At 65.3% G+C, this 56142-nt stretch carries 60 protein-coding genes and 1 tRNA gene (1 of these 61 only partly in view); 27 read left to right on the top strand and 34 right to left on the bottom strand.

The features are described from left to right. Positions 1–132: 132 nt before the first annotated feature. From BG28_RS10875 to BG28_RS10895, 5 genes are all read right to left on the bottom strand, one after another. A complete protein-coding gene (locus BG28_RS10875) occupies positions 133–843 on the bottom strand; it encodes a DUF3800 domain-containing protein (protein ID WP_036476649.1) in 711 nt (236 codons plus the stop codon). Between the two features lie 25 nt (positions 844–868). Continuing rightward, the gene (locus BG28_RS10880) at positions 869–1573 is read right to left on the bottom strand and encodes a hypothetical protein (protein ID WP_036476651.1); all 705 of its coding nucleotides are present in this window, start codon (positions 1571–1573) and stop codon (positions 869–871) included. After that, positions 1570–2064: a RusA family crossover junction endodeoxyribonuclease gene (locus BG28_RS10885; RefSeq protein WP_051501337.1), complete on the bottom strand. Its 495-nt coding sequence runs from the start codon at positions 2062–2064 to the stop codon at positions 1570–1572. Before BG28_RS10885 ends, BG28_RS10880 begins: the two co-directional genes overlap by 4 nt. Further along, positions 2045–2551 carry a hypothetical protein gene (locus tag BG28_RS10890; protein WP_161634832.1) on the bottom strand — a complete coding sequence of 169 codons (507 nt, stop codon included), beginning with the start codon at positions 2549–2551 and terminating at the stop codon, positions 2045–2047. The genes BG28_RS10885 and BG28_RS10890 overlap by 20 nt, the downstream gene beginning before the upstream one ends. A 253-nt stretch (positions 2552–2804) precedes the next feature. Beyond that, positions 2805–2999 carry a hypothetical protein gene (locus BG28_RS10895; RefSeq protein WP_036476655.1) on the bottom strand — a complete coding sequence of 65 codons (195 nt, stop codon included), beginning with the start codon at positions 2997–2999 and terminating at the stop codon, positions 2805–2807. A gap of 117 nt (positions 3000–3116) precedes the next feature. On the opposite strand from BG28_RS10895, the gene BG28_RS15470 reads away from it, so the two are divergent. Further along, positions 3117–3758, top strand: a complete 642-nt coding sequence (locus tag BG28_RS15470; protein ID WP_152539277.1) for a hypothetical protein — start codon at positions 3117–3119, stop codon at positions 3756–3758. 77 nt (positions 3759–3835) lie between these two features. Here the strand turns inward: BG28_RS15470 and BG28_RS10900 are convergent, their stop codons facing one another. The 9 genes from BG28_RS10900 to BG28_RS16845 all read right to left on the bottom strand — a co-directional run bounded on the left by BG28_RS10900 (position 3836) and on the right by BG28_RS16845 (position 10611). Next, positions 3836–4138, bottom strand: a complete 303-nt coding sequence (locus tag BG28_RS10900; protein ID WP_036476658.1) for a hypothetical protein — start codon at positions 4136–4138, stop codon at positions 3836–3838. Next, complete coding sequence (locus tag BG28_RS10905; protein ID WP_051501338.1) at positions 4030–6765, bottom strand: phage/plasmid primase, P4 family; 2736 nt, start codon at positions 6763–6765, stop codon at positions 4030–4032. The genes BG28_RS10900 and BG28_RS10905 overlap by 109 nt, the downstream gene beginning before the upstream one ends. Before the next feature lie 461 nt (positions 6766–7226). Continuing rightward, positions 7227–7928 (bottom strand): hypothetical protein, encoded by a 702-nt coding sequence (locus tag BG28_RS15880; protein WP_036476663.1) that lies wholly within the window; start codon positions 7926–7928, stop codon positions 7227–7229. A 70-nt stretch (positions 7929–7998) separates the two neighbouring features. After that, the gene (locus BG28_RS10920; RefSeq protein WP_051501339.1) at positions 7999–8826 is read right to left on the bottom strand and encodes a hypothetical protein; all 828 of its coding nucleotides are present in this window, start codon (positions 8824–8826) and stop codon (positions 7999–8001) included. After that, the gene (locus BG28_RS10925; protein ID WP_036476665.1) at positions 8823–9287 is read right to left on the bottom strand and encodes a hypothetical protein; all 465 of its coding nucleotides are present in this window, start codon (positions 9285–9287) and stop codon (positions 8823–8825) included. Before BG28_RS10925 ends, BG28_RS10920 begins: the two co-directional genes overlap by 4 nt. Beyond that, positions 9284–9478 carry a hypothetical protein gene (locus BG28_RS10930; protein WP_036476668.1) on the bottom strand — a complete coding sequence of 65 codons (195 nt, stop codon included), beginning with the start codon at positions 9476–9478 and terminating at the stop codon, positions 9284–9286. The genes BG28_RS10925 and BG28_RS10930 overlap by 4 nt, the downstream gene beginning before the upstream one ends. Beyond that, positions 9475–9795, bottom strand: coding sequence for a hypothetical protein (locus tag BG28_RS10935; RefSeq protein WP_036476676.1), 321 nt, complete (start codon positions 9793–9795; stop codon positions 9475–9477). Before BG28_RS10935 ends, BG28_RS10930 begins: the two co-directional genes overlap by 4 nt. Before the next feature lie 325 nt (positions 9796–10120). Further along, entirely contained in the window at positions 10121–10357 is a 237-nt protein-coding gene (locus BG28_RS16840) for a helix-turn-helix domain-containing protein (protein ID WP_036476681.1), read from the bottom strand. After that, entirely contained in the window at positions 10354–10611 is a 258-nt protein-coding gene (locus tag BG28_RS16845; protein WP_152539278.1) for a helix-turn-helix transcriptional regulator, read from the bottom strand. The genes BG28_RS16840 and BG28_RS16845 overlap by 4 nt, the downstream gene beginning before the upstream one ends. A 142-nt stretch (positions 10612–10753) precedes the next feature. Between BG28_RS16845 and BG28_RS10945 the strand changes: the two genes are divergently transcribed. Next, positions 10754–11041, top strand: a complete 288-nt coding sequence (locus BG28_RS10945; RefSeq protein ID WP_036476684.1) for a helix-turn-helix transcriptional regulator — start codon at positions 10754–10756, stop codon at positions 11039–11041. A 17-nt stretch (positions 11042–11058) separates the two neighbouring features. Further along, positions 11059–12405 (top strand): tyrosine-type recombinase/integrase, encoded by a 1347-nt coding sequence (locus tag BG28_RS10950; protein ID WP_051501340.1) that lies wholly within the window; start codon positions 11059–11061, stop codon positions 12403–12405. 776 nt (positions 12406–13181) lie between these two features. On the opposite strand, the gene BG28_RS10955 is transcribed toward BG28_RS10950, so the two are convergent. From BG28_RS10955 to BG28_RS15030, 11 genes are all read right to left on the bottom strand, one after another. Beyond that, positions 13182–13508 (bottom strand): hypothetical protein, encoded by a 327-nt coding sequence (locus tag BG28_RS10955; protein ID WP_036476687.1) that lies wholly within the window; start codon positions 13506–13508, stop codon positions 13182–13184. Next, a complete protein-coding gene (locus BG28_RS10960) occupies positions 13508–13825 on the bottom strand; it encodes a hypothetical protein (protein ID WP_036476869.1) in 318 nt (105 codons plus the stop codon). The genes BG28_RS10955 and BG28_RS10960 overlap by 1 nt, the downstream gene beginning before the upstream one ends. A 7-nt stretch (positions 13826–13832) precedes the next feature. Then, positions 13833–14672, bottom strand: coding sequence for a phage major capsid protein (locus tag BG28_RS10965; protein WP_036476689.1), 840 nt, complete (start codon positions 14670–14672; stop codon positions 13833–13835). Between the two features lie 101 nt (positions 14673–14773). Continuing rightward, a complete protein-coding gene (locus BG28_RS10970; RefSeq protein ID WP_036476692.1) occupies positions 14774–15094 on the bottom strand; it encodes a hypothetical protein in 321 nt (106 codons plus the stop codon). 13 nt (positions 15095–15107) lie between these two features. Then, positions 15108–15539, bottom strand: coding sequence for a hypothetical protein (locus BG28_RS10975; RefSeq protein ID WP_200869329.1), 432 nt, complete (start codon positions 15537–15539; stop codon positions 15108–15110). Between the two features lie 535 nt (positions 15540–16074). Further along, positions 16075–17376 carry a phage portal protein gene (locus BG28_RS10985; protein ID WP_036476698.1) on the bottom strand — a complete coding sequence of 434 codons (1302 nt, stop codon included), beginning with the start codon at positions 17374–17376 and terminating at the stop codon, positions 16075–16077. Beyond that, positions 17373–19136 carry a terminase large subunit domain-containing protein gene (locus BG28_RS10990; RefSeq protein ID WP_369797229.1) on the bottom strand — a complete coding sequence of 588 codons (1764 nt, stop codon included), beginning with the start codon at positions 19134–19136 and terminating at the stop codon, positions 17373–17375. Before BG28_RS10990 ends, BG28_RS10985 begins: the two co-directional genes overlap by 4 nt. A gap of 121 nt (positions 19137–19257) precedes the next feature. Continuing rightward, on the bottom strand, positions 19258–19446 hold the full coding sequence (locus BG28_RS15710) for a hypothetical protein (protein WP_161634833.1): 189 nt from the start codon (positions 19444–19446) through the stop codon (positions 19258–19260). 157 nt (positions 19447–19603) lie between these two features. Further along, positions 19604–20305, bottom strand: coding sequence for a hypothetical protein (locus BG28_RS15485; protein ID WP_161634834.1), 702 nt, complete (start codon positions 20303–20305; stop codon positions 19604–19606). A gap of 106 nt (positions 20306–20411) precedes the next feature. Next, complete coding sequence (locus tag BG28_RS10995) at positions 20412–20861, bottom strand: hypothetical protein (protein WP_161634835.1); 450 nt, start codon at positions 20859–20861, stop codon at positions 20412–20414. Next, positions 20858–21049 carry an AlpA family transcriptional regulator gene (locus BG28_RS15030; protein WP_084479662.1) on the bottom strand — a complete coding sequence of 64 codons (192 nt, stop codon included), beginning with the start codon at positions 21047–21049 and terminating at the stop codon, positions 20858–20860. Before BG28_RS15030 ends, BG28_RS10995 begins: the two co-directional genes overlap by 4 nt. A gap of 94 nt (positions 21050–21143) precedes the next feature. Between BG28_RS15030 and BG28_RS11000 the strand changes: the two genes are divergently transcribed. After that, complete coding sequence (locus BG28_RS11000; RefSeq protein ID WP_036476706.1) at positions 21144–21797, top strand: helix-turn-helix transcriptional regulator; 654 nt, start codon at positions 21144–21146, stop codon at positions 21795–21797. Between the two features lie 91 nt (positions 21798–21888). Further along, positions 21889–22998 (top strand): site-specific integrase, encoded by a 1110-nt coding sequence (locus BG28_RS11005; RefSeq protein WP_152539280.1) that lies wholly within the window; start codon positions 21889–21891, stop codon positions 22996–22998. Between the two features lie 13 nt (positions 22999–23011). Here the strand turns inward: BG28_RS11005 and BG28_RS11010 are convergent. The 5 genes from BG28_RS11010 to tmk form a co-directional block, all read right to left on the bottom strand. After that, positions 23012–23087: transfer RNA gene (locus BG28_RS11010), tRNA-Thr, on the bottom strand. Between the two features lie 66 nt (positions 23088–23153). After that, positions 23154–24188 carry a universal stress protein gene (locus BG28_RS11015; protein WP_051501342.1) on the bottom strand — a complete coding sequence of 345 codons (1035 nt, stop codon included), beginning with the start codon at positions 24186–24188 and terminating at the stop codon, positions 23154–23156. Between the two features lie 119 nt (positions 24189–24307). Continuing rightward, positions 24308–25891 carry an alpha/beta hydrolase gene (locus BG28_RS11020; protein WP_036476709.1) on the bottom strand — a complete coding sequence of 528 codons (1584 nt, stop codon included), beginning with the start codon at positions 25889–25891 and terminating at the stop codon, positions 24308–24310. Beyond that, entirely contained in the window at positions 25884–27041 is a 1158-nt protein-coding gene (locus BG28_RS11025) for a DNA polymerase III subunit delta' (protein WP_036476712.1), read from the bottom strand. Before BG28_RS11025 ends, BG28_RS11020 begins: the two co-directional genes overlap by 8 nt. Next, on the bottom strand, positions 27038–27691 hold the full coding sequence (gene tmk, locus BG28_RS11030) for a dTMP kinase (RefSeq protein WP_036476714.1): 654 nt from the start codon (positions 27689–27691) through the stop codon (positions 27038–27040). The genes BG28_RS11025 and tmk overlap by 4 nt, the downstream gene beginning before the upstream one ends. A 128-nt stretch (positions 27692–27819) precedes the next feature. Here tmk and BG28_RS11035 point away from each other — a divergent pair, with 128 nt between their 5' ends. The 3 genes from BG28_RS11035 (at position 27820) to BG28_RS11045 (ending at position 30362) form a co-directional block, all read left to right on the top strand. After that, positions 27820–29181: a PLP-dependent aspartate aminotransferase family protein gene (locus BG28_RS11035; protein ID WP_036476717.1), complete on the top strand. Its 1362-nt coding sequence runs from the start codon at positions 27820–27822 to the stop codon at positions 29179–29181. Positions 29182–29190: 9 nt separating this feature from the next. Next, entirely contained in the window at positions 29191–29502 is a 312-nt protein-coding gene (locus tag BG28_RS11040; RefSeq protein WP_051501343.1) for a DUF2516 family protein, read from the top strand. 113 nt (positions 29503–29615) lie between these two features. Further along, on the top strand, positions 29616–30362 hold the full coding sequence (locus BG28_RS11045; RefSeq protein WP_036476719.1) for a phosphoglyceromutase: 747 nt from the start codon (positions 29616–29618) through the stop codon (positions 30360–30362). Between the two features lie 73 nt (positions 30363–30435). Here the strand turns inward: BG28_RS11045 and phoU are convergent, their stop codons facing one another. Then, a complete protein-coding gene (phoU, locus tag BG28_RS11050; RefSeq protein ID WP_036476883.1) occupies positions 30436–31089 on the bottom strand; it encodes a phosphate signaling complex protein PhoU in 654 nt (217 codons plus the stop codon). Between the two features lie 170 nt (positions 31090–31259). On the opposite strand from phoU, the gene BG28_RS11055 reads away from it, so the two are divergent. The 11 genes from BG28_RS11055 to BG28_RS11105 all read left to right on the top strand — a co-directional run bounded on the left by BG28_RS11055 (position 31260) and on the right by BG28_RS11105 (position 45689). Continuing rightward, on the top strand, positions 31260–32525 hold the full coding sequence (locus tag BG28_RS11055) for a cell wall metabolism sensor histidine kinase WalK (RefSeq protein ID WP_084479663.1): 1266 nt from the start codon (positions 31260–31262) through the stop codon (positions 32523–32525). Further along, positions 32522–33202 (top strand): response regulator transcription factor, encoded by a 681-nt coding sequence (locus BG28_RS11060; protein ID WP_036476722.1) that lies wholly within the window; start codon positions 32522–32524, stop codon positions 33200–33202. The genes BG28_RS11055 and BG28_RS11060 overlap by 4 nt, the downstream gene beginning before the upstream one ends. 56 nt (positions 33203–33258) lie before the next feature. Then, on the top strand, positions 33259–34950 hold the full coding sequence (gene purH / locus BG28_RS11065) for a bifunctional phosphoribosylaminoimidazolecarboxamide formyltransferase/IMP cyclohydrolase (protein ID WP_084479664.1): 1692 nt from the start codon (positions 33259–33261) through the stop codon (positions 34948–34950). A gap of 328 nt (positions 34951–35278) precedes the next feature. Next, on the top strand, positions 35279–36613 hold the full coding sequence (gene mgtE / locus BG28_RS11070; RefSeq protein ID WP_036476892.1) for a magnesium transporter: 1335 nt from the start codon (positions 35279–35281) through the stop codon (positions 36611–36613). Positions 36614–36688: 75 nt separating this feature from the next. Beyond that, on the top strand, positions 36689–38914 hold the full coding sequence (locus BG28_RS11075; RefSeq protein ID WP_036476724.1) for an NADP-dependent isocitrate dehydrogenase: 2226 nt from the start codon (positions 36689–36691) through the stop codon (positions 38912–38914). A gap of 1 nt (position 38915) precedes the next feature. Beyond that, on the top strand, positions 38916–39830 hold the full coding sequence (locus tag BG28_RS11080; protein WP_036476725.1) for an NAD(P)-dependent oxidoreductase: 915 nt from the start codon (positions 38916–38918) through the stop codon (positions 39828–39830). A gap of 70 nt (positions 39831–39900) precedes the next feature. Then, complete coding sequence (locus BG28_RS11085) at positions 39901–40434, top strand: gamma carbonic anhydrase family protein (RefSeq protein ID WP_036476726.1); 534 nt, start codon at positions 39901–39903, stop codon at positions 40432–40434. 112 nt (positions 40435–40546) lie between these two features. Further along, positions 40547–41512, top strand: coding sequence for a TIGR03885 family FMN-dependent LLM class oxidoreductase (locus tag BG28_RS11090; RefSeq protein ID WP_036476727.1), 966 nt, complete (start codon positions 40547–40549; stop codon positions 41510–41512). Next, complete coding sequence (locus tag BG28_RS11095; protein ID WP_036476728.1) at positions 41512–43203, top strand: alpha-amylase family protein; 1692 nt, start codon at positions 41512–41514, stop codon at positions 43201–43203. Before BG28_RS11090 ends, BG28_RS11095 begins: the two co-directional genes overlap by 1 nt. A 109-nt stretch (positions 43204–43312) precedes the next feature. After that, complete coding sequence (locus BG28_RS11100; RefSeq protein WP_036476729.1) at positions 43313–45184, top strand: hypothetical protein; 1872 nt, start codon at positions 43313–43315, stop codon at positions 45182–45184. A 271-nt stretch (positions 45185–45455) separates the two neighbouring features. Further along, positions 45456–45689, top strand: coding sequence for a hypothetical protein (locus tag BG28_RS11105; RefSeq protein ID WP_036476731.1), 234 nt, complete (start codon positions 45456–45458; stop codon positions 45687–45689). Positions 45690–45805: 116 nt separating this feature from the next. Here BG28_RS11105 and BG28_RS11110 read toward each other — a convergent pair whose 3' ends face one another. Then, complete coding sequence (locus tag BG28_RS11110) at positions 45806–46270, bottom strand: Fur family transcriptional regulator (RefSeq protein WP_036476733.1); 465 nt, start codon at positions 46268–46270, stop codon at positions 45806–45808. Between the two features lie 185 nt (positions 46271–46455). Here BG28_RS11110 and glyA point away from each other — a divergent pair, with 185 nt between their 5' ends. The 3 genes from glyA (at position 46456) to BG28_RS11125 (ending at position 49758) form a co-directional block, all read left to right on the top strand. Then, on the top strand, positions 46456–47733 hold the full coding sequence (glyA, locus tag BG28_RS11115; RefSeq protein ID WP_036476735.1) for a serine hydroxymethyltransferase: 1278 nt from the start codon (positions 46456–46458) through the stop codon (positions 47731–47733). 8 nt (positions 47734–47741) lie between these two features. After that, positions 47742–48671, top strand: coding sequence for a bifunctional methylenetetrahydrofolate dehydrogenase/methenyltetrahydrofolate cyclohydrolase (locus tag BG28_RS11120; protein WP_051501344.1), 930 nt, complete (start codon positions 47742–47744; stop codon positions 48669–48671). A gap of 64 nt (positions 48672–48735) precedes the next feature. After that, entirely contained in the window at positions 48736–49758 is a 1023-nt protein-coding gene (locus BG28_RS11125; RefSeq protein WP_036476738.1) for an LLM class flavin-dependent oxidoreductase, read from the top strand. A 109-nt stretch (positions 49759–49867) separates the two neighbouring features. Here the strand turns inward: BG28_RS11125 and BG28_RS11130 are convergent, their stop codons facing one another. Beyond that, positions 49868–50908, bottom strand: coding sequence for a PDR/VanB family oxidoreductase (locus BG28_RS11130; protein ID WP_084479666.1), 1041 nt, complete (start codon positions 50906–50908; stop codon positions 49868–49870). Between the two features lie 6 nt (positions 50909–50914). After that, positions 50915–52033: an aromatic ring-hydroxylating dioxygenase subunit alpha gene (locus BG28_RS11135; protein ID WP_036476741.1), complete on the bottom strand. Its 1119-nt coding sequence runs from the start codon at positions 52031–52033 to the stop codon at positions 50915–50917. Between the two features lie 157 nt (positions 52034–52190). Between BG28_RS11135 and BG28_RS11140 the strand changes: the two genes are divergently transcribed. The 5 genes from BG28_RS11140 to BG28_RS11160 form a co-directional block, all read left to right on the top strand. Next, complete coding sequence (locus tag BG28_RS11140; protein ID WP_051501345.1) at positions 52191–52832, top strand: PadR family transcriptional regulator; 642 nt, start codon at positions 52191–52193, stop codon at positions 52830–52832. Positions 52833–53223: 391 nt separating this feature from the next. Further along, positions 53224–53481: a hypothetical protein gene (locus BG28_RS11145; RefSeq protein ID WP_036476744.1), complete on the top strand. Its 258-nt coding sequence runs from the start codon at positions 53224–53226 to the stop codon at positions 53479–53481. Between the two features lie 5 nt (positions 53482–53486). After that, positions 53487–53750, top strand: a complete 264-nt coding sequence (locus tag BG28_RS11150; protein WP_036476904.1) for a hypothetical protein — start codon at positions 53487–53489, stop codon at positions 53748–53750. A 475-nt stretch (positions 53751–54225) separates the two neighbouring features. Further along, positions 54226–55377, top strand: coding sequence for a hypothetical protein (locus tag BG28_RS15490; RefSeq protein WP_152539281.1), 1152 nt, complete (start codon positions 54226–54228; stop codon positions 55375–55377). Positions 55378–55975: 598 nt separating this feature from the next. Further along, positions 55976–56142 carry the start of a hypothetical protein gene (locus BG28_RS11160; RefSeq protein WP_036476747.1) on the top strand. Its footprint extends 1048 nt past the window's final position, so only the first 167 of its 1215 coding nucleotides appear in the window; it begins with the start codon at positions 55976–55978; its stop codon lies off the right edge, out of view.

Raw genomic sequence — 56142 nt, forward strand, 5'->3', positions numbered from 1 at the left:
GTCACGCCCTCTTACACCTAGGCGCCTCTAGGCAGGTCCCGCGCGGGTGCTAATGTGGGGTTAGCAGGATAGCCATTCGCTTGGTTATCCCGCATTGCCGAAGCCCCACCCTCGTGTGGGGCTTTCGTGCGTCTAGGGCCAGATGCGGTTCCGCCCCCTCGACCCACTCGCTGCGGGACGTATGGCGTGCCAGAGCTTCATTTTCGTAGCCGTCGCTCGCTCGTCTACTTCCACAATCGTCTTGCACCGGTTGTAGATATAGGTGATCAGATCTGCCGCTTGAAGCCCCAGCTCAAACTGCGAATCCTCGAATAGCATGTTCGGCTCAATGCTTTGGAGCTTGCTGCTCTTGTAGCCGTGTGTGCCGACGATCTGATAACGCGTGAAGTTGCTTCTGCTCACCTCGGCGGTGTGGTGGTCGTCTGCGTGGATCTGGACCCTCTGCCCTGGTCCGGCGCACTCGTCTATCCGCTCGAACAGATACCTAAACGCGACCTCTCGCGCTGGTTCTAGATTCGGATACCCCCGAGCCTTCTGGGCCGCTATGTCGATACCCTCGATAAACACTCTGACCCCAGACTCATTTACAGCGACGAGGGCGTCTAAGTAGATAGCAACTCGAGCCCTCATTCCGAGGCTTTTCCAGGGGCTTTTTGCTGCGCGCATCATGGCGCTTCCATGCAGCTCCTCGGTGTACTTGATTGGGAATGTCTCGGCGTGCTTCCTCATGACAGCCTTGAGCGCCTCACCCATGTCGAATATCTGTTCCTTGCTGCCGACGATCGCGCCGAGAAAGTAGTAGTCCTCATTGCGTTCTGATTCGTCGACATAGGCATGCAGCATCCCCCTATATTCCCACGACGACGAACTACATGGGAGTAGTTCTGGTTGCCCAGTCGATCACTCTCGCGAGCCAGTCCCATTCGTGGAGCGGCCAGCAGGGCATGCCTTGGTGCCAGGTCCCGCAGTCGTCGGGGGTGGGCTCGCAGATCCCGGTCTCGCAGCGGATTACCACCTCCGGGCTCCAGTCGGGGCCGATGGTACGGACCATGAGCTGCTCGCCGGCGCACCAGGGGCAGCTGGTCTTGAGCCGCTGGCCCTCGGTGACCTCGGTCATGTGGCGGGCGGTGGCGGTCTTCATCTGGTCTAGCTTCGCTGCGGTGGTGGCGAGGACCTCGGCGTGCTGGTCGGGGTCGAGCCGGGGTGCTGCGGACCGGATGTAGCGGATCACGTCGGTGGTGGTGGTGTCGGCCTGCCGGGTGAGCTGGACGTGCATGGTGTCGTCGCCGAGAGTGGCGGCGATGCTGCTGCCGGTGCTACGGGCGGTGCGCTGCTGGTCGGTGAGGTCGTCGAGGATATCGATGTGGACCGGTGCGGGGGTGGCGGGGAAGGATGCCAGGTTCGGGTCGGCCCGCTCGGCGAGGACCTCGGCGTCCATCTGCGCCCGCTGCTCGGCGGTGAGGTCTGTCTGCTTCCAGGGGCGGGGGGTGCCCTTGTGGCGCAGCTCGGTGAGCGGGTCATGTGCTTCGAGCAGCCAGGTGGCGGTGCTGGTGATCTGGGCGGTGGTGCTCATGCTGTGTGCTCCTGCAGGTCTCGGATGATGATGTGCGCGCCCGGGGTGCGGGTGTCTGCAAACTGCTTCCAGGTGGAGCCTCCGACGATGTTGGAGTCGTCGATGATGACCCCTGAGCTGGTGAGCGCGTCATTGGTTGCCCGCTCGAGCTTGTCCTTATCGGGTTTCGTGGTGTGGAAGGCCGGGGCGGCTTCGCGCAGCAGGTCTGCGTTGCGGCCGGTCCTGAAGTGACCCTTCGGGCGGGCGAGGTAGCAGATGATGTCGACCGCGATCGGGCCGCGGGGTGCGTGCCAGCCGGCCCCCTCTGCTGCGGCGATCGCTGCGTCTCGAACGTCTTGCCGCCAGGTCTTGACCTTGTCTCCGGCTGATTCGATCATCGCGACCTTTCCGGTGTGCTTGCCGCCTTTCTTGATCGCGATGCCTTTCTTGGATCCCTGGGGGGCGGGAATGCCCCGGACCGTGATGTGGAGTTCAGAAGGGGATGGGCTCATTTGCGGGGTCCTCTCTGCGTGGGGGTGTGATGAAGCTGGGGAATCGTGCGCCGCACTGGTGGGCGGGGACTACCGGGTGCCGGCGGTCCATGTGCATCCGGTCGCGCGGGTCGAGGTTGGTCCCGGTGGCGAGGACTCTCGCGTCATAGGTGCGTCGGCCGGCGAGGAGCACCGCTGTTTCTTCTGCGGGGCTGAGCGGGGTCGGGTCGACCGTGGCGGTCATGGCTGCTCGGTCATCGTCGAGGCCGGTGAGGACTATCGCTCGGCAGCGCTGGCAGTAGTGGAATTCGGCTTTCCGTTTATACCTTTTCGTCGTCCCGTTTTCGTTGAGTTGAACCGCGATCCAGTCGGGGAGTTTTCCGCCGTCCGGGTGGTCGGTGCCCGGCTTGGACCTGGTGGCGGCTGCGGCGGGGATCTCCACACCGAGGTCGAGTTCGAGCTGCTCCTCGCTGATCCCAGACCAGGGGTCCTGTGGCACAAGTGGCACAACTTTCCCTTTGCGCTCGTCTACTGTGCTTTTACCCTTCATCAGGCCTTTTTCACCTCAATCTCTTATATGTGTACTTCTCTAGAAGTTGTGCCACTTGTGTCACTAGGGAGGGGAGATCGTTGTTATAGCGGGGATCGAGGCGGTGGCACTAGGTGTGGCACAACTGGTGGCACAACTCTGGTCCTCTTAGTTGTGCCACCAGCTCGGCGGCTGGCCGGTGGCACAACTGCTGGCACCTCTCTGGTGTGCCTCATCGTTGTGCCCTTACCGCCTGGAGCCTGCTCGCGGTCACATACATGGTGGTGTAGATGCTTTTGGGCCGGCCTGTGCGCACGATCGCGATCGTCCCGTTGTACCGGATTTCTTCTATCTCCCATGGCCGCTTTTCCTTGTCTGTTTTCAGGGCCACTAGACCGTTTTCGTCGAACGCTTCAATGGTTCGCATGTTTTGGGCCTATCCGTAGTTGGCTAATTTCCCCTATGCCGGGTGAAGAATTCGTGTTCGCCGTGGACGCGACATAGCTTCTGGTTTATTGTTAAAAGAAATCAAGAGGAGGCTGCAATGGAAGAGACTGAGGCACTCACCTGGTCGGTGTGGCTCGCAGGAGTCAGCACTTTTGCGGCCGTCATAACCCTGGTGGTAGCTGCATGGTCGCTAGCGGGAAGTCGGCGGGACAGTCGAGAGCGCACGCGCCCTCTAGTAGTTGCTTCGCTGCAGGTTGGACCGACGTTCGTCCACGGTGCGACGTACTTGGTGGTTGGCAACTACGGGGCTACAGCAGCCCGGGACTTGACGCTCACCTTTGATCCCGCTTTGCCAGAAGGCGAAGCGCCTGCGGCTCCGTCTCTGCCGATACGTCGCCATAGCGCGATTAGTATTCGTGCACGTTATGCACAGCCACTCGAAGTTCTTGCTCCAAGCCAAAAACTGATCAATCTCTGCACGAATAGGGCTGTTGAGCAGCGGGAAGGCGATCAAAGTCCTGACCTTCCTGAAACGTTCACGGTGGGTGTGCGCTACCGAGGTACCGCTCGGAAGTGGCCTGGCATCGGGACGAAACATATCTACTTTGAGGAATCCTTCAAGCTTCGAATGGACGCTCACGACCACCAAACGATGCAAAACCCGGGTGATAGCAACGACAAGGAAATCCGTGCCGCCAAGGCCTCGGAAGCCGTCGCGTGGGCGCTCTGGAGTAGCTAGCAGAAGCCCCAGGGCTTCGACTTGGTAGATGATCCAGTTGCGGCCGCGCCGGTCGGGGGCGGTGGTGTGCGGGGCTGTCATGATGCGGCGATGTCCTCCTCGGCGGTCACCTGGTGCATGGTGTGGCCGGGGCGGGGTCCGTGCTGCGGGCAGTAGTGGCGCTGCCCGCGTCCGGACCAGAGGGCCCAGCCGGCGGTGTGGAAGTGGGCCCGCATCCTGGTGCGGGCGTCGCGCTCGGCCCGCCGGTTGGAGCCGTCGAAGTCCTCGGCCTCTATCCGGCTGCCGGCCTGGACGACGTCGCCGCTGAACCCCGCGGTGCATCCTTTGGTGTCGCAGGTATAGGTGATCTGCAGCAGCTTGTGTGTCTCGGTGTGCGCCATGGCGGGGCCTTTCGTGGTGGGGGGGGGTCAGTCTTTGAGCCCGTCGAGGGTGTCCTGGTGGCCGTCGGTGCTGCGCAGGAGGACGCCGCCGTAGAGCCGGGCGCGTTGGTGCCTTTCGGTGCGTCGCGGCCGGTCTGGATTCCGTGCCGGGCGAGGTGTGTGGAGAGCCGGCGTCCGCCGAGGGCGTGCTCGCCGTTTTCCTGGCACCACCGTTCGTAGGCGGCGCGGAAGTCGGAGACCCGGGTGGCCTGTTCGGTGTAGCTCTCTCCGGTGAAGCACTCCTCGGCGAGGAACTGGCCGACGGTGTCTGCGCTGGCCGCATATTTCTCGGTCTCCTGCTGGACCGATTCGGGCTCCTGGCTCAGGCCCTGTGCGGCGTAGCGGACCGCGCCGTCGATGATCCACTGGAGGATCGCGGGGGTGTGCTCGGTGCGCAGCCGGATCGGCAGCTCCTCGTCGACCTCCTCGGCGGGGACCGTGTGCGTGAAGGGGATCAGCCGCAGCCGGCGCCAGAATGCTTCGCCGCCGGACTCGACGGCCGGCTTATCGTTACCCATCAGCCACAGGTGGTGTGTGGGCTCGAACTCGAAGAAGTCCTGGTGCATGTGGCGGGCGGTGACGGTGTCGCCGCCGGTCAGCTCCTTGACCTTCTGCTCGTCGAACTTGTCTTTCTGGTTGACCTCGGAGGTGATCACGAACCGTCGGCCGGCGAGGTCGGCGATGCTGGTGGTGTGCTCCGGGTAGGGGGTGGACATGAGGAAGTTCGCGGGTGCCTTCCCGGCGTAGCTGCCGAGCGCGTGCCTGATCGTTTCGAGGAAGACGCCTTTACCGTTGCCACCTCCGCCGTGGGCGAAGGGCAGTATGTGCTCGCGCACCTCGCCGACCGCGCTGTAGCCGACGAGGCGCTGGATATAGTCGCGGACCTCCTGCTCGGGGAAGGTCTGCGCGAGGAACGCCAGCCAGGGGCCCTGGTCGGCGTCGGGGTCCGGTGCGCAGGTGGCGCTGCGGGTGTGGAGCCTTTCGGGGTCGCAGGGCCCGATGGTGCCAGTGCGTAGGTTCACGATGCCGCCGGGGGTGTTCAGCTCCCAGGCGTGCTGGTCGAGGTCGTCGGTGGCGACGCTGATCCGCGGGTCGGTGCGGGTGGTGTTGAGCATCGCGGTGAGGCCCCGGTCGGATAGGCTGTATCGCTTGTGCCGCAGCACCTTGTCTCCGTCCTCATTGCCTACCTTCTCCGGCAGCCGGCGGGCGGTGTCTTTGGCGAGCTCGCGGGCCCTGCCTCCGTGGGTCGGCTGGGACTCCCACTGGTGGCCGTTCCACACCATCCACTTGCTGCGGTCGGTGTGATAGCGGATGCCCTGCCCGTGGCAGTCCATGAGCGCGTTGGCGTTGGAGTCGTCGGTGAGCGCGAGCCCGTAGCCGGCGACAGGCTCTAGGTCGGGTTGGTCCTCGGTGTCTCGCTTGGACTGGTGATCGGCGAGGTTGACCACCTTGCCGTCGGTGCCGGTCGCCGCGGACCCCGAGGGGGCTGCCGGCGCCGGCGCTGCGGGTGCTGCGGTGGTCGGTGTCTCCGGTGGTGTGATCTGCGGCCGTGCGGGCTCGCCGTAACCGTCTTTGCGGAGCTTCGCGGCTGCTGCGCTATGGTCCCCGCCGTGGTGGAGGATCGCGTAGGCGCCGAACTTGGTTATCGGCTCCTCGGTGGGGAACTCGGTGCTGGTGGTGAACACGAAGAGCCGATCGCGGTCCTCGGCGTGACCGGTGGTGGCGGAGAAGCCGATGCTCTTGCCGGGCCGGCGCCAATAGCTGGTGGTGCCGCGGCTGAATACGTGCGTCCAACCGGCGGGGCCAAGGAGGTCCTGCCAGCTGGTCTTGTTCTCGAAGTCATCGCCCGGCGTGGACCCGTCCTCCGGGTTAGCCGCCGGTGCGGTGGTGTGCGCGTCGGCTGCTGCGAGGGTGCCGGTGAGCCTGTTGCTGTTGCTGGTGGTGGTCTCGGCGGGGCGGCGCATGTCCGTGATTCCGAACAGGGCGTGGAGTGCTTCGCGCTCCTCGGCGTCGATCGTGGCCATGGTGTCGGGCCCACCGGCGATGGTCACCCAGGGGCGTCCTGTTTCGTGGGCGTCTCCGCCGGTGGGGGCTGCGACGAAGTAGCCGCCGGTGCCGCGGGTCTCGGCGATGGTGGGGTAGGTGCGCCGGCCGTTGACGAAGTGGGCCTCATCCTGAGCGAGTTTCGTGTTGCCGGGTACGTCCAGGCCTCGGACCCGGTAGATCCAGTGCAGTCCGCCGGATGGGGACTGCTGCAGCCAGCCGGCCGATACGCGGGCCCATACGTCGGCGAGCCCGGTCTCTGCTGCGGTGTTGGCGAGGTCCGGGGCCAGCTCGGCGTAGTCGCCTTCAATCTCGAGGAGTTCGATGTTGCCGCTGCGGGTGCCGGCGACGATGCCGAGCGCGGTGTGGCGGGGCCGGCCGGTGCTGTCGGTGGTGCCGAACCAGTGAGCGAGGTCGTCGGGGGTGGCGGTGGCGTCGGGCCAGGCGCTGATCGCTGGTCGTTTGGTGCCGTCGGCGTGGACGGGGATCACGTTGATGCCGTGGCGGTGTAGCTCGGTGGCTGCGGCGTGGAGGCTAGTGCTCATGGTGTCCTGTCAGGTGCTCCTCGGTGGTCTGTGGTCGCGGGCCGGGGCCTATCGCAGGGGGGCTACGTCGAATAGGACCTGATTGACGTTGGTGATCGTTTCTCCGCAGGGCCCGCACCTGAATGGGCCGTTGACCTCAAGGAACTGCATCCATCCGGTGCGGGTGTAGTAGACGTGTTTGCCGCACCAGAGCGCCGGGGTCGGCCCCTCGGTGTCGCAGGTGTGGGCTCGGAGGCTGTACTCGGCCGGCCGGGGGCAGGCAGGCTGCGTTCCCTGCCAGGGGCCGGGGTGGCCGACCTCGCATTGAGGGCTGATGCTGTCTAGGAGCTGCTGGGCGGTGTCAGCGGCTGCGGTGGCGTTGGTCATGGTGCGGCCCTCCTGGTGGTGCGATGGTCTGGTGCGGGCCCGGTTCGCGGCTTGCACGCGCAGCCCAGCGTGGGTACTGGTCCGGGCGGCGGGGGTCAGGGAAGGTTGCGCAGGCTGGCGACGACCGTGGCGTCGATGCCGGTGGCGTTGGCGATCGTCATGTCGTCGAGCCCGAGGCCGACCATCTGCTTCGCCTTATCGACCGCGGCCGGGTCGACCTGCGGCTGCGCTGCTGGCTGCTGCGCCTGCTGCTGGACCGCGGGCTGCTGCGCGACCTGCTGCGCCTGCTGCGCGGGCTGCTGCTGGCCGGTCACCTCACCGGTGGCGGTGTTGACCTGCTGCCCGCCGCCAAGGGCGAGGCCCGCGTCCGCGCTCGGCTGCCGGTAGTCATACGAGAAGAGTTTTTCGTCGTTGAGCCGGGGGTTATCCGAGGGCCGATCGTGGGTGTGGGCAGCCTTGAACCAGCCGCCTTCCCGCACATCGGTATCTCCCGCGGCGCGGACCGCTCCGATGAGGGCCTGCTTCTGCTCTCCCCACCACTTGACGTAGATCGCCCGCTCGGTGGTGCCTTTCCATTCCGGGTCCTGGTGGGGCTGCCCGGTGTCTACGACGATGCGCACCTGCTGCTTCGGGTTGCCGTCGTCCCAGGTCTCGAGCTTGTTCGGGTCCTCATAGTTGCGGCGCTGCTGGATATCGGCTGATACCACTCGGCCTTCCACGCTGGTGCCTGCGGGGGTTTCCTTCGTGAACGCGGAAGGGGTGCCGCCGGTCTGTGCGATAGCGTCTGCGAGGCTCATTCTGGGTGTTTCCTTTCGGGGTACTTAACGGGTCCCCCGGCCGATGCCCGGGCCGGGTCGGGTGGTGTGTTTACGCGGTGGCGAAAAGCTCCGCGGTGGTGGAGGCGGGCGCCTGTTTCTCGAACCGGGTGCCGGTGTTGCACCAGTCGCAGAACCGGTAGTCGCAGCGGCGGTACAGCGCCAACGCCGCCTCGATGCCGAGGCTGCGGCGCAGCTGTTCCAGCTGCTCGGTGCGCTGCAGCGTTTCCCACGCGATCCGCGGGTTATAGGGCTCCGACCAGAGGTAGGTGTCGGTGAGTTCCCCTTCCCGCGGGAGGAAGGCGATCATGACCATGTCGACCTGCCAGCCGTCCTCCGCCCAGCCCTTGCCGTAGAGGTGGGCCTGTTGGCGGTACTGCTCCGAGGGGCCGTGGGCCCGGTATCTCTTCATGGAGGACTTCCCGATGATCTTGTGGTCGATCACCGCCTTCCCCCAGGTGTCGTAGAGGTCGGTGCTGCCGTCGATCTCCTGGAACCCGATCGTGCCTACGGTGACCCGCTCCTCGGTGAGGTAGCGGCCGGGCTGGGACCCATCGTCGGCCGATACCGTATTGAAGGTGCGTTCCAGGTAGTCGTGGACCGCGGTGCCGATCGTGGGCTTCCACGGAACGTCTGCCCGCTCTGGGGGCCGGTCTCCGTTGAGCCGGTGCAGGATCGCCCGGCGGCAGTCCTGGCCCATCTCGGAGGGACCGATCCGTGTCTGCTGCGACCGGGGTTGGTTGACGATGCTGCCGATGATCACGTCGAGGTAGGTCTCGCCGACCGCGGTAGCCTCATCGGTCATGCGGTGCTCCCCGCTGTTGGAGGAGTACCGGATCGGGTGATCGACCCCGGTGCTTGTCCTGGCGGTAACCGTCATGGTGTGCTCCGGGCTCGGTCGAGCGCGTTGCCGAAGGCGTGCAGCGCCTCGATGCGGTAGCCGTCGCCGGCGGTGTAGTCGCCGGGGTGCGGCAGGTTCGCTGCGGCGAGGAGGTTTCCCACTCTGTGGAGCAGGTCGAGCGGGCGGCTGTAGTCCTCGTCCTCGCCGAGGAGGACCGCTATCTCGACCGCCGCGTTGGCGAGGTTGTCGAGGGCCCTGGTCGCCGGCTCCGGCTGTGTGGGGGAGGGCTGTTGGTCGTCTCTTGCCTCGGCCTCGGCTACGTCCTCCCGATACCAGCCGCGCAGGGTACTGATCATGTCCATAGGCTCGGCGCCGAGATTCACGCTGCGGCGCGATGCTGGGCTGGTAGCTGCTGCGCGACCTATGGCCCGGGTGATCTCTGCGTATCCCTCAATGGCGAACTGTGTGGGTCCGAGGATGGGGGTGGGGCGGTTGCTCATGCGTGCTGCTCCGTTCCTAGCGGTGTTTCGCGGGCGAGGGTGACGGTGGCGTATATCGCGACCGCCGCTGCGGCGAGCTGCGCTCCGTTGATCGTGAGAGTGGCGAGCCCGGCGACCATGAAGGCCGTGCTGGCCAGCAGGGCGAGGAACGCGAGCGCGGTGCGGCGCCGGTGTCTTACTGCCGGGTTCACTTGATGCTCACTTTCTTGTCGCCCTCGGTGGACAGGGCCTCGACCTCCTTGGGGGAGAGGTGGCGGCGAATCTCTTTGGTGTCGGGGGCGGTCTTGTAGAACTCCGGCCGCTGCGTGACCGGGTACTGCTCCGCGAAGCGCTTGGAGTCCAGCCGGCCGTTACGGCTGATCTGGACCTGCAGGCCGGCGAGGTCGTGTGTGCCGTACTCCAGATCGCGCAGGACCTTCTTGATGTCGTCCATGCGGGCGAGGTCGGGCTCGACGTTGGCCTGGAGCGCGGCGTACTCGCGGACAAGCTCCTCATGTGTGCTGGTCATCGTGTGAGTCCTTTCCTGATGGGGTGTCGTGCTCCGGTGGTGGGCAGTAGGGGCTCGGCCTTCAGCTCGGTGGCGAGCGTCTCCCAGGCGCTCATGTCGGGCAGGACCGGTATCTGAACCAAACTCCCCGCCTGGTGAGCTGTATTTAGCTCACCTTGGTCAGGCGAAAGCCGCCGGGGGGTGCCGGTGCTTTCCTCCTGGGCGGGTGCGGGTGTTTCTGGGAGCGCTGCGCTGGCGTTGCGCATGTACAGGCTGGCCATTCGCGGCTGCCCGGTGCGGAGGCAGTGTTGCGCTCGGTCGATCAGCTCCGCTGGCGTGCTGGGGATCATGCGGCAACCCTGCGGCTGCGGATGTAGGTGCTGAGGTCCTCTGGGAGGACTCTTGTCTTCGGTCGAAGGTTGCTGCCGATGTGAATGGCGGGGATGCTGCCGTCGGCGATCCGGGCGTACACAAAATCTTTGCCCGTGCCCAGCTGCTCGGCTACGTCTCGAACGGTGAGCAGAAGGCGGGGGGTGGGTGGGGTGGTGTCCCTGCTGAGTGGTGTTGCAGGTGCGGGGATCATGCGGGGGCTCCTTCCGGGGGTATGTATAGGGCCTGCGGACTAAGTTCCAGGTACTCGCTGATGCGCTGAATTTCTGCGAGGGTGAAGTCGTGTTTTCCCGCAAGCCACCGATGCGCGGTCCGGGTGCTGATCTGTTGGCTACGCGCAAATTGGTAATGGTGGACGTTCTGCTCTGCCAGTGTTGCTCTGAGAAGCCCTGCTAGCCGTCGTGAACTTTCGGGGACCGTCTGGGGGGTTCGGTGTCTATCTGGCATATCTTTACGCTAAACAATATTTAGCTCAGCCCTCAACTTTATAGTTACAACCGTGTGTTTATAGCTCAGAAGCTCGCCAAGCGGTCCTGTTCAGGACGCTATAAGGTTCACTGAGCTAAAAACCGGTGTTAGGATCACGCTCATGGTTAACGACAAAGAAATAGGGTCATTGGCCCGCGCCGCTGTGCGCGAGATCCGTGCCCACATGGCACGCCAGCAGCCCCCCATGACAGGACGCGACCTCGCCGACCGCACCGGTCTTAGCCAGAACTACGTCGCGCGCCGACTCCGCGAGGACATTAGTCTCACATTGAACGATATGGAAGTGATCTCGTCTGCCCTTGGCTTGGACCCTGGCCGACTGTTCGCCAACGCTGTCGAATCCGCTAAGGCCGACGAAGCCGACCGCATCAGGCGCACCGCCGAATAGATTGGGGGGAGCCCCGCATGGCTACTCGCAGGAATAACCGCGAGGGTACGAAGCCGTACAAGACCAAGGATGGCCGGTGGCGCGCGGACTTCACTATCGGCTACGACCCCACCACCGGAGCCCGGCAGCGGAAATCCGTATATGGCAAGACCCAGGCCCTCTGCTCCGCTCGGCTGCGCGAGGCGCTCCGGTTGGTAGAAGACGGTGTCGTCATTCCCGGTAAAGCCCCGACCCTCTGGGAATGGCTGGAATTCTGGCTCTACAACATCGCAGAGGACAAAGTCCGGCACACCACGTTCCGCAGCTATGAGTCCATGCTGCGCAAATGGGTGCGCGATCGCCGCCTGGCTAGTATTCGCCTCGACAAGCTTCAGCCGGAGGACTTCGAGGTCCTCTATCGGCACATGCGCGATTCCGGGCTAAAGTCTGGTTCTATCGTGCGGCTGCACCGGGTTCTCGCCCGCGCATTGAAGGTCGCCGTGCAGCGCAAACGCCTCGGCCGGTCCCCGCTCGAGATGGTGGAATCCCCAAAGGGCAACGAGGATAAGCCCTTCGCCGCCGAGGTCCTCACTCCTGCCGAAGCGCGCGACCTCATTACCGCCGCAGGTGAGTTCGCCCTGGCCGACGGCGTGCGGTGGATGTACGGGCTGACCCATGGCCCTCGGCAGGGTGAAGCGCTGGCCCTCGGCTGGGACAAGGTCGACCTCGAAACAGGCCGCATCGAGACCGACCGCTCGCTCTACCGGCGCCGCTGGCAGCATGGCTGCTCCGACCCCGAGAACTGCCCAGGCCCGGGCGGCAAGGCTCGCTACTGCCCACAAGCCCACGGGGGTGGTCTGTACTTCGGCGTAGTGGAGTCCAGCGCCTCGACCCGGACGAACTATCTGCCGGCCCCGCTGTTGGAGAGGTTCCGTGCTCTGCATGCGCAGCATGTCGAGGCGGGCCGGCCCAGCTACACCGACCCCGCCGGGGCCTCCGTAGAGCTTGTGTTCCACCAGGGCGATGGTCAGCCGTGGACCTCCGAGGCCGACCTGGACCGGTGGCGTGCCTTCCTCGCCTCCGCAGGTGTCTCGCCTATGCGAGTCCACGATCAGCGGCATACGGCCGCGACGATGCTGCTGCTGCAGGGCGTGGATAAGCGCGTGGTCATGGAGATGATGGGTTGGTCGCAGATGTCCATGCTCAATCGCTACCAGCACGTCATGGAGGACCTCCTGCGTGAGGCCAGCGGGAAGATGGGGGACGCGCTGTTCGGCGGCTCATCGGCGCCTGACCCCCAGCCCACGCCGCCTCCTGAGCCCGAGCCCAGGACTGATTCCACAGTGGTCAGCTTCGCGGACTTCGCTGCCCGTCGGGCGGGCTGACATCAATAAAGGCCGTCAGAAAGGCCGTCAGACCGAAAATGGCCCCTCTGGGAATCTTCCCGGAGGGGCCTACTTCGTTGATTTGGCGGGGTTTTCGTGGAGCCGCCTGCCGGAATCGAACCGGCGACCTATTCATTACGAGTGAGTGTGCATCGAGTCTCTGGCCAGCATTGATGTGTATCTCCCCATGTCAACTAGGTTTAGTAGGTTGGTGGGAGACGGTCAAGAATGGTCCCAACCGGAGCTACTGCGGACTGACTGCGGACTGGCTCACCTGAAATGCGGGAGGGTGAGTGGTCAGGTGTCCCGCCGTGGGAAACCTGGCGGTCGCGGTCCACGCTTGACTTGGTGACTCCGACCACCGGCGAAGGTTCAGGTGTAAAAACTTTTACACCTGATCTGTCATTGCTCACCGTCATGTGGCTGGCCCCGACCACCGGCGCGATTGCCCTGGTGCTCATCCGCTAGGTGGGTTCGCACCTGAAATGCGGGAGGGTGAGTGGTCAGGTGACACATCTGGTGTCACCTGGCGGTCGCGGTCCACGCTTGACTTGGTGACTCCGACGATGGGGGCAATCGCCCTGGTGCTCATCCGCACCCTCACCTGAAATGAGGGGTGCCGGTTCAGGTGTTACCACGGGTAACACCTGCCCACAAAACGAACTGGACCCCTACCTTGTGGGGAGCCGATTTCTCGGGTGCCCATCCTCAGTAGAGGTCCAGTCGGCAATTACCGGCTACCGATTAGCCACTTCTTAGTATACCCCCTAGGGGTATTAACCGGTGACCTTCTCGGTGACGAATTCATGGTGATGGATCCGGCCTCTGAGCGTCTGAGGCTGGATCCCGCCGTCTACTCTGAGCGTCTTGCCCTGCCAGATGACTTCGCGGGTGCCGTCCACGTCGAAGCCTTTGGGGAACTTCAGGATGACCCGGTAGCGGCTGATGACCTGATCCGCATTGGATTCATCCCCCGGCACGGTGGTCGAGGCGTCAACGTGTGCGGGGATACTGATCTCGGTGTTCTTGAAGATGGGCTGCCCGTAGTCGTCCCAGCCTGTCTCTTCGCGGCTGACGACGGCCACACGGTCATGGAACAGCATCAGGCCGCCCGCTTCCTGTATCGGTTCAGGACGAAGGTCTCTGGGAGGGTCCAGCCGTTGAACGCCCCTGAGATTCGCGCTGAGCCTGCCGCGTAGTGCAGCTGCTCGGGGTTCGCTACCAGGCGTGCTGTAGCGGTGGTGATGACCGCAGCGATGTCTTCGGAGACGTCATGCCCAATGAAGCCAGCGCCGCGAGTGTAGGCCCGCGCCATAGCTTTGATGATGGGCAGGTGTTCCCCGGCCAGAGCGACAACCGTGGGGTCATCACTGAGGCCGAGGAACGCCGCGACATCCGCACCTGTTGGTGTGGAGGTCATGTCCATGTCAGACCGCCGTGCTACCGAGGATAACGACGCCTTCGGGGTGGAGCAGTCCGAGGTCGAACCGGGCGGTGACCCGGATGGCCTGCTGGTCGAACTCGGCGTAGCGCTGGTCCAGGATCTTGATCTGGGGGTTGGTGTCACGGGCGACGGCGACCTGTGAGATGTCCGCCAGGACTGCTTTCCCTGCTGGGACCTTGTTGGACACAGTCACCGGAATGTTGAACAGCCGGTAGGTCGCGTCACGGGTCATATCCGACTCCAGCAGGTAGCGCCCGTTGTTGTCCTTGAGCTTGCGCACGGTGATGAAGTCCTGAGCGTTGAGGAACCAACGATTCGGGGTGACCTCGGCCGCCGTAGTCACTGCCAGTGCGTCGAGGAATGTGTCTGCGCTGGTGAGGTCCAGCGGTGCACTCTGGGTTCCGGGCTGGTTGAAGATGCCGGTCACAGAATCGTTGATGCCGTCTCCGTTGAGGAACGCGTCATCAATCATAGATGACACGTCGTTGACCAGTCGGGAACGCAGCACAGCGTCAAGGCCGACCACGGACTGCCGGGCCAGCTCATTGGAGTACCGGGTGATGACCTTGACCGACTTGCGGCCTTCGGGCATCAGCCGGACTTCATCGAACTCGGCGGTGTAGCCGTCCGGGATCAGCTCGGACTCTCCCACCCATGCGGGGGTACCGGAGCCGACGAGCTTGGGGATCCGCAGCGGTGAGGCGGTGTCGAAGATCCGGGGTCCAGCGGCCAGCACGATAGAGGCTGTTTCGAGCGGCTGGATCAGAAGTGAGGAGACCTGCTCCTGGAGCAGTTCGGGGGTGTCTGTGGTGTTCAGTGCCATGAGAAAAGTCCTAGCGATGAGAGGGAATGATTTCTTCCTCGTGTCACCAGGACTACTGAGAGGGCCGGACACCAGGCCCGACCCCCTCATTTTAGCATATACTAGACGTGTTTGAATTCATATTCATCGAGTTTTTTGGACTCGTCGCCTGCTAAACTTTCGTGCATTGATTCGCCGGGCATAAAGTCACCCTGCTGCAAGTAGTCCTTCACGTGTCGAAGTCCGTTAATAAAGCCTTCAACGTGACCTTCTCCGAGCATTGAATACTGCATCTTGTCCATCTCGAACCTCTTCGCCCACCTCTCGATTAGCTTGCCAAGAACTAAGTGCTCGGTGAACTGTCCCGGATACTGATCCATCAATCGGTCGAATTGTTCTTGGGAGAATCCAGACTCGTGCTTGAAGTTCAGGTAGTCACTCATTGTTTCGTCCCTCCTAGTTGGCTCCGGCTCGGAGTAGTCCGGCTAGGTCCACTGTAGATGTGTTGTGTGACACAGTCCCCTGTCCGATGTTGCCGAACGGTTTCCGCGCCGCGAGGTGAGGCTTCCTGGTCAGCAGCTCATCAATGGCCGCCGTGAGCTTCTCAGCGTCTTCCAGGTGCTCATCGGAGAACTCCAGGTCCGACGGGTCCGCGAGCCTCCCAGTGGCTTCCACGCGGCTCCTGTGCAGCCCCTGGGCCAGCTCGTCCGCCCGCTGCGCCCGCTGCCTGAACTTCGCGTTCTCGTCCCGCAGCTTCTCCACATAGGACCGAGGAAAAGTGTCGGGCTCATCAGGGGTGTCATTAGTAGTGACATCGTCATCAGTGGCGTCGGTAGTAACGACATCCTCATCCGGGGTCTGCTCGTCGGTGATCTGTTCTTCGGTCACTGGTCTTCTCCATTCTCTGAAACTGGAACTGCGATACACCGGCACCCTTTGTGATGCCACGGTGGAGTACTTGTGGGAAGAACGATGTCGGCCATGTCCAGGCAGATAGGGCACCCGTCCGGTTCCACGACTCGGCGGGAGTACCTGACCCCCTGATCTCGCATAGCCCGGTTGGTGGTCTCCTGGTAGGCGTCCATCACAATCGCGGCCCCCGCGATCCCCATAGCGATAGCCGGGGTCTGAGCGAATGACTGCGTACCCGTCTGCTCCAGGAGCTGATCTCGCGCCGCGCCCTCCAGGTCGAACGACGGACGGGCCGTAGAGGTCGATCGTGGACGCCTAGAGAGCCGGGACAGCTCCGCAGCGACCGCCAGCACCGCGACCGAGGACGCCGCCTGAGACCTCCGTGTAGCTTCGGTGGTTGCCAGGGCCAGGAACTCGTCCCAGCTGATCTCCCCCACCTCGTGACGGGCATACAGGCCCGCCAGACGCTCCCGTGCTGTGTCTGAGAGCCGTGCAACCGTGTCGTGGATACTCATGCCAGCAGCGCCTCCAGATCCGTCCCAGCGGTATCCAGCGCCTCAGCCCGTCGTGAGTCCCGGATCCGGGTGATCTGGTCTTCGGTGTAGCCCAGCCGCTCCAGCGCCGCCGATGCCGGGAGCAGACCAGCAGTGAACAGTTTCACCACCGCGTCGGCTTCCTGAGCCATAGACCGGGTAGCCGGATCCGCCCAGAGAACGCTCACCGCCGCCCGTGACGGGTCCGTGTTGGTCCGCACCGCGTGGGCCAGGTTCATCACCTGCTCCCACCCCCGCCCGAACTGGTGCTGCCTCTGCTCCACACGTGCCGTCAGCGACGCCTCAGCAGCCCGAAGACCATCCGCGTTCGGCGGCTGATTCGCCACGATCCCGGTGTAATGACCAGGCAGGGACGAGACCGCCATGATCTGGCTGACGATGGTCCGGATCGCGGTCTCATAGCTGTTGAGGTCCGCTGCTGGGAGTTGCCCGAACTTCGCGTCCGGGGCTTCGGCGATCATCATCCGGTTGGACTCCGGGTAAGGGTTCTCAGCTTCGCCGTCCTCGTCCTCCTCCAGTTCGATCCCGGTCGCGTAGCGCCGTGGCCGGGCGTAGTACTCGGATCCCACCATGAGGTCCGCCAGCAGCTTGTTCAGCGAGTCCTGGAGCGGGATCACGTCCCGCAGCTCCGATACCCCTTCGTCGAGCAGCCGGTCACTGTTGCGGAACTCCACCACCGGAACCACACCCAAAGGGTTATCAATGGACTCACTGACCTTGAACTGGGCACCGGCGGTGGCGTTCTGTGAGTCTGAGACGTAGCGGATGATCTTCTCCGGGCCATACAGGACAGCCTCTGACCCGGTTGCGGTGTTCCACTTCTTCACCGCTGCCACCAGTCGCCGTGTACCCGGATCTCGCAGCGCGGTCACCTGGTGAGCCGACTCCACACTGATACTCGGTGCCCCCGTGCTGTCTGCCCAGATAATCGCATAGGCGGTGCCCAGGGTCAGAGCTTCACGGTGCAGAGTCCCCGCTAACTGGTCCAGATCATTGCTGGTCCAATCTGCCCACAGCGCCGGGTCAGGCTGCCCGTCGCGAGTGAACCCGGTGATCCGCAGCCGCTCCGCAATGGAGGTCACGGTCAGTCGGCAGAAGTTCGACGCAATATGCCCGAACCTGTTGCCCAGGGCTTCACGGGCCTCCGGTGTCAAAAACGCCAGCGGCGGATTCCCGTTGTAGTACTTGTCCAACTTGTCGAGCTTCACCGTGCGCCCGTCGATCTCCTGAATCAATGCCTGTAGCTGTGTAGTGCTCATCGTTTAAAACTCCTAGCTCGTCTGCTCTTCTTCTTGGTCATTGCTCGCCACTGCGCCCGTGAATGTCCCATCACCGCACACGCCGCGAGGTCGATATGTCGTGTGGTGTGTTTGCGGGACTTATCCAGCCGGACCCCCCGCTCGGTCTCATTCACCACCGCGTTGCCGATGTGCTCGGCCAGTCGTGGATCCCCAGAATGCGTGACCTGCCCGTTGATACACGCGTTATAGAAGTCCGTCGTCGCCGGGGTGATCCGCGCAGCCGACCAAGGAAACTCCGTGATGGGGATCCCCTCCTTCTCCAGGACCTGCAAAGTCCTGGTCCACCGGAATGGGTCTGCGGTGACCTCCAAGACGTTCCACCGCTTACACGCCGCCCGGATCGCGTCCTCCACCTCCTCCACCGGTACCCGGTAGCTCTCATCATCACCAGGGGGTTCCCACAGGCCCACCACGTCGAAGTGAGGTTCCATTCCGATACGGGCCACCAGGACACCTGTCGCGTCGCCGTTGAACGATCCATCCAGGGAGATCACCACGTCCTCCCCCTCCGCGATCTCCTCCCCCGTGTTCAGCTCCTCCCAGCGGCCATCAGGCAGGAACGCCCCCGTCGTCTCGGTGACGAACTGACACAGCCTCGCCCGCCTGAACGTGGACTCCCTGGTCTTCGGCGGCATCAACGCCCGCACCGTGTCCCGATTCAGGAAGTCATCCAGAGCAGGGTTCGCCAGCTCCCAGCAGTGCTCACAATCCACCGGATGATCCGTGAACCCCGCAGCGGAGAACTCACGCCACACCAGCGTGTGATCCTCCGGATGCTTACGGTGATAGTCCCGCAGATCAGTCAGCACCGAATCATGAGGATCAGGTCCAGGGGTCCCGATCCCGATCATCGTGGACCGTTCCCGCTTACCCTGAGCCAGCGCGATCACCTCCCACACATCCCGGTTGACCACACCGACCTCGTCCACAATCGCCAGGGTCGGATCCAGGCCCTCCAGCGCCTTCGGTGAGGCTGGCATGACCTGGAATGTGGAGCCCTTCCCAGGCACCTCCAGACGATCCTTGAAGATGTGAACCCGTGTGCTCAGATCCTCATTCAGCTCCACCATGCGCGCCGCCGTGCGGAACACGATTCCCGCCTGCTGCTCATTCACCGCGGCCACCACCACCGACGCCCCCTCCTCACCGAGGATGAGGTCATAGAGCCCGAGAGCGGCCACCAGAGACGACTTCCCCTGCCCCCTCGGGAGCATCCAGCCCGCCTGTGTCGGCAAAGGGTGTGCGTCCAACACACTGCCCACCAGATCCAGCTGCCAATCCCGCAGCCGCAGCGGAGAGCCCGCCCCATAGCCCTTCGGAACCCGGATGAACTTCTCCGTGAACTTCCCAAACCGAGCAGAACCAGTGACCCTAGGCCGGAAAGGAAGCGGAGACTCATCAGCAGCCCGCTTAGGTCCAGCTTTGACCATCACGAACCCCCTTGTTGAGAACCTAATGAGAATGAGTCGGTAATTTGGCCTACCGGCCCGAGTCTCGGACGGGTGTCCGGTGACCCTCCTCCCCCTGGTCTGGCTTGACCGCGTGCCACGTTGCAGGGAGCGCAGACGACGCCGCCGGTGTGTTCGAGGCCGATGGGTTTGCCGTTGAAGTGTCGCCACCAGGTTTCTTCTGTGTGGTCGAGCTGGAGATCCTGTGTGGATCCACAGTCGGTGCAGAAGGGTTGGAGCTTGCGGGCTTTGCGGGAGAGGCGCGCCCATCGGGACCCGTAGCCGCGTGCGGTGCTGCTGGTCTTCTTCGGTCGTTGAGCTTTCCGGACTTCAAGAAGGTGTTCATCGCAGTAGCTGTTCTGTGATGGTTCTCCACAGTTGAGACAGATCTTCACGCGCTCACCTGACTGTCGAGTCGCTGAGCTTCTGGTGTGTGCTCCAGCTCGTCGTCAGAAGCAGTGGACCCGATCAGCAGCGGTCCTTCCTCATGGCCGTTCGCGTTGATGATCTTGTTGCGCTTGATCGTTGTCATGGTCAGTCCTTCCAAGTAGCGGCCCGAGCAGACCAGCAGGACGGGCAAGGGCAGGAGGTCTCACCGGGGCCACGATGAGGACGAGGGTGGGCCATCATGTCCAGGGCCACAGGGGCCAAGGACGCATAGGGGCCACCAGGAGCCAGGCCCGCGATATAGGTACAGGCGCAGGGCCAGTACCCGCAGCGGAAGCAGGTCACCGAACTCACGCGGCCCCCTCCCTCATCGCCGGATTCCTGAACTGGTTAAAGTCGTACGGCCGAGGCCCATCAAGGGTTCCCGAACTGTGGAACCCCTTCGCCGGTGCACCATCCGGCCACAGCTCATCCGGCCCAGGGGCGTGTCTACTAGACACCTCCCCATTGGTGACCGGAACAGTAGACCGGTCACCGACCTTTTCGGTGGCGTCAACAACATGATCCGAGTTTTTCCCGGAGCCGGGAAGATTGTCAGGGGTGCGCACATTCGCGTACCCCCCATCAGCAGCAGGCGGCGAAGTCGGAGCCGGATCCGAGGTCGATCCAATTTCGCCAGTATCAAGGTCTACTTCTTCAAGACCAGGAGCCAGATCTTCCTCTCCTTGCCTTTCCTTTCCTTGCCTTTCCTTGCCTTCAACTGTCACGTGACTGTCACGTGACTGTCCCCGTGACTCAGGGGGTTCAGGGTCCTCTTTCTCCTTGGACCTCTTGCGGGCCTGTCGTTCACGTTCACTCTTGCGCCGATTATCCAAAGCCGCCTCCGCATGGGCCGATGAGGTCTGGTACTTCTGGAAGTCCACGACCTGGTACCCGTCCTCGGTCTCATTCCATAGGCCGAGTTTCACCAGCTCTTCTGCGGCGTCTGTGGAGGAGAAGGGGACTAGCGGCAGGTCCCCATGTGAGATCGCGCCGTCCGTCATGTTTGTCACTGCCCAGGCTGTCCCGAACACGAACTGTCTGAGCGCGGGCGCGCTGGTCCTGAGGACCCTCCGGTCCATCAAGTAGTGCGCGGGAAATCTGGAATCCATAAGGGGATCACCACTCGCGGATTTTCATGCCCGACAGGGACTCATCCGATGGTCGGCGGCGAGGCCACGCCTGCGTTGCGAGGGCGAGGCTGCGCGCCGTCTGACCGAGGTCTGCGCCATAGCTGGCGACCTGCGTAACTGCGCTGACCAACCGTGACGGGGTGACGCCGATCATGTCCGCGAGGTAGATGATCTCGCGTAGGGTCCAGTCGCTTTCTCCGGTGAGCCGACGATGTGCGGTGCCGCGACCCATATGGGTGCGTTGACAGATGATGTCCTCGGCCTGGTCACCGAGCAGTTCGGTCATGAGGTCCGCGAGTCCGTGGCTATAGGCCGCCGAGCGGATAGAGTGGTTCATAGCGGATGCTCCTTCGTGAGTGTCTGAGTTAAGAGCGACCTGGTGACTGTCTTGGCGGGCGGTGCCAGGTCGTTCTTTTGTCTGATGGGTGAAGCTCATGCGCTCACCTTCTTCGCTTCGGCCTCGAACTTGGATTCGATCCAGTCGATAACGTCTTGCTCTCGATAAAAGACGCGCTTGCCGAGTCGAACTGAAGCCGGTCCTTCTCCGCAGTGCCTCCAGTACCGGAGCGTGGATTCTGGGAATCCGTACTCAGCGGCGATATCTGCCGTGCTCTTCAGCTTCATGCCTGAACCTTTCTGTTTCGGTGTTATCCAACACTAGAAACGATACCACAACCGAAATGGTGTCAGGCAACAACATTTTTGGTAGCCTGCTCTCATGCCAGATGACGGAAAGATCCACGCTGACTTCTACTTCCGACGCAATATGAAGACGCAGCGGGAGAAGCAAGGTTGGAGCCAAGCTGCGCTAGCTGAGAAGTTGGAAGCCTCCACAGGCTTGTCTCTGCATCAGCAGACGCTGCACAAGATTGAGTCAGATGCTCGTTCAATCAAGCTGGAAGAGGCTGCTGCTATTGCGCGATGCCTGGGGCTGTCTTTTGATGACATGACCTCCGGGCTCATGGAAAGTGCGCTGGTCGATTCCATGGCGAAGGTCGCTGATCGGGCACAGGAGTTCGAATCTGCTCTGCGGCGCATGTGGGAAGCGCAACTAGCGCACGCTATCCTCGACGACGCTTACCGAGCCGCTGGGGTGGCACCGCAGTGGCTCGGTCCGGTGGCATATGTGGACTATCCAGTGCCGGGAGGTCTGGGGGCGTTGGAAGATTGGAAGACATTGGGCGGCTTGAAGGCTGCTCTTGTCAGGGTGAATGAACAGCGGGCGGTAATGCCAGAGGAGGTTTTACCGCACATCGCGAGTGAGGACTCAATAAGGTTTGGTCCGGACCCGAGTGTTGCCCACTTCTATCGTTCTCATCCATACCTAGCTGAGATTGACGGGATAGGTGGCCTTCTTGCCTCAGCGCCGTAATCCCCGCCTGGGTGTCGAAGATCGCTGGCACCGGGCGGACAAGACGCGCTCTGCCAGCTATGGGAAGGGCAAGCGGTGGCGCGCCCGATGGGTGGAGCCGTCAGGAACTGAGAAAGCCAAGGCGTTTGACCGGAAAGTAGACGCCGAGAGCTACCTACAGAACGTCACCGCCTCCATGGTCAGCGGCCAATACGTGGCACCAGAAGGCGGGAATGTCGTCACGCGGGAAGTTCTACAGCGGTTCCTCAGTGGCCTCGACGTGAAGTACAGCACTCTGCTGGGCTACAGGTCCGCCATAGATGCACAGATTATGCCCCGGTGGGGAGACGTGCCCTTGAAGGCGATCACCGCCTCAGATGTCAAGGCGTGGCTTGTGTCGATGCAGCGTGGCAACCCAGAGGCGCGGCTGAAACGGGAGCGCGACGGCCTGACATCCGGGTCGGCGCGGAAAACAGGCCAGGTCCTCAGCATGGCGCTCGACGGGGCAGTTCATGACCGGCTGATCTCCCGCAACCCAATGGAGAAAGTCAAGCTGCCCAGGCAGGGGCAGCCACGGCAGGGGATGAGCCTCACAAGAGACCAGCTGCACGCGGTTGCCGACGCGATGAGTTCAGACGCTGACGGGGTGCTGACCCTCGTCCTCGGATACACCGGGCTGCGCTGGGGTGAAGCTATCGGGCTCACCGTGAAATCCGTGGACTATGAGCGTCGTCGCATCCACGTCCGGCGGACATACAGCGAGGCCGGGGGATCAATCCGAGAGGAGACCCCTAAGAGTCATGAGGCGCGCTGGGTGCCCTTCCCGCCGTTCCTTGCCGTCGAGCTGGGCAGGGTGACCACCGGCAAGGCCCAGGCGTCGGACATCTTCACCACGGGGCAGGGGAGACCCATACACGGGACCAACTGGATTCACCGGGTCTACCGGCCAGCTCTGACCAGGGCAGGTATCCCCGACGCTGAGAACCGGGTAATCCACGATCTGAGGCACACCTATGCCAGCCTCGCTATCAGGGCAGGGGCGAACGTGAAGCAGCTCCAGAAGGCGATGGGCCACGCTGACGCCACGATCACGCTCAATCAGTACGCGGATTTATTCGAAGATGATTACGCCGATCTGGGGGAGCGTCTAGAACCTCCTGCGGACTCACTGCGGACTAAGGGCTCCGGAGACGACGAAACCCCCGATCATAAATCGCTCTGACCAGGGGTTTCAGTGGAGCCGCCTGCCGGAATCGAACCGGCGACCTATTCATTACGAGTGAATCGCTCTACCGACTGAGCTAAGGCGGCGTGGCACCGCGGTGGGGCGCACGAGGGTCTACTTTACTGTGGCACCCCACCGCGGTCAAAGCTCGCTCAGTCGTGGGCGGGGACCACCATCACCGGGGTCGTCGCGTGGTGCAGCAGCTCCCGGGAGACCGAGCCAAGCAGCGCACTGCGCATGCCTCCGTAGCCCCGGGTGCCGACCACGGTCAGCTGTGCCCGGCCGCTCATCTCTTGGAGCACGTTGACCGGGAAGCCCTCCTCCACGGTCCCGATGACCGAGAGCTCCGGGAACTGTGCCTGGATCCACCCGACCTCCACGTCGAGCTCCTTGTTCAAGTCATCCACCCGGGTCTGGACCATCGCCTGCTCGCGGGCCGCGAGCTCCGGGTACCACATCGCGGCCGTGGTCAGCGGTGGCAGGGCCATCACCAGATGCAGCCGGGTGCCGTGGCTGATGGCGGTCCTGGCGCCCTCCACAGCGGCTCGCCGGGAGTGCGGGGAGGCGTCGATGCCGACCACCACAGGCCGGGTGTCGGCGGTGCTGATCGCCTCTGCGCCCTCGCCCACGCTGGCCTCATCGGTGTGCGGGACCACCACGGTGGGGGAGTGCGCGTGGCCTGGCAGGGCCGCGGCCACCGATCCCAGGATCCGCCCGGTGAACCCGCCGCGGCCGCGGCTTCCGACCACGCACAGCTCCGCGGAGCCTGAGAGGTGGACCATCACCCCGGCTGCATCACCGTGCTCCAGCCGGTAGGTGACCTGTCCGGGGTGTCCGGCCAGTCGTTCCCTCGCCACGTTCAGCGTCTTCTCGGTCGCCTGCCGGGCCAGAGTCTGGCCGCCGGCGTCCGGAAAGCTCTCGAGGTACCCGCTCACCGCCGGGGGAATGGTGAAGGAGCTCACCACGGTCAGCGGGAGGCCGCGGAAGTGCGCCTCCCGTGCCGCCCAGCGCAGGGCCGAGGTGGCGTTGGGTGAACCGTCGAACCCGACCAGGACCCCGAGCGGGCGCGGGGCCCGGGCCTGTTCATCGGCCGCCGTCGGCTCCGCCGCGAGGGTGGTGTGAGCATCGTGCTTCGGGGTGGAGTCGGGTGAGGTCGCTTCGGGGGCGAGTGGAGCTTCTGAGTTCATGGCAGCGTCCTAACGCAGATCAGCTGAATATGGCCGATGATTCAGAACTGCCGCGTGGACGTCGTCGTCACCGGTACTGAAGAGTCTACAAGGCGATTTCTACAAGCGGTAGAAAAAGTTCAGCAGTCCGTCCGGCCTTCGGTGAGCTCCCCGCCGATCAGGTACCGGTCCACGGCCTCATCCACACAGCCGTTGCCCGCCCGGTAGGCGAGGTGTCCCTCGCCCTCGCGGATGATCAACGAGGACTGCGGCACCTGTTCGTGCATGTTCTCCGCCCATTCCACCGGGGTGGCCGGGTCACCGGTGGTGCCGATCATCAGCAGCTCGTCCACCTCGCCGAGGTCCGGGTTCCAGGGCTCGGACACGTTCTCCGCGGGCCATTCTCCGCAGATGACCGCGCGGTGCCCGAGGTAGGGCCCGAAGGTGGGCGCCTGCTCGGAGACCTCCTCGAACTCGGCGTCGATCTGCTCCTGGTCCTGCGGCATCGGGTAGTCCAGGCACATCACGGCGTTGAAGGCGAAGCTGTTGATCCACTCGTAGCTGCCGTCGGGGCTCCGGCCGGCCTGCAGGTCCGCGAAGTACTGGAACATGGTGAAGTCCTCCTGGCCCAGGGCCACGGACATCGCCTCAGAGAGCACCGGCCAGGCCTCGCGGCTGTACATCGGGGTGATGAATCCGCTCACCAGGGTGGAGACGTTGACGGTGCGCCCGTCCGCGCCCTGTACCGGGGTCTCCGCGACGCCGGCGAAGAGCTCCTGCACACCCTCGATGACCTCCTCCACGGTGTCACCCGCGGGGCAGGTCTCCTGCTCGATGCACCACTGCGCGTAGTTCTCCAGCGCCACCTCGAAGCCGAGCGCCTGACCCTTGTTCAGCTCATGGGCATCGATCGAGACATCGAGCATCCCATCCAGGACGAAGCGCCCGACCCGGTCGCCGTAGTGCTCGGCATAGGTCATGCCCAGCTTGGTGCCGTAGGAGAAGCCCAGATAGTTCAGCTCATCCTGATCCAACACGGCCCGGATCACGTCCATGTCCCGGACCGCCGAGAGGGAGTCCACGTGCCCGAGCAGGGCGCCGCTCTCGGACTCGCACTGGGCGGCCAGCTCGGCCGCCGACTCGCGGGCCTCGGCATAGGAGGACGCATCGTCGAGCTGCTCCTCGGAGACCTGTTCCCGGTACTCGTCCATCTCGGCGTCGTCCAGGCAGGTCACCGGTGCCGACCGGTGCACCCCGCGCGGGTCGAAGCCGATGATGTTGTAGTGCTCGATGAGCTCCTCGCTGAACGCGACCGAGAGCGAGTCCGCCACGGCGTCATAGCCGGAGGAGCCGGGTCCGCCGGGGTTGGTGAGCAGATGCTCGGCGTCGTCCCCGCCGGTCTGGGAGCTGATGATCCGGATCTCCAGGTCCTCCTGCGCCCCCGGCTCGGCCCAGTCCATCGGCACCGTGACATCTGCGCACATCATGGTCTCCTCGCAGGAGGTCCACTCGATGTCCTGGTCGTAGTACGCGGTGTAGTCCTCGGCCGCGCTGGGGAGCTCCTCTGCGGGCACCGAGGTGGCGGTGATCGGCTGCGCCTGCGCCTCCGCCGCGCCGGAGTCGGACTCCTCACCTGAGTTCACGCAACCCGAGAGCAGCAGCGCGGCCGCGGCGGTGAGGCCGACCAGCCGCAGCCCGCGAGGAGAGAGCACATTCTCAGGCACGGGACCTCCCGGGTAGGAACTGCATCATCAGGGCCTCCATGGCCAGGAGCGGGGGCACATTCTGGGTGATCCGGACCCGGGCGGCGTTGATCGCGTCGAGCCCGGCGAGGGTCTGCTCGGCGCTGAGCGACTCCGCATAGCGTTGCAGCTCCTCACGCAGGTGTTCATTGATCAGCTCCGCACCGGTGCCCAGCTTCAGGCTCAGCACATCCCGGAACACCGCGGTGAGATCGATCAGTGCGCGATCCAGGGAGTCCGCGACGGCGCGCTTGGCCCGCCGGGTGTTCTCCTCCTCCAGCTTCTTGAACTGGCTGCGCAGCTTGGGCGGGATCTTCTCTTCGGCGTCGAGACCCAGCGACCGACGCAGCGAGGCCTGCTCGGCCTCCAGCCGCGCCGCGGCGGTGCTGGCAGCATCCGCCTGTGTCATCTCCACCAGCGAGCCCGCAGCCTTGATAGCGGCCGAGGACGAGGTCAGCCGCAGCGGCAGCGTGACCACCTGCTCACGACGACGACGCGCCTCCGGGTCCCGCGCCAACCGGCGCGCCACCCCGATGTGGTTCTGCGAGACCCGGGCGGCGAAATGCGCCTGCTCCTCGTTGAGGCCGTCCCGGGTGCTCAGCAGCTGGGCCACCGCAGCGGTGGGCGGGATCCTCAGGCTCACCAGCCGGCAGCGCGAACGGATGGTGACCAGCACGTCGGCCGGGCTCGGCGCGCAGAGCACCCAGAGCGTATGCGGCGGCGGCTCCTCGATGGCCTTGAGCAGCACATTGGTGGCGCGTTCGGTCATCCGGTCCGCGTCCTCGACCACGATCACCCGCCAGCGAGCGCCCTGCGGCTTCTCCTGCGCAGTGGTGATCAGCGCACGCACATCCTCGATCTTGTAGGTCACGTTCTCGGTGGAGACCAGCTTGACCGAGGGGTGGCTCTGCGCGGCGACCAGCCGGCAGGACCGGCACTCGCCACAGCCGCGGGCCGCCGGCTCCGGCTGCTCACAGTTCAGCGCCGCCGCGAAGGCGCGCGCGGCGTTGGAGCGCCCCGAGCCCGGGGGACCGGTGAACAGCCAGGCATGGGCAGGGGTGCCGGATCCGGCCGCGCGACGCAGCTGTTCGACCACGGCGTCCTGCCCGACCAGCTCGGTGTAGACGCTCATGAGTTCAGCAGCTCCTGACCCAGCAGCTCCTGGACTCGGGCCCGGATCTGGGTGTGCAGCTCCTGTGCGGGGCCGGAGGCCTCAAGCACCAGATAGCGACCGGGGGCAGCCTCGGCGCGGGTGAGGAAGGCATGGCGGAGCCGGTCATGAAAGGCGTCCTCGGCGGATTCGATCCGATCCGAGCGCCCCGCACGGCCTTCCCGGCGAGCTCGGGCGGCGGCCGGGTCCAGGTCCAGCAGCACGGTCAGGTCGGGCTGCAGTCCTCCGGTGGCGAAGCCGTTGATCGCCGCCACCGCCTCGGTCCCGAGCTCGCGGCCCTCACCCTGGTAGGCGACCGAGGAGTCCACGTAGCGGTCGCAGAGCACGAAGCGCCCGGCCTCCAGCGCCGGCTCGATCCGCTGGACCACGTGGGCGGCGCGTGAGGCGGCGAAGAGCAGCGCCTCGGTGCGCGGATCGATCTCGCCCTGATCGTGCTCCAGCACCAGCGAACGGATGCGCTCGCCGATCGCGGTGCCGCCGGGCTCGCGGGTCCGCTCATAGGGCACCGCCTGCTCCTGGAACCAGGACTCGAGCAGGTCCAGCTGGGTGGTCTTGCCGGCGCCGTCGCCGCCTTCGAAGGCGACGAATCCTCCGCGTCTGAGATGGGTCACACGTCCAGCCTACCCAGCCCCAGGGACACGGAGGTGACACGCAGTTCTCACGCGCAGCCCGCACCACCGGGCGTCCACCACCGTGCGCGCCACCCGGGCCGTCACCGGCGCTGGGGTACCGTAACGGTGTGAACCAGCATGAACGCACCTTCGTGGTCAACGCGGGCCGCGGCCCTCATGGACCGAACCAGCCCGTCAACATGCCCGTGGACTTCACCTCCACGTACTCCTACCGGCCCGGCGTGCACGCCGCGCAGGACTACGCCCGGGAGGGGATGCCCTCCTGGGAGCCGCTGGAAGAGCTGCTGGCGCAGCTCGAGGCCGGCACCCGCACGACCTCGCAGTCCCAAGGGCTGGTCACCACCGCCGAGGAGCACCCGGTCCAGGTGCTGCCCGGCCTGCTGTTCTCCTCCGGGATGGCGGCCATCTCCGCCGTGGTGCAGCTGCTTCCCCTCGGAGGCCACCTGATCATGCCGCGACACAGCTATATGGGCTTCTCCGCGCTGGCCCAGCAGATGGCAGACCAGGGTCTGCTCACGCTGCACCGGGTGGACATCGCCGACACCGAGCAGGTCACCAGCACGCTGCACGACGTCTCCACCCTGGCCAGCGCCCAGGACGACATGGTGATGCTCTGGGTCGAATCCCCGACCAACCCGATGCTGGAGATCGCCGACCTCCCCGCGGTGCTGACCGCCGCGAAGAAGCGCGGGGTGCTCACCGCGGTGGACAACACCTTCGCGACTCCGCTGCGCCAGCGCCCACTGAAGCACGGGGCCGATGTGGTGGTCCACTCGGTCACCAAGTTCCTCTCCGGGCACTCGGATTTGATCATGGGCGTCGCGATCACCGGCGACCCGGAGATCCACGCCCGGCTGCACCAGCACCGCACCCTGCACGGCGCGATCCCCGGCCCCATGGAGGTCTTCCTCGCGCTGCGCGGCGTGCGCACCCTCGCGGTGCGCCTCGACGCCTCGGAGTCCAGCGCGGGTGAGCTGGCCCGCCGGCTGGATGAGCTCAGCCAGGACGCCGGACTGCCGCTCCGCAAGGTCAACTACCCGGGACTCGCGGCACACCCGCAGCACCAGCGCGCCGCCGAGCAGCTCGGCGGCTTCGGCGCGATCCTGACCATCGAGCTCGACGCCGACCAGCCCGATCCCGCCGAGGAAGCCAGAACTGCCGACCAGCCCGGTCCCGCCGGAGATCTCGGCCCCGCCGGCGCACCGGAGACTGGGCGGCGGATCTCCAATCAGCGCAGCGAGGCCGAGGTGGCCGACGCCGTGCTCAGCGCGCTCACGCTCTGGACCCCGGCCACCAGCCTGGGCGGCGTGGAGTCCCTGGCCGAGCGCCGTCGTCGTCATCCCGGTGAGCCCTCCTCGGTCCCTGACGGGCTGATCCGCCTCTCGGTGGGCATCGAAGATGTGGAGGATCTCTTCGCAGATCTGCTCAACGCGTTGCGCACCGCCGCAACCGGGGAGCCCATCCGATAACATCGGGGTATGCAGTCTCCCCTCTCTGATATCTGGATCTTCGTCCTGCAGACCGAAGCCTGGATGCACCTGGCCTTCGCCCTGGTCTGCCTCGGCCTGGCCATCGTCGCGCTGGTCAAGTGCATCCCGAAGAACGCGCAGCGCTTCGACATCGCCTTCAAGCGGACCAAGGGGTTCTGGCTGGGTATGACCGGCGGTGCCGTGGTCCTCGCGCTGCTCGGCGCTGCCGGAGCCGGTCCCTTCGGCCTGATCTTCCCGGTGGCCGCGGCCTGCATGGCGATGGTCTACCTGACCGACGTCAACCCCGAAGTCTCCGACTGACGTGTTCCGTTCGACCTGAACCGGTCGTCCTGAACCGGTCGTCCTGACCGGGACCGCTGACCGCACCCCCGCGCCGATTTCCATGTTCGACTCCGAAAGGGAGACACACTCCTATGGCCTATGACCTGATCCTGCTCCGCCACGGGCAGAGCGACTGGAACGAGAAGAACCTCTTCACCGGCTGGGTGGATGTGCCGCTGACCGCGCTGGGCCGTGAAGAGGCCGCGCGCGGCGGAGAGCTGCTCAAGGAGCACCAGCTGCTGCCCGACGTGGTGCATACCTCGCTGCTGCAGCGCGCCATCACCACCTCACACCTGGCGCTGGAGACCGCGGACCGGCTCTGGATTCCAGTGAAGCGGGACTGGCGGCTCAACGAGCGCCACTACGGCGCGCTCCAGGGCAAGGACAAGGCCGAGACGCTGGCGCAGTACGGCGAGGAGCAGTTCATGCTGTGGCGCCGCTCTTATGACACCCCGCCGCCGGAGATCGCCGCCGACGACGAGTTCTCCCAGCTGGGGGATCCGCGCTACGCCGATCTCGGTGACGCCGCGCCGCGCACCGAGTGCCTCAAGGACGTCGTGGACCGGATGATGCCCTACTGGGAGTCCGCCGTGATCCCGGATCTGCGCGAGAACAAGACCGTGCTGCTCGCAGCCCACGGCAACTCGCTGCGCGCGCTGGTGAAGTACCTCGACGGCATCTCCGACGAGGACATCGCCGGGCTGAACATCCCCACCGGGATCCCGCTGCACTACCGGCTGGACGAGGATCTGAAGCCGCTGAACCCCGGCGGCACCTACCTCGACCCCGAGGCCGCGAAGGACGCGATCCACGCCGTAGCGAACCAGGGCAAGAAGTAGCGGGCAGGAAACAGCCTGCACAGCAGAAGATCCCCTCAGACATCGAAAGATGTCTGAGGGGATCTTTCGTGGTTCACCGTTCGCGGGAGTCCCAGGCGCCGGTGACCAGGTAGTCCACCTTGTTCGCCACCGAGACCCCATGGTCTCCAAAGCGTTCGAAGAACCGGCTCACCAAGGTGGAGTCCACGCTGGTGGCGGCGCTCTGCTGCCAGTCCTCGGCGGCCACGGTGGTGAACACCGAGGCGTGCAGATCATTGAGCTGTTCGTTGAGTGCATGGATCTCCGCGACCAGGTGCAGCTCGCGGGTCTCCAACAGCGTGATCAGCCGCGAGGAGATCTGCGTGGAGAGCTTCGCCATCTTCTCAAAGACCGGGTGCAGCGCGTCCGGGGCCACCCGGTCCGGGTAGCGCATCCGGGCGAGCTGGGCGATGTGCCGCGCGAGATCGCCCATGCGCTCCAGCGAGGTGCTCATCCGCAGCGCCCCGACGATCATGCGCAGGTCCGAGGCCACCGGGCCCTGCAGCGCGAGCAGCTCGATGGCCTTCTCATCGAGCTCCACCTGCAGCCGGTCGATCTGCGCGTCGGCGGCGATGACCTCCTCCGCCAGCTGGAGATCGGTGGTGTCGAAGGCGGTGTAGGCCTTCTCCATCGCGGTGTGGACCAATGTTGTGATCTGGATCAGCTGCTCACCAAGGTTGATGAGGTCTGCCTGAAAGAGCTTTCGCACGTCTTCGCGTTCCTTTCCCGCCGTGGAGTATCCCGACAGTGAATCCTTGCCGGTGCAGATGAACACCAGCGAAGTCAGCAGTCGACGCGCAGGTGAACGCTGGTTGAACCCTGGGAGCCGTTGTCGCCATTTGGCCCCGCCCGCCCGGCGCCGGGCCTAAGCTGTAGGACGTGGATCCCCTGCTCATCGCCGCACTCTCCGGCGTCGTCGGCCTGGCACTGGGCGTCGTCGGCATGTATGCCTTCCGCGTCAGTGAGAAGCAGCGCGGCGCCGGCATCGACGTGGACGAACCCTTGATGCCCGCCGGTGCCACCGAGGTGCTCGCCTCGCTGGGCCTGGCGTACATCGTCGTGGACACCGTGGACGGGGTGGTGCGCGCGAATCCCGCCGCCTACGCCTTCGGCCTGGTCCGCGGGCATACCGTGGTCCACCAGCAGCTGCTGAACCTCACCGCCCGGGTCCGCGGCGACGGGGTGATCATCGACCAGGAGCATGAGCTGGCGCGCGGCCTGCAGGGGGAGACCTCCCTGGTGGTGCACCTGCGCGTGGCACCGCTGGGCGACGAGTACATCCTGGTCCTCGCCGATGACCGCACCGAGTTCTCCCGGATCGAGGCGGTGCGCAACGACTTCGTCGCCAACGTCTCCCACGAGCTGAAGACCCCGGTCGGGGCGATCTCGTTGCTGGCGGAGACCATCGAAGACGCTGCCGACGACGACGTCGCCGTCCGCCGGTTCACCCAGCGCCTGCACAAGGAGTCCCGCCGGCTCGCGGCGCTGGTCCAGGACATCATCGAGCTCTCCCGGGTCCAGGGCAAGAACGTGGTCCACGCCGGACGGCCGGTGGACCTCGAAGACGTCATCGCCGACGCCGCGGACCGCTCCCGGCTGCCGGCGGAGTCCAAGAACATCGAGCTCAAGATCGGCGGCACGCTGCCGCACCGGGTCCACGGCGACGCCGATCAGCTCGCGATGGCCTTCCGGAACCTGATCGACAACGCGGTGCGCTATTCCCCGGAGTCCACCCGGGTCGGCATCGGGCTCTCCAGTCGCGACGGGATCGCCCAGGTCACCGTCACCGATCAGGGGATCGGCATCGCGAAGGAGGACCAGGAGCGGATCTTCGAGCGCTTCTACCGGGTCGACGCCGCGCGGTCCCGGCAGACCGGCGGCACCGGCCTGGGCCTGAGCATCGTCAAGCACGTGATCACCAACCACGGGGGCGAAGTGGCGCTGTGGTCCCAGCAGGGGAGGGGCTCCACGTTCACCGTGCGGCTGCCCGAGCTGGACGAAAGCCTCGACACCCTAGAAGGGCTCGGCCGCGGCGCGGCAGGGCTCGCCGAAGCATCCGATCGCACCGCCCCATATGGTCCTGCATCGCGTCACAGTGCAGCGAATCCGGCCCCCACACGGGCCGGCGAAGGAGGAAACGCGTGACCAGAATTCTGCTCGTCGAGGATGAGCCCTCATTCTCGGAAGCCCTGTCCTACACCCTGGAGAAGGAGGGCTACGACGTCGTCGTCGCCGAGAACGGCTTCGACGCGGTCGAGATCTTCACCCGCGAGGGGGCCGACCTGGTCCTGCTGGATCTGATGCTGCCCGGCCAGTCCGGCACCGAGGTGTGCCGCCAGATCCGGCTGCAGTCCAATGTTCCGGTGATCATGCTCACCGCGAAGGACTCCGAGATCGACAAGGTCGTGGGTCTGGAGCTCGGGGCCGATGACTACGTCACCAAGCCCTATTCCTCCCGCGAGCTGCTCGCCCGGGTCCGTGCGGTGCTGCGCCGCCGGGTCGAGACCGAGATCGACGACGGCTCGATGGTCACCGCGGGACCGGTCAGCATGGACATCGAACGCCACACCGTGGAGGTCCAGGGCGCCGCGCTGAGCCTGCCGCTGAAGGAGTTCGAGCTGCTCGAGATGCTGCTGCGCAACGCCGGACGGGTGCTCACCCGCGGCCAGCTCATCGACCGGGTCTGGGGCTCGGACTACGTCGGTGACACCAAGACCCTCGACGTCCACGTCAAGCGGCTCCGGGCCAAGATCGAACCCGACCCGTCCCGGCCGGAGTTCCTGATCACCGTGCGCGGGCTGGGCTACAAGTTTGAGTCCTGAACCGGGTCGGTAGACTGGTCCAGGTCCCCAAGCGTCGTCCCCTCACAGGAGTGTGCATGAGCATCGTCAGCGATTCCGCAGCGCAGAACAACACCGCGGCTGCACCCTCACCCACCTCCGGAGGCCCATCGCGCCAGCCGATCCGACGCGCTCTGATCTCGGTCTATGACAAGACCGGGCTCGAGGACCTCGCCGCAGGGCTGCACGCCGCCGGCGTCGAGATCGTCTCCACCGGCTCCACCGCCAAGCGCATCGCCGCCGCCGGCGTCCCGGTGATCGAGGTCTCCGAGGTCACCGGCTTCGCCGAATGCCTCGACGGCCGGGTCAAGACCCTGCACCCGAGGGTGCACGCCGGGATCCTGGCCGACCGCCGCCGCGAAGACCACCGCGCGCAGCTCCAGGAGCTTCAGATCGAGCCCTTCGACCTGGTCGTGGTGAACCTCTACCCCTTCGCCGACACCGTCGCCTCCGGCGCCGCCGAGGACCAGATCGTCGAACAGATCGACATCGGCGGCCCCTCCATGGTCCGTGCCGCCGCCAAGAACCACGCCTCCGTCGCAGTGGTGGTGGACCCGCTGCGCTACCACGACGTCGTCACCGCAGCCGGTGCCGGCGGCTTCAGCCTCGCCGCCCGGCAGCGCCTGGCGGCTCTGGCCTTCGCGCACACCGCCGCCTACGACACCGCGGTGGCGCGCTGGACCTCCCAGCAGTTCGACGACGACTTCGACGCCGCCTCGGTGCCCGCCTCGCCGCTGAGCCGCACCGAGAAGAAGCTGAACTTCCCGCCCTACGCCGGGCTCGCGCTGCAGCGCCTGGACACGCTGCGCTACGGCGAGAACGCCCACCAGCCCGCCGCGCTCTATGCCGACTCCAGCGCCGGACCGGGCCTGGCGCAGGCCAAGACCCTGCACGGGAAGGCGATGAGCTACAACAACTATGTCGACGCCGACGCGGCGGTGCGCACGGCCTTCGACTTCGCCCAGCCCGCCGTGGCGATCATCAAGCACGCCAACCCCTGCGGCGTGGCCGTGGGCGCCACCGTGGCCGAGGCCCACCGCAGCGCGCACGCCTGCGACCCGCTCTCGGCCTTCGGCGGCGTGATCGCCGCCAACCGCACCATCACCGCCGAGATGGCCAAGACCGTCTCGGAGATCTTCACCGAGGTCGTCGTCGCTCCGGCCTTCGAGGAGGAGGCGCTGGCGATCCTGACCAAGAAGAAGAACATCCGGCTGCTGCGCCTGCCCGAGGGTCACCGGCGCGATCGGGTGGAATATAAGCAGATCTCCGGGGGCATGCTGCTGCAGGCCTCGGACGCCGTGGACGCCGAGGGTGACACCACCTCCGGCTGGAAGCTGGTCTCGGGCGAGGCCGCCGAGCCTGAGATGCTCGCCGATCTCGACTTCGCCTGGCGTGCGATCCGCTCGGTGAAGTCCAACGCGATCCTGCTGGCGAAGAACCAGGCCACCGTCGGGATCGGCATGGGCCAGGTGAACCGGCTGGACTCCTGCCGACTCGCCGTCCAGCGGGCGAACACGCTCGCCGGTGACGGTGTGGAGCGCGCCCGCGGATCCGTCGCGGCCTCCGACGCGTTCTTCCCGTTCGCCGACGGGCTGCAGAGCCTGATCACCGCGGGTGTGCGCGCCGTCGTGCAGCCCGGCGGGTCCCAGCGCGACGAGGAGGTCATCTCGGCAGCCCGCGACGCCGGCCTGACCATGTACCTCACCGGGACCCGACACTTCTTCCACTGATCTGCTGATCCACCGATCTACGGATCTGCTGATCCACCGATCTACGGATCTGCTGATCCACCGATCTACGGATCTGCTGATCCACCGATCTACGGATCTGCTGATCCACCGATCTACGGATCTGCTCTACGGATCTGCTGATCCACCGATCTACGGATCCACCGATCTACGGATCTGCTGATCCACCGATCTACGGATCTGCTGATCCACCGATCTACGGATCGACCACCACCACCGCCGATCAAATCCGCAGCCGCGGAGCACCATGCCGTCGGCCCCGGACCTGATCGCCCTATGCCTGCTCGGCACCCTCGAAAGGGTGGAACCTGTGAACGAACTGCTAGACGAGCTGGAAGACATGATCCGCGACGAGCGCCTCACGGAGCTGCGCCGCGCACTGGACGAGCTCAACGTCGGTGACGTCGTGGACTTCCTGGAACGCCTGGGTGTGAAGGACCGTGCGGTGGTCTTCCGGCTGCTCTCCAAGGGTGTCGCGGTGGAGGCGTTCGACCTGCTGGACCAGTCGCTGCAGGGTGAGATCATCGAAGGCCTCAAGGACGCCGAGGTCGCGCACTACTTCGAGTCGCTGGACCCCGATGACCGGGTCCGGCTGATGGATGAGATGCCGGCCTCGGTGGCCCGGAGGATGATGCGTCACCTGGATCCCCGGGAGCGCAGCCTGACCAGCATCGTGCTCGGCTACCCCAGCGGCACGATCGGTCGCCAGATGAGCCCGGAGTTCGTCGCGATCCCGGAGCACTGGACCGTCGCGGAGGCGATGGAGAAGGTCAGCAAGGCCGGGGAGGACGCTGAGACGCTCTATACCCTGCCCGTGGTGGACGCGGGACGGCTGCTCAAGGGCGTGGTCTCGCTGCGCGACCTGGTCAGCAGCAGCGGGGAGGTGCTCGTCGTGGACCTGATGCGCGAGGCGGATTCGGTGGACGCCGATCACGACGCCGAGGACGCGGCCCGCATGTGCGCGGACCGCAAGCACCTGGCCGTGCCGGTCACCGACTCCGAGCACCGGGTGGTCGGCATCTTCACGGTCGACGACGCGCTGGACATCCTGGAGCGCGCCGAATCCGAGGACGCCGCCCGCCACGGTGGCTCCGAGCCGCTGAACCGGCCCTACCTCTCGACTCCGGTGCTGCAGATCATGCGCTCGCGCGTGGTGTGGCTGCTGGTGCTGGCCCTGGGGGCCGCGCTGACCGTGCAGGTGCTCGACGTCTTCGAGGGGACCATCGAGGCGATGGTGGTGCTCAGCCTGTTCGTTCCGCTGTTGATCGGCACCGGAGGCAACACCGGAAACCAGGCAGCGACCACGGTCGTGCGCGCGCTGGCGCTGGGCGACGTGGGCACCCGCGACGTGTTCAAGGTGCTCTGGCGCGAGGTCCGCGTCGGCATGACGCTCGGCGCCACCCTCGGCGTGCTGGGCTTCCTGGTCGCCGGCCTGTTCTACGGCTGGGACATCGGCATGGTGATCGGACTGACCCTGCTCTCGATCTGCACCCTCGCCGCATCGGTGGGCGGACTGATGCCGCTGCTGGGCAAGAAGCTCGGCGCAGACCCGGCGGTCTTCGCCAACCCGTTCATCTCCACCTTCGTGGACGCCACCGGGCTCATCGTGTACTTCATGATCGCCCGCGCCGTGCTGGGAATCTGAGTGCCCAGGCCGGCAGGGCCATCTGGGGTAGATTTGTGACCAGGGAAACACATAAAACCGAACTTGAGGAGATCCATGCCGCAGGCAAAGATCATCTATACCAACACCGACGAAGCGCCGATGCTGGCCACCTTCTCCCTGAAGCCCATCGTGGAGGGTTTCGCCGCCCCCGCCGGGGTTGAGGTCGAGACCCGCGACATCTCCCTCGCCGGGCGCATCATCTCAGCCTTCCCGGAGTACCTGCGCGAGGACCAGCGTGAGAGCGACGCCCTCGCTGAGCTCGGCGCCCTGGCGAAGACGCCCGAAGCCAATATCGTGAAGCTGCCGAACATCTCCGCCTCCGGTCCGCAGCTCAAGGCCGCCATCGCCGAGCTGCAGTCCGCCGGCTACGCCCTGCCCGACTACCCCGAGTCCCCCTCCACCGAGGAGGAGCGCGAGGTGCGCGCCCGCTACGGCAAGGTCCAGGGCTCCGCCGTGAACCCGGTGCTGCGCGAGGGCAACTCGGACCGCCGCGCCCCTGCCTCGGTGAAGAACTACGTGCGCGCCAACCCGCACTCCATGGGTGACTGGAGTGCCGAGTCCAAGACCAACGTGGCGACCATGGACTCCGGCGACTTCGCCGCGAACGAGCAGTCGGTGGTGCTGGACTCCGAAGACACGCTGACCATCACCCACGTCTCCACCGAGGGCACCTCCACGGTGCTCAAGGAGTCCCTCCCGGTCAAGGTCGGAGAGGTCGTCGACGCCACCGTGATGCGCGCCGCCGAGCTCGACGCGTTCCTCGCAGCCCAGGTGACCCGTGCCAAGCAGGAGAACGTGCTCTTCTCGGCCCACCTCAAGGCCACCATGATGAAGGTCTCGGACCCGATCATCTTCGGACATATCGTGCGCGCCTTCTTCCCGAGCCTCTTCGAGAAGCACGGCACGACCCTCGCCGAGGCAGGGCTCTCCGCCAACGACGGACTGGCCTCCATCCTGGCCGGCGCCGAGAAGCTCGGCGAGGCCGGTGAGGCCATCAAGGCCGAGATCACCCAGGGCCTGGCCGATGGTCCGCGGATGTCGATGGTCGATGACTCCAAGGGCATCACCAACCTGCACGTGCCCTCCGACGTGATCGTGGACGCCTCGATGCCCGCGATGATCCGCAACGGCGGCAAGGCCTGGGGCCCCACCGGAGAGACCGACGACACCCTCGCGGTCATCCCCGACTCCTCCTACGCCGGGGTCTACCAGGCGGTCATCGAGGACTGCCGCGCCCACGGCGCCTATGACCCCACCACCATCGGCACCGTGCCCAACATCGGGCTGATGGCGCAGAAGGCCGAGGAGTACGGCTCCCACGACAAGACCTTCGAGATCGAGACCGCCGGCACCGTGCAGGTCACCAACGCCGCCGGCGACGTGCTCCTGGAGCATGAGGTCTCCGCCGGGGACATCTGGCGCGCCTGCCAGACCAAGGACGCCCCCATCCAGGACTGGGTGAAGCTGGCCGTGACCCGCGCCCGCGAGTTCGGCACCCCTGCGGTGTTCTGGCTCGATGAGAAGCGCTCCCACGACCGCACCATGATCGAGAAGGTCGATCACGCCCTGGCCGCGCTGGACACCGACGGGCTCGAGATCAAGATCCTCGACCCGGTGGCAGCCACGAAGTACACCGTGGAGCGTCTGCGCCGCGGCGAGGACACCATCTCGGTGACCGGCAACGTGCTGCGCGACTACCTCACCGACCTGTTCCCGATCCTGGAGCTGGGCACCTCCGCGAAGATGCTCTCCATCGTGCCGCTGATGGCCGGCGGCGGACTCTTCGAGACCGGAGCCGGAGGCTCCGCACCCAAGCACGTCCAGCAGCTGGCTGAGCAGAACTACCTGCGCTGGGACTCCCTCGGCGAGTTCTTCGCCCTGGTGCCCTCGCTGGAGAAGTACGCCGAGCAGGCACAGGCCCCCAAGGCCAAGGTGCTGGCCTCCGCACTGGACCGCGCCACGGCCACCTTCCTGATGGAGAACCGCTCCCCGGGACGCAAGATCGGCACCATCGACAACCGGGGCTCGCACTTCTACCTGGCGATGTACTGGGCCCAGGAGCTGGCTGCGCAGACCGAGGACGCCGAGCTGGCGCAGCGCTTCAGCTCGGTGGCCGAAGCCCTGACCTCGAACGAGGACCAGATCCTGAGCGAGCTCAACGGGGTCCAGGGTGAACCGGTGGATCTGGGCGGCTACTACCGTCCCGACGAGGCCAAGGCCTTCGCCGCGATGCGCCCCTCGGCGACGCTGAACGCCATCATCGACGGCCTCAAGGCCTGAGATGACCCGGCTCCACGTCAGGCCCGAGGCCGATGCCGCGCTGCGCGAGGGACTGCGAGAGCAGGGCGCCGAGCTGGTCGGGGAGGATGAACAGCCCGAGGGCATCATCGTCACCGGCATGTTCAAGACGCTGAACCTGGCCGAGGTGCTCGAGGCCAATCCGCAGGTGCGCTGGGTGCAGCTGCCCAGCGCCGGCATCGAGCTCTACGCGGAGGTTCTCGCTCGGTTCCCGGAACTGACCTGGACCTCCGCGAAGGGCTCCTATGCCAAACCGGTGGGGGAGCACGCGCTGGCGCTGACCCTTGCGGCGCTGCGCGGGCTCAAGGCCCGGGCCCAGGCGAGAAGCTGGGGCACCGAGGGCGGGATCTCGCTGAACGGGCTGCGCTGCGTCGTCGTCGGCGGCGGCGGGGTCGCCTCCGAGATCGTCCGGCTCTATAAGGCCTTCGACACCCACGTCACCGTGGTCCGGCGCACCGCCGAACCGGTGGAGCACGCCGATGTCACCGTGGCCTTCGAGGGTCTCGATGAGGCGTTGAAGGGCGCGGAGGTGGTGGCGCTCGCCGCTGCGGCCACCCCGACCACCCGGCACCTGCTCAACGCCGACCGGCTGGCGCTGCTGGCCGAGGGTGCGGTGGTCGCCAACGTGGGCCGCGGCAGCCTGCTGGACCAGTCGGCGCTCGTCGAGGCGCTGAGCACCGGCACGCTGCGCGGCGCCGGTCTGGACGTCACCGAACCGGAGCCGCTTCCCGAGACCGATCCGCTCTGGTCCCTGGAGAACTGCCTGATCACCCCGCACACGGCGGACACCACCGAGATGGTGGTGCCGCTGCTGCGCGAGCGGATCCTGGCGAACCACCGACGCTTCAGCGCCGGGGAGCCGATGCTGGGCCTGGTGGACCCCGCGCAGGGATACTGACCTCACCTCCACCGGCTGCCCGACTGCAGTTGACCACCCACCGCACCTATCGGAACCCAGGAGTCACCTCATGGTCTATGTGCTCACCGTCCGCGGACACACGCCCCAGATCGGTGAGGGCGTGTTCCTGGCCCCGACCGCGGCGATCACCGGGGAGGTCACCATGGCCCGAGACTCCTCCGCCTTCTACGGCGTCTCGGTTCGCGGTGACTCGGCCCCGATCACCGTGGGGGAGGGCACCAACCTGCAGGACAATGCGGTGCTCCACGCCGACCCCGGTCACCCGTGCACGCTGGGTGCCGGGATCTCGGTGGGTCACTCGGCCGTGGTGCACGGCTGCACCGTGGGCGACGGCTCGCTGGTCGGGATGAGCGCGACCATCATGAACGGCGCGGTGATCGGCGAGCAGAGCCTCATCGCCGCCGGGGCCGTGGTCCTGGAGGGTATGCAGGTTCCGCCGCGATCGCTGGTGGCCGGTGTGCCTGCGAAGGTCCGGCGCGAGCTGACCGAGGAGGAGATCACCGGGCTGCGCAGCAACGCCGAGGTCTATCTGGGGCATAAGGACGCGCACCGAGCAGCCCAGGAGACCGACGCCGCGTCCTAGCAGCGCCGAAGGTCAGCACCGCCCCGAGGTGACACGCCGCCCGTGTCCAGGTGAGCACCAGGGCACTCTCAGTAGCCTTTGTTCAAGGACACGAGACGAGAGGCAGTCACACATGACCATCTATGGGTTCCATGCATCACAGGAACAGATCGCCCCCTCCCAGCTGCTGCGCGATGTCCAGCACGCCGAGACGGTCGGCTTCCAGGCGGCGATGAGCTCGGACCACTTCATGCCCTGGTCGCACCGGCAGGGCCATTCAGGGTTCACCCTCTCCTGGCTCGGCGCCGCTCTCGCCACCACGACCTTCCCCGTCGGCTCGGTGATCGCTCCCGGCCAGCGCTACCACCCCGCCATCGTCGCCCAGGCCACCGCCACGCTCGGGGAGATGTTCCCCGGCCGGTACTGGGCCGCTCTGGGTGCGGGTCAGGCGATGAACGAACATGTCACCGGGGAGCTCTGGATGGACAAGGAGACCCGACGACGCCGGCTTCTCGAATGCGCCGACATCATCTCCCGGCTGCACCGTGGGGAACGCATCGTCAGCCACCGCGGATTCGTCAGCGTGGACGACGCCTACCTCTATGACCGTCCCGAGCAGCCGATACCGCTCTACGCGACCTGCATCACGCCCGAGGCTGCGCGTCTCGCGGCCACCTGGGCGCAGGGGATGATCACCCTGAACCAGCCTGAGGATGCGCAGAACGAGGTGCTCACCGCCTATCGCGAGGCGGGTGGCGAAGGACCCGCGCTGCTCCAGGTCCACCTCAGCTGGGCCCAGACCCGGGAGGAGGCGGAGGCCATCGCTCACGACCAATGGCGGACCAATGTCTTCGGCGCACCGCTGGACCAGGATCTTCCCACCCCGGAGCACTTCGACTCCGCCGCCGCAGAGGTCAGCCTTCAGACCGTGGCCAAGGCCGTCTGGATCTCCGCGGAGCCCGGCCAGCTCACCGAATGGCTGGGCGCCGCCGCCGAGCCCGGATTCGATCAGATCTACCTGCACCACGTGGGTCAGGAACAGCGGCCCTGGCTCGACCTCGCCGGTGAGGCGATCCTTCCCGACCTGAAAGGCGCCTGATGCGCATCGCCGACACCGCAGACCTCTGGTACAAGAACGCCGTCATCTATTGCGTGGATCTGGAGACCTACCTGGACTCCAACGGCGACGGGATCGGTGACCTGCCTGGCCTGACCCAGCGCATCGACTACCTGGCCGACATCGGCGTCAGCTGCCTGTGGCTGATGCCCTTCTACCCCTCGCCCCGCCGGGACAACGGCTACGACATCTCTGACATGTTCGGCGTCGATCCGCGTTACGGAGATCACGGGGACTTCGTCGAGCTGGTCCGGGTGGCCCACGACCGCGGGATCCGGGTCATCGTGGACCTGGTGATCAACCACACCTCGGATCAGCATCCCTGGTTCCGCAAGGCTCGCGCGTCCAAGGACAGCCCCTACCGGGACTTCTATGTCTGGCGCAGCGACACCCCGCCGGACACCTCCGAGGAGGCGATGTTCCCCGGCGCGGAGAACGGGATCTGGACCTATGAGGAGAAGACCGAGGAGTGGTACCTGCATCACTTCCTGCACACCCAGCCGGACCTGAACACCGGCAACCCTCAGGTCCGCGATGCGATCGCGAAGACCATGGGCTTCTGGCTCCAGCTCGGCGTGGACGGATTCCGGGTGGACGCGGTTCCCTTCGCGATCAACCAGACCACGCTCAGCGGCACCGCGCAGGACGACTTCATGGAGCCTCACGACTACCTGCGCACCCTGCGGGCCTTCCTGCAGCGCCGCTCCAGCGGCACCAGCTCGGCCATGGTGCTGGGAGAGGTGAACCTGCCGCATCAGGAGCAGCTGGCGTTCTTCGGCGGCGCGGACGGCGATCAGCTCACCATGCAGTTCGACTTCACGGTGAACCAGAAGACCTTCCTCTCCTTCGCCCGTGAGGACGCCCGGCCACTCGCCGAAGCCCTCGCCGAGCGCCCGAAGAACCTCTCCACCGAGACCCAGTACGCGAACTTCCTGCGCAACCACGACGAGCTCACCCTGGATCTGCTCTCCGCCCAGGAGCGCGAGGAGGTGCTCGACACCTTCGCCCCGGATGAGGACATGCGCTTCGCCGGACGTGGGCTGCGCCGCCGGCTGCCCTCGATGTTCGACGGTGACCCGCGACGGATCAAGATGGCCTACTCGCTGCTGTTCTCGCTGCCCGGCACCCCGGTGCTCTTCTACGGCGAGGAGATCGGCATGGGGGAGAACCTCGAGGTGCCGGGCCGCGAGGCCGTCCGCACGCCCATGCAGTGGAGCCAGGACAAGAACGGCGGATTCTCCTCCGCCCGCCCCTCGAAGCTCGCCCGCAAGGTCGTAGAGGGGCCGTTCGGCCCGGAGCACGTCAACGCGGCGCAGGCGCGCCGGGACGATGATTCGCTGCTGCACCACGTCAGCCGCCTCGCCCGGCGTTATCGCGACTGTCCTGAGCTGGGCTGGGGGACGCTGGAGATCCTGGACCAGCCGCATCACGAGGTGCTGGCCCATCGAATGTCCAGTGACGGACAGTCCATGATCCTGGTGCACAACCTCTCGCCGAAGTCCCTGGTGGTGCCGCTTACGCTGGAGGACGAGGATCGCGAGACGGAGCTGATCGACCTGCTCCAGGACGGAGTCTGCGCCATCGACGCGGAGCATCGCACAGAAGTGATGCTGGAGGGATACGGCTACCGATGGCTGCGAGTCAAGCGCCCCGGTGACCCTCGCCTGCTCTGAGCACGAGGCGCCCGGCGGTGCGCGAGGCGCTACGCTGAGGAGTCCCACCGGCGCCGTGGTCCCCACGGCGCTCCTGCCCCACACCCCGCACGTCCTTCGAGGAGGCTCTATGAAGCGTCCGGCGCTGACCGGCAGCGGTCTTGCCGCCGTCGTCCTGCTCACCGGCTGTGGCGCAAACCCCTTCCAGGGCGACGCCCAGGACGCGGAGCCGCAGGTCCCGAGCTTCGGGCAGATCCAGGACCGGATGTGGGAGGCGATGCTGACCGCAGAGACGGTGAGCATCGAAGGTGAGATCGAAGCCGCCGAGGCCGACGTCGATCAGATGTTCGAAGACATCGACGAGGAGGACACCGGGGACCTGCTGATCACCGGCGCCGTGGACGGCTCCGCCTCCGAGATGACCTTCACCGCCGGGGACGTCAGCTTCACCCAGCGCGCGATCGACGGCGTGGAGTACTTCCGCGGCGAGGACTTCGCCGCACTGCTGATGAGTGAGATGGATCAGGAGATCACCGACCTCATCGAGGAGGACTTCGTCACCTCGGTGGTCGTGGATCAATGGGTCCAGTTCAGCACCGACGGCGCCGGCGCGGTCTTCTCCGCCCAGGACTTCATCGGCACCTGGCAGCGCGAGCTCGACGGCGAGGAGATCGCCGCCCTGGAGGGTGCGGCGGAGACCCGCGACGGCGCGGAGGTCTACGTCTACACCACCGAGGACGGATCCACCGAGCTCGTGGTCGCCGCGGCCGGGGCGCCCTACCTGCTCGAGATGCGCGATGCGGACTCCCGCTACGAGTTCAGCGACTGGAACCAGACCCAGCGCCCCGAGGCTCCGGAGAACGTGATGACCCTGGACGAGATCTTCGAGGCCATCGCGGCCGAGCACGCTGGGCCACCGGAGACGAGGACCAGGCGCCGGATGACGGGGACGGGGAGTCCGAGGGCGAGACCTGAGCAGCACCAAGACCAGCACAACGGGGGGTTGTGGGGAGACGGGACGCCTGGAGCTGAGTTCAGGGTCTCTGGAACACATCTGAAGGGAAACACCATGAACAACGCGACGAAGAGATCTCCGAAGGCGGTCACCCGGGCATGGCGCACGACGGCGGTGCTGAGCATTGCGGCACTGACCCTGGCGAGCTGTGGTGACGGGGACGAGGACCCGCGGGTGGATGAGAACCCGCAGGAGGAGATCGACCCCTCGGGCGCCGAGGACCAGGGCGTGACATCGGATGAGATCGCCGAGAGCGAGGACGACCAGCAGGCCGCGGACCTCGCAGAGATCGAAGAAGACGTCTGGGAGTCGTCCCTGGACCAGGAGAGCGTCAACATCACCATGATGGCCGGGCTCGAGCGCGGCCAGGCGCTCTTCGGATACGCACCCGAGTTCTTCGAAGGCGAGGGCGAGAGCTTCGAGCTCACGGTCACCGGCGAACTCGAGGGGGACTCTGCCACCGAGCTGGACTACAGCCCCGATTTCCAGGTGCTGACCTTCGGCGATGACACCTACCAGTCGGTTGAGGCCTTCGCCTTCGACTACCAGGCGCAGGTCCCACCCGAGGTGGAGCCAGAGGTCGACGCCGAGGAGCTGAGCGCAGCGCTGAGCTCCGAGGGCGAGTGGGTCGATGTCAGCGACGCTGAGCCTTCGGTGCCGCGGACCCCTGCGGCCGTGCTGGAGATGCTGCGCGCGGAGGTCACAGAGACCCTGGACGTGGACTCGTTGGCCGAGCTTGAGCTGGATTCCGCCCTGGATACCCGAGACGGACAGAACGTCTGGGTCTACTCCAACGAGGAGGTCGAGCTGGCGGTGCTCGCCGATGAGGGCTCCCCGCAGCTGATGGGACTGCGCCTGCCCGGAGAGGACGCAGACCTCGAGGTCACGGTCTCGGGATGGGACGAGTCAGACACCCCTGAGGAGCCCGAGGACGAGACGATCATCGAGGACGAGCAGCTCCAGGGGATCCTCAACGAGCTGGTCTGATGCCTGCGTCGATGCCGATTCAGGACCAGGAAGCCCGGGTTTCTCCCAGCTGGCATCCAGAAAACAGGTGTCACTGCAACACCGGCTCGATATCTGGTTGGAGCTCGCCCTGAATCGGCTGAGAACGGCCGGATTGGCTTTCGTTCGTGCTCTTCCTCCGTGCAGAATGGATGCAGGTCGTCAAGGTGATCTCACACGGTCGCTCAATGATGACAGACCGCGGAAAGACCGCGCAGCATCTCACGATGCAAATGACGGAGGTAAACGAATTATGGCTACCACCGAAACAAGCAAGCTTCGCACTCTGGCCGGCGTCGTCGGCATCGGCTCACTGGCACTCTTCGGCGCCACCGCCTGCGACGATGGCGGGACCGAGACCGAGGATCCGGCAGTCGAGGATCCGGCGACCGAGGAAGAGCCCATGGAGGAAGACACCATGGACGACGAGACCATGGAAGAAGAGCCCATGGACGAAGAGACCATGGAGGACGACGAAGACGTGTAATTCTTGTCTTCCTCTTGAAGATCCCCTGCGGGGAGCTCCGGCTCCCCGTGGGGGATCTTTGCGTCTGCAGACTTCCGCCGCCGGCAGGGCCTCACCAGGCTGCCCGCGGAGGGCGGTCAGGCGTCGGTGGAGCCGGAGCCGACCAGCGCTTGGGTGCCTTGCTCGGTGTCCGCGCAGGTGCGGCAGATGCCGCGGAAGACGACGTCGGCGATCTGGATCTGCATCTGCAGACTGGGCGGCGCCTGCAGGCAGGGCGCCTCTCCGTGGACGCATTCCACATCTTCGATCCGACCGCAGCGGGTGCAGATCGCGTGATGATGATTGTCATGGGTGCGGGTCTCATAGCAGGCGGGCGAACCTGGAGGGTCGAACCTGCGCAGCAGCTCGCGTGCGGTGAGATCATGCAGCACCGTATAGACCGACTGCACCGTGATCTCCGGCAGCTGCGCGCGGACCGCGGCGTGCACCGCCTCGGCTGGCCTGTGTGGCGCGACGGAGACCGCCTCCAGCACCGCCAGGCGCTGGCGCGTCACGCGGAGTCCACGTTCGCGCAGCCGGGCAGGCCAGTCGGGGGAGGTCATGCCTCCAGTGTGCCGTACATATGAGTCATTCACAATAAAAATTGGCGCGTGTCACAGCCCGGCGTGACCGGCCCAGGCCCGCCCCGTGGTGCGCGAAGCCTCGGCCATGCGGCGCGGGAAGCCAGAGCTGAGCGATAGACTGGCTCACGCTGCCCCGTATTCATCCGCAAGGAGAGCTTCAGAGCATGAGCACATCGGATATCAACAACGCCCCACTGGCCGAGGTCGATCCAGAGATCGCTCAGGCGATCTCGGATGAGCTCGGACGTCAGCGCGACACCCTCGAGATGATCGCCAGCGAGAACTTCGTCCCGCGCGCCGTCCTCGAGGCCCAGGGATCGGTGCTGACCAACAAGTATGCCGAGGGATACCCGGGGCGGCGCTACTACGGCGGCTGTGAATTCGTCGACGTCGCGGAGAACCTCGCCATCGAGCGCGCCAAGGCGCTCTTCGGCGCCGATCACGCCAATGTCCAGCCCCATGCCGGTGCCCAGGCCAACGTCGCGGTGATGACCGCCTTCCTGAAGCCCGGGGACAAGCTGATGGGGCTCTCGCTGGCCCACGGCGGGCACCTCACCCATGGCATGAAGCTGAACTTCTCCGGCAAGTTCTATGAGATCGCCGCCTATGAGGTCGACCTCGAGACCGGCATCATCGACATGGACAAGGTCCGCGAGCAGGCCATCGCCGAGCAGCCCGACATGATCGTCGCCGGCTGGTCCGCCTACCCTCGCCAGCTCGACTTCGCCCGGTTCCGCGAGATCGCCGACGAGGTCGGCGCGATCCTCTGGGTGGACATGGCGCACTTCGCCGGTCTGGTGGCCGCCGGACTGCACCCGAACCCGGTGCCCTACGCCGACGTCGTGACCACCACGGTGCACAAGACCCTCGCCGGACCGCGCTCGGGCATCATCCTGACCAAGGAAGAGCACAAGAAGAAGATCAACTCTGCGGTCTTCCCCGGCCAGCAGGGCGGCCCGCTGATGCACGCCATCGCGGCCAAGGCCATCGCGTTCAAGATCGCCGGCTCCGAGGAGTTCGCCGAACGCCAGAAGCGCACCATCGAGGGCGCCCAGATCCTGGCCAAGCGGCTGATCGCGCCAGATGTGACCGAACACGGCGTCTCGGTGCTCACCGGCGGCACCGATGTGCACATGGTCCTGGTGGACCTGCGCGGCTCCGAGCTCGACGGCAAGCAGGCCGAGGACCGGCTCCACGAGGTCGGGATCACGGTCAACCGCAACGCCGTGCCCAACGACCCGCGTCCGCCGATGACCACCTCCGGACTGCGCATCGGCACCCCCGCCCTGGCCACCCGCGGATTCGCCGCCAAGGAGTTCAGCGAGGTTGCCGACATCATCGCCGAAGCGCTGAAGCCCGACTCAGACCTGCACGGACTCAAGTCCCGGGTCGCCGCGCTGACCAAGGACTTTCCGCTGTATGAAGGCCTCGAGGACTGGTGAATCGGACGATGACCGAGACCTCTCAGCAAGACGCCCAGCAGGCTCAGGCTCCTTCGCAGGCGCAGATCCTCGACGGCAGAGCCACCGCCAAGGCGCTGAAGGCCGACCTCGCCGAGCGCGTCGCGAAGCTGAAGGCCCGCGGGGTCACCCCTGGCCTGGGCACGGTGCTGGTCGGCGCCGATCCGGGCAGCCAGTCCTACGTGGCGGGCAAGCATCGCGACTGCGCCGAGGTGGGGATCAACTCCATCCAGGTGGAGCTCGGCGCCGACACCACCCAGGATGAGCTGCTCGCAGAGCTGGAGAAGCTCAACAACGACCCGGCCTGCACCGGCTACATCGTGCAGCTGCCGCTGCCCAAGCAGCTGAACACCCAGCAGGTGCTCGAGGCGATCTCTCCCGAGAAGGACGCCGACGGGCTGCATCCGATGAACCTGGGCCGGCTGGTGGCCAACGTCAACGAGGAGATCACCACCCCGCTGCCGTGCACGCCCAAGGGCTGCGTGGACCTTCTGGAGCACTACGGCCTGGACCTGCGCGGCAAGCACGTCGTCGTCGTGGGACGCGGGGTCACGATCGGCCGGCCGATCGGGCTGCTGCTGACCCGGCGCGACGTCAACGCCACCGTGACCCTCTGTCACACCGGCACCAAGGGTCTCCCCGCGCACCTGGGCAGCGCCGATGTCGTGGTCGCCGCCGCAGGGGTCAAGCACATGATCGACCCGGCTGACCTGAAGCCCGGCGTGATCGCGCTGGACGTGGGCGTCACCCGCGAGGTGAACCCGGAGACCGGCAAGGCCAAGATCTACGGCGACCTCGCCCCGGGCATCGAGTCGGTGGCCTCCTGGTATTCACCCAACCCCGGCGGCGTCGGACCGATGACCCGCGCCGAGCTGCTGGCCAACGTGGTGCTCACCGCTGAGCGGCAACTCACGCAGTAGCGGCGCACGGAGCACCCCTGGATGGTCGAGGAATACCCGCACCGCCAGGGGCGTTCTTTCAAATGTGAAAAACCTTGGATTCCTCTCCTTCGGACATTGGACGCCCTCACCGCATTCGCAGACCCGCTCTGCCTCTGAGGTGCTGCTGCAGTCCATCGACCTCGCCGTGGCGGCCGAAGAGCTGGGCGTCGACGGCGCCTACTACCGGGTGCACCACTTCTCCCGACAGCTGGCCTCGCCGTTCCCGCTGCTCGCCGCGGTCGGCGCCAAGACCTCGCAGATCGAGATCGGCACCGGCGTGATCGACATGCGCTATGAGAACCCGCTCTACTTCGCCGAGGACGCCGGCGCCGCCGATCTCATCGCCGAGGGCAGGCTCCAGCTCGGCATCTCCCGCGGCTCACCAGAGCAGGCCGTGGAGGGCTGGCGGCACTTCGGCTACGCGCCAGCCGAGGGCGAGTCCGACGCCGACATGGGACGCCGGCACACCGAGGTGGCCCTGCAGGTGCTCTCCGGGCAGGGCTTCGCCGAGCCCAGCCCGCGCCCGATGTTCCCCAACCCACCGGGGCTGCTGCGCCTGGAGCCGCACTCCGAGGGTCTGCGTCAGCGGATCTGGTGGGGTGCCGGATCCGACGCCACCGCCCGCTGGGCGGCCTCGCGCGGGATGAACCTGATGAGCTCCACCCTGAAGGATGATGAGACCGGCGAGCCGTTCCACATCCAGCAGGCCAAGCAGATCCAGGCCTTCCGCGAGGAATGGGCCAAGCACGACCACGGCTTCGAACCCCGGGTCTCGGTCTCGCGTTCGATCCTGCCCATCGTCTCGGATCAGGACCGCGCCTACTTCCTGGGCCAGCGCGACTCCAAGGATCAGATCGGCATGATCGACGAGAAGACCCGGGCGATCTTCGGCCGCAGCTTCACCGCCGAGCCGGACGTGCTGGTCGAGGAGCTCGCCAAGGACGAAGCCGTGCAGGCCGCAGACACGGTGCTGGTGACGGTGCCGAATCAGCTGGGAGTCGACTACAACGCCCACATCCTCGAATCACTGGTCGAGCACGTGGCCAAGCCCCTGGGCTGGAAGTAAGCTCACCTCCCCCTTGCGTTGAGGGGCGGATTCTCCGAGCATTTCATGGGCCGAGAGGCCTCAACTGCTCGGAGAATCCGCCCCTCAACGCGTGGGTGTGGGCAGGGGGTCAGGGGAAGTCGAGGGTCAGCGAGGGCCGAGAGTGCGATGGCGGAGGTGCGGCGCCCGCCTGAGCACGGTCTGCCGGCGCTGAACCGCCGCAGGAGGCCACCCGGGAGACGCAGACGCAGAGCTTGGTATCGGCACTCTTCTCAGCCTCGTTGAAGAAGACATCTCGGTGGTCGATCACCCCGTTCAGCTGCTCGGCCTTGACCACGCAGAGTCCGCATTCACCCTTGCGGCAGTCGTACATCGCCTCCACTCCGACCCGTTCCAGCGCCTCCAGAATCGACTCGTCCGGGGAGACCACGGTATGGCGCTCAGAGCCGCGGATGTGCAGCTCGAACTCCTCGGGATCGAACCAGCCGCTGTTGCCGAAGGTCTCGTAGCGCAGGTTCGGCAGCGGCAGCTCACGTTCGATCCAGGCCCGACGCACCGCGTCCATCAGCCGGATGGGCCCGCACATGTAGAACTCCGTGGAAGCGTCCACCGGCCCGAGCAGCTTCTGCACGTCGAGGACGTCGCCCTCGTCATCCACCGAGAGTCGCAGCCGGGGGCCGTGCTCCTCGCGCAGCTCGTCCAGGAAGGCCATGGCCGGGCGGGATCGTCCGACGAAGATCAGCTGGTAGTCCGCGCCGAGCCGCTTGAGCACCCGGGCCATCGAGTGGATCGCCGTGATGCCCACCCCTCCGGCGAGCAGCACGTAACGCGGCGCGCCCACCCGCAGCGGGAAGTTCTGCACCGGCGAGGTGACCTCCAGGGAGTCTCCGACCTCCAGTGCATGCATGAACCGGGATCCGCCGCGCGAGGTGGGGGAGCGGCGCACTCCGATCTTCACCCAGCTGCCGTCGGCCGCGCCTTCGACCACCGAGTAGGAGCGGACTGATTCAGAGTCGCGGCGACCCGGGACGGTGCGCACGTCGATGTGGGCACCGGGCTCGGTGAACAGCGGGCGCTCCCCGGCCAGGACGATCTCAGCGATCTCCGCGGCGGCGGCCCGGTGTGAGGTCACCACGGCGCGCTGCCAGTGCAGCTGGGTTCCCTGTGACACCTGGCATCAGCCCTTGGCGTCGGTGAGGTCGGCGTCGGAGGCCATCATCGTGCGCTCGGCCTCCACGGCGCGCTGGATCAGCCGGCGCACCCACATGCCGCCCGCGTCGATGTTGAGGTTGTAGAACTCGTGGTCCGGGTTGTCCATGATCGCCTGCTGCTGGGCGGTGAGCATCTCCTCGTCCTCCGCGAAGACCCCGTGCACGCCGTCGCGCAGCTCCGTGGTGATCCGCTGGCTCTCCAGCCGGTAGTTGCGCATAAACGCCCAGTAATACATGGCATTGGCCTGATCCACCGGAGAGATCGTGTTCATCACGTACCCGTTGACGCCCTGGCTGCGGTCCCCGGTGAGCCCACCGGTGCCCGCCTTGGCCACTCCCACATCGATGCAGATGGTCGAGGGCATCTGGAACTCGATGATCTGCCAGCGGTCGACCTTGCCTTCGAAGTCCGGGAACTTGTCACGCATGTTCTTCAACCAGAACGGCGGGGCGTCGATGTTCTCCATGAACCGGGTGACGGTGACCGTGCGGTCATCGTGGGTGACCTCGATATCGGACTCGCTGAGCTCCTTCTGCCCGATCGAGGAGGAGTGCAGGAACTCCTCGTGGGTGAGGTCCATCAGGTTGTCGAGCACCAGCTGGTAGTTCGCACGCACCTCGATGGTCTTGCCATCGCCGGCCCACTCGTCGGAGCCCATCTGGTGCATGTCCGGGATCAGCGCCGCGTCGGCGAGCATCGGATCTCCCGGCCAGACCCAGATGAAGCGGTGCCGCTCCGCCACGGGGAAGGAGTTCACCATGGCCGAGGGATTGATCGTCTTCTGCGCCGGCATGAAGGTGCAGCGACCCGCGGAGTTGTACTGCAGACCGTGATACGGGCACTGGACCCCGTCCGGGCCCACCAGGGAGCCCATGGACAGCGGAGCGAGCCGGTGCCAGCAGGCGTCGGTCAACGCCACCGGGCGGCCCTCTTCGGTCCGGTAGAGCGCCATCGGGCGGTCGGCGATCTTTCGGGAGAGGATCTTCTTGCGATTGACCTCGTGATCCCATCCCGCCACATACCAGGCGTTGAGCGGGTAGGCCATGTTCTTCGCGGTGGCGCCGCTTGGGCTCAGATCGGTCATGTCCGCCTCCTGGGACTCAAGGACGCCGCGGAACCGGTCGTGGTCCACTCAGCAACGCCACTAGCTATCTACATAGTTATTTGTGCTCTGGGTCACAGAATAGCTCTGGATATAGTGGAGGGCAAGCACCCGCCCCTTCTCGAAAGGCCCCGACACCGTGAGTCTGCGCTACGCCATCCTGGCGATCCTCACCGCAGCTCCGCTGACCGGGTATGAGACCGCGAAGCGCTTCGAGGGCTCGGTCGGGCACGTCTGGCACGCCCCGGACTCGCAGATCTATCCCGAGCTGCGCCGGATGGAGGCCGAGAAGCTGGTCGAGGGTCGCGAAGAGCGCTGGGGCCCGAAGGGCACCAAGACGCGCTACTACATCACCGAGGCCGGGGAGTCCGCGTTCCGCAGCTGGATGGCGACTCCGCTGAAGTACGCTCCCCGGCGCGATGTGGCCCATATGCAGGCGGCGTACTTCGAATGGGCAGAGCCCGTGAGCGTGCGCATGCACCTTCAACAGCACGCGGCGCACTACACCGAGCAGATCGCGCAGTGGAGCAGTCAGATCGAAGCGATCCGATCTCATGAGCACCCGATGATCGCCGCCCGGCTCGAGCGCTATCCGGCGGAGCAGCACGAGCGCATCGTCGCGTTCAAGGCCTTCGCCTATGAGGGACTGATCGGAATGGCCCAGGCCGAGGTGGACTGGGCGCACAGTGGCCTTGAGCTGCTGGAACAGCTCGACGAGGACGAAGGGGCGCGCGGGTCAGACGCGACATCGGACGACGGCGCCGCTGCGGCCCCGGACTGATAGGCCGAGAAGGTGGAGCAGTGGCACCGGTGACCGTCGTTGCACTCGGATCTCGGCAGCTCTGAGAGAAGGCAGTGCCGGCCAGGGTTGAAGGTTGTCTCTACCTCAGGGTGTACCGGGCCTCGCGTCGTGCCCAGGCACAGCACCGTGGCCTGGGGTCCAGGTTGGACTACGACTCCGGGCGCGAGTCGAGACAGGTGTACATGCGGCTCTCTCAACATAGAGAAAGAACTCTCAACAGCGACCTGACGTGGAATCAAGTCGTGTCAGGCACGGTAAGGGCGAAATACTCAAGCGGTGCGTTTCTCACCGCGGCACAGTGGTTGGGTCTCGTGGCATCGGTAATTACGTACTACACTGTGAAGTACGAAACTGCTTAGAGGAGTGATGCGTGCGGGTTCGGGTTCATCCCAGGGTCTCTGCGAAGCGTCCTGAGATCACAGACAGCGACGTGGAGGTCGCATTCGAGGCAGCGCTGCGATCCCGCGGACGAGACACCGACCCCATCCAATGGGTCGGGGTCGGTGTGGATGGCCAGGGCCGGTTGTTGGAGTTCATCGCGGTAGAAGATGAGCCAGATGGGTGGCTGGTCTTCCACGCGAAGCTCGCCACTCAGAAGGTCCTCAACGAAGTTGCTCTAGGAAGGTGATCCAGATGAACAAGTACACAGCGGTCAACGGGAAGACCTTCACTGATGAGGACATCGAGGCCTGGGCGGCCGAGGCGGAGTCCGAACAGGGCTACACCGGCGGTCACATCGGTCCATCTACTCCAGGTCGCCCGGTCAGCGTCGGAGCCGACGCTCGGCCCTTCACCCTGCGGCTGGATGCCCATCGCCGGGCCAAGCTCACTCGAGCAGCGGAGGAGCAGCGCACCACGGTGTCCCAGCTCATGCGTGGCCTCATCGACTCCCTGTGAACGAGGTGCGCAGGACCAGCGAGGTGCCTTTTCCATGAAACCGTGCTTTCCTGTATCCCCTCTACCCCGGTTTGGGGTTTTCGAGACTGACGCTGGGGCAGGCGACGAGGGAAGCTGAAACCGCCAGCAAAAGCGGCAACCATGACAGCGCTCTTCGTGCCAGGTGGATCACTCGGGCAGTAGCGGCATTCGCCTCCTGCCCGCACTCGAGGATCATGCCTGACCAAGGATCGAGAGTAGCTTGATAACGAATCGACCGGACTTCACGGCCTAGGTTGGTTTCCTGGCAGCGCGGCTGGCCACTAGCTGACACTGTGCGTTGAGAGCGGTGCCCAAGACTCGGCACGCTCATAGAAGGTCAAGATGGAACCGAAACTAGATGCTTTAGTATCTATAAGAATTTACAAATTCTACCTATAAGGTCAAAGCACAGATAGTCACCACTGCCAGCTTGTGTACCAGAAAAGGAAATTTGTTGATAATTTCAAAGTTTATCGCAGTGGGTGCAATCGCAACCCTGAGCGTCGGGTTCGCGGTTGAGCAGCCACCTCGAGACGGCACAAACAGTAATTTCGAGAACTTTGAGCAGGAATCGGACACTTCGAACGAGAACCTGCTACTGGAGAACGAAACGATCAAAACGTTGGTAGAGAGTCAGGATGTCGGGCAGACTCTCGACGAATCGGCTGCCGCCCCGGACGAACCAACACTGACGGTGTATGAACCTCGAATACTCGAAGAGGCCGACCTAGTCGGAGATATCTCAACTAACGAGGTGACAGCATCCTTCCCATTGCCATCAGGATGTGCAGCGTCCGCGGACCGAGCATCATTGAGCTGCCCCAGTGGCCAAATCGCATTCTCGTCAACGATAGTCGACGCTGCTGGAACCTTGCTGTCTGCAGAAGTCGGCGTCGATGCTGATTTTCTGTACCTTACGACCACCCCTCCCGGAGACGCACAGTTCCCCGTTATCTTCACCGCGTATCTCACAGACGTTTCTACCCCGGAGGTTCTAGAGGATGCAGAAGATGCGTTGGCGTGGATGGTCGCTCAAGATGACAGTGATGGCCTTTCGCAAGAGGAGCTGGAAAGGGAAGAGCGTTTACTTAATGACGCTGTAGCAACAGGGATGCATGACCCATCGGATGATCCTTACGGTGTTCATAATTCCAAGTCAGAAGTTTCCGCAGCCGCTCTATTAAATACCCCCGGAAGCGGGCTACTCACGGTCGTTCCGGTGGCGAGTAGTCGTCCGTTTAAGGTGCAAATACCTGAGGGCTACAGGCACTGTCCCAGTTGGTGTACTCCGAAGGCGCGACACGACTACTGCACTTCGCCAGCGGTCAATGCGTGGGCTACCCGGCAGGGTGCTGCCGACTTCAGGGGGCCCTGTGCTCGTCACGACATGATGATTTCTGGTATAGCTAAGAAGTCAATAAGCAGGGATAGTAAAAGGAGTCAACGTGCCACGGGAGACAAAGTATTCCTGGTCCAGCTACAGCAAAATTGTCGTCATGGATTCTATAAAACGTCCCAGTTGACAGGTAAGGCATCGTGCTTCACTGCAACAGCAGGATATTACGCAGCGGTTAGTGTCACTACAAGACGATGGGACGGAAAGTGAAGTGGTTATAAGATCAAATAGGAGAGGGTTAGTTGTAGCGTCTAGTTTAAATGCGTTTGTTTTAGTAGCGTTTATTTTTGTTACGTTCAATGCGATTGGAATATTCTCCGAGCTTTCGATTCTCGTTCCCCCTGTGTTGCAGGCGACTCTCTCTGTCGTGGCACTGGCTGCAACATGTGCGTTGACAACGCGATCGATTCCAGCAACCTGGGTCCGGGCGACAGTGAAAGTGGTTGCTCTGGCGGCCACGTTGTTGAGCGTTCTAGGGGAAATACTGGTGGCGCTGATGAGCGATGGCAGTATTGGGCCCGGGTTGCTCCCGATTCTCGGCACGGCCTTGCACGCATTGCTTGCTGTGGCGTTGTTGATCGTTGCTATCGCGCCCCTTGAGGCGCGCGCGAAGCGGCCAGTTGGGGCTTGAAGAGAGTTGCGCTTTGACTGAGTTGTCCATCGTTAACGGGGTCTGCCGCAGCGATAGGTGTCAAGAGGTCACCTGTCGCTGCGGCAGACCCTTTCTCGCCCTTGCCGGCGATATACGGAGTGCTGGAACCAGGCTTGAAGAAGCGACAAGCAACGAGTCGAACTTGAGGGGCATGTCATGATGCGCGCGAGAATAAACTTCTACACCTTGATAGGTCTTCTTTCCTGTGGCCTTCTCGCGATGACGTCATGCACTTCTGGCGCCGGAAGAGACGCTCACGATCATGAACCTGTCGATGTCGGTGACTATCTCGCCGCGGCCTATATCAGTCCTCAGATGCAAGA

This window comes from Nesterenkonia sp. AN1 (assembly GCF_000582475.1).
Taxonomy (GTDB): domain Bacteria; phylum Actinomycetota; class Actinomycetes; order Actinomycetales; family Micrococcaceae; genus Nesterenkonia; species Nesterenkonia aurantiaca.

Excerpts from the sequence above, each read along its gene's own strand:
- BG28_RS10875 (WP_036476649.1), bottom strand. The coding sequence starts at position 843 with ATGCTGCATGCCTATGTCGACGAATCAGAACGCAATGAGGACTACTAC.
- BG28_RS10880 (WP_036476651.1), bottom strand. The coding sequence starts at position 1,573 with ATGAGCACCACCGCCCAGATCACCAGCACCGCCACCTGGCTGCTCGAA.
- BG28_RS10885 (WP_051501337.1), bottom strand. The coding sequence starts at position 2,064 with ATGAGCCCATCCCCTTCTGAACTCCACATCACGGTCCGGGGCATTCCC.
- BG28_RS10895 (WP_036476655.1), bottom strand. The coding sequence starts at position 2,999 with ATGCGAACCATTGAAGCGTTCGACGAAAACGGTCTAGTGGCCCTGAAA.
- BG28_RS15470 (WP_152539277.1), top strand. The coding sequence starts at position 3,117 with ATGGAAGAGACTGAGGCACTCACCTGGTCGGTGTGGCTCGCAGGAGTC.
- BG28_RS10900 (WP_036476658.1), bottom strand. The coding sequence starts at position 4,138 with ATGGCGCACACCGAGACACACAAGCTGCTGCAGATCACCTATACCTGC.
- BG28_RS10905 (WP_051501338.1), bottom strand. The coding sequence starts at position 6,765 with ATGAGCACTAGCCTCCACGCCGCAGCCACCGAGCTACACCGCCACGGC.
- BG28_RS15880 (WP_036476663.1), bottom strand. The coding sequence starts at position 7,928 with ATGAGCCTCGCAGACGCTATCGCACAGACCGGCGGCACCCCTTCCGCG.
- BG28_RS10920 (WP_051501339.1), bottom strand. The coding sequence starts at position 8,826 with ATGACGGTTACCGCCAGGACAAGCACCGGGGTCGATCACCCGATCCGG.
- BG28_RS10925 (WP_036476665.1), bottom strand. The coding sequence starts at position 9,287 with ATGAGCAACCGCCCCACCCCCATCCTCGGACCCACACAGTTCGCCATT.
- BG28_RS10935 (WP_036476676.1), bottom strand. The coding sequence starts at position 9,795 with ATGACCAGCACACATGAGGAGCTTGTCCGCGAGTACGCCGCGCTCCAG.
- BG28_RS16840 (WP_036476681.1), bottom strand. The coding sequence starts at position 10,357 with ATGATCCCCGCACCTGCAACACCACTCAGCAGGGACACCACCCCACCC.
- BG28_RS16845 (WP_152539278.1), bottom strand. The coding sequence starts at position 10,611 with ATGCCAGATAGACACCGAACCCCCCAGACGGTCCCCGAAAGTTCACGA.
- BG28_RS10945 (WP_036476684.1), top strand. The coding sequence starts at position 10,754 with ATGGTTAACGACAAAGAAATAGGGTCATTGGCCCGCGCCGCTGTGCGC.
- BG28_RS10950 (WP_051501340.1), top strand. The coding sequence starts at position 11,059 with ATGGCTACTCGCAGGAATAACCGCGAGGGTACGAAGCCGTACAAGACC.
- BG28_RS10955 (WP_036476687.1), bottom strand. The coding sequence starts at position 13,508 with ATGCTGTTCCATGACCGTGTGGCCGTCGTCAGCCGCGAAGAGACAGGC.
- BG28_RS10960 (WP_036476869.1), bottom strand. The coding sequence starts at position 13,825 with ATGACCTCCACACCAACAGGTGCGGATGTCGCGGCGTTCCTCGGCCTC.
- BG28_RS10965 (WP_036476689.1), bottom strand. The coding sequence starts at position 14,672 with ATGGCACTGAACACCACAGACACCCCCGAACTGCTCCAGGAGCAGGTC.
- BG28_RS10970 (WP_036476692.1), bottom strand. The coding sequence starts at position 15,094 with ATGAGTGACTACCTGAACTTCAAGCACGAGTCTGGATTCTCCCAAGAA.
- BG28_RS10985 (WP_036476698.1), bottom strand. The coding sequence starts at position 17,376 with ATGAGCACTACACAGCTACAGGCATTGATTCAGGAGATCGACGGGCGC.
- BG28_RS10990 (WP_369797229.1), bottom strand. The coding sequence starts at position 19,136 with ATGGGCGCGCCTCTCCCGCAAAGCCCGCAAGCTCCAACCCTTCTGCAC.
- BG28_RS10995 (WP_161634835.1), bottom strand. The coding sequence starts at position 20,861 with ATGAGCTTCACCCATCAGACAAAAGAACGACCTGGCACCGCCCGCCAA.
- BG28_RS15030 (WP_084479662.1), bottom strand. The coding sequence starts at position 21,049 with ATGAAGCTGAAGAGCACGGCAGATATCGCCGCTGAGTACGGATTCCCA.
- BG28_RS11000 (WP_036476706.1), top strand. The coding sequence starts at position 21,144 with ATGCCAGATGACGGAAAGATCCACGCTGACTTCTACTTCCGACGCAAT.
- BG28_RS11015 (WP_051501342.1), bottom strand. The coding sequence starts at position 24,188 with ATGAACTCAGAAGCTCCACTCGCCCCCGAAGCGACCTCACCCGACTCC.
- BG28_RS11025 (WP_036476712.1), bottom strand. The coding sequence starts at position 27,041 with ATGAGCGTCTACACCGAGCTGGTCGGGCAGGACGCCGTGGTCGAACAG.
- BG28_RS11040 (WP_051501343.1), top strand. The coding sequence starts at position 29,191 with ATGCAGTCTCCCCTCTCTGATATCTGGATCTTCGTCCTGCAGACCGAA.
- BG28_RS11045 (WP_036476719.1), top strand. The coding sequence starts at position 29,616 with ATGGCCTATGACCTGATCCTGCTCCGCCACGGGCAGAGCGACTGGAAC.
- purH (WP_084479664.1), top strand. The coding sequence starts at position 33,259 with ATGAGCATCGTCAGCGATTCCGCAGCGCAGAACAACACCGCGGCTGCA.
- BG28_RS11075 (WP_036476724.1), top strand. The coding sequence starts at position 36,689 with ATGCCGCAGGCAAAGATCATCTATACCAACACCGACGAAGCGCCGATG.
- BG28_RS11080 (WP_036476725.1), top strand. The coding sequence starts at position 38,916 with ATGACCCGGCTCCACGTCAGGCCCGAGGCCGATGCCGCGCTGCGCGAG.
- BG28_RS11085 (WP_036476726.1), top strand. The coding sequence starts at position 39,901 with ATGGTCTATGTGCTCACCGTCCGCGGACACACGCCCCAGATCGGTGAG.
- BG28_RS11090 (WP_036476727.1), top strand. The coding sequence starts at position 40,547 with ATGACCATCTATGGGTTCCATGCATCACAGGAACAGATCGCCCCCTCC.
- BG28_RS11095 (WP_036476728.1), top strand. The coding sequence starts at position 41,512 with ATGCGCATCGCCGACACCGCAGACCTCTGGTACAAGAACGCCGTCATC.
- BG28_RS11100 (WP_036476729.1), top strand. The coding sequence starts at position 43,313 with ATGAAGCGTCCGGCGCTGACCGGCAGCGGTCTTGCCGCCGTCGTCCTG.
- BG28_RS11105 (WP_036476731.1), top strand. The coding sequence starts at position 45,456 with ATGGCTACCACCGAAACAAGCAAGCTTCGCACTCTGGCCGGCGTCGTC.
- BG28_RS11110 (WP_036476733.1), bottom strand. The coding sequence starts at position 46,270 with ATGACCTCCCCCGACTGGCCTGCCCGGCTGCGCGAACGTGGACTCCGC.
- glyA (WP_036476735.1), top strand. The coding sequence starts at position 46,456 with ATGAGCACATCGGATATCAACAACGCCCCACTGGCCGAGGTCGATCCA.
- BG28_RS11120 (WP_051501344.1), top strand. The coding sequence starts at position 47,742 with ATGACCGAGACCTCTCAGCAAGACGCCCAGCAGGCTCAGGCTCCTTCG.
- BG28_RS11135 (WP_036476741.1), bottom strand. The coding sequence starts at position 52,033 with ATGACCGATCTGAGCCCAAGCGGCGCCACCGCGAAGAACATGGCCTAC.
- BG28_RS11150 (WP_036476904.1), top strand. The coding sequence starts at position 53,487 with ATGAACAAGTACACAGCGGTCAACGGGAAGACCTTCACTGATGAGGAC.